The sequence below is a fragment of the Methylomicrobium lacus genome (assembly GCF_041897535.1).
Taxonomy (GTDB): Bacteria; Pseudomonadota; Gammaproteobacteria; order Methylococcales; family Methylomonadaceae; genus Methylomicrobium; species Methylomicrobium lacus_A.
In genome coordinates this window covers 3,200,686-3,258,356 of sequence record NZ_CP169217.1, presented here as the reverse complement: position 1 = coordinate 3,258,356, position 57,671 = coordinate 3,200,686, and the positions used below count along the sequence as shown (strand labels likewise).

The 57,671-nt window shown below is 56.2% G+C and carries 52 protein-coding genes (1 of these 52 running past the window's edge); 25 read left to right on the top strand and 27 right to left on the bottom strand.

The genetic code is table 11. The features are described from left to right. Window positions 1-763 carry the 5' portion of a hypothetical protein gene (locus ACEPPP_RS14515; RefSeq protein ID WP_374087840.1) on the bottom strand. The gene continues 140 nt to the left of window position 1, outside the view, so only the first 763 of its 903 coding nucleotides appear in the window; the start codon lies at window positions 761-763; its stop codon lies beyond the left edge, outside the window. A 175-nt stretch (window positions 764-938) separates the two neighbouring features. Between ACEPPP_RS14515 and dusA the strand changes: the two genes are divergently transcribed. From dusA to ACEPPP_RS14485, 6 genes are all read left to right on the top strand, one after another. Then, window positions 939-1,931 (top strand): tRNA dihydrouridine(20/20a) synthase DusA, encoded by a 993-nt coding sequence (dusA, locus tag ACEPPP_RS14510; RefSeq protein ID WP_374087838.1) that lies wholly within the window; start codon window positions 939-941, stop codon window positions 1,929-1,931. 40 nt (window positions 1,932-1,971) lie between these two features. Next, on the top strand, window positions 1,972-2,520 hold the full coding sequence (gene folE / locus ACEPPP_RS14505; RefSeq protein WP_374087836.1) for a GTP cyclohydrolase I FolE: 549 nt from the start codon (window positions 1,972-1,974) through the stop codon (window positions 2,518-2,520). A gap of 1 nt (window position 2,521) precedes the next feature. After that, window positions 2,522-3,493 carry a ferrochelatase gene (gene hemH, locus ACEPPP_RS14500; protein ID WP_374087834.1) on the top strand — a complete coding sequence of 324 codons (972 nt, stop codon included), beginning with the start codon at window positions 2,522-2,524 and terminating at the stop codon, window positions 3,491-3,493. An 85-nt stretch (window positions 3,494-3,578) separates the two neighbouring features. Then, complete coding sequence (locus ACEPPP_RS14495) at window positions 3,579-5,150, top strand: DNA mismatch repair protein MutS (protein ID WP_374087832.1); 1,572 nt, start codon at window positions 3,579-3,581, stop codon at window positions 5,148-5,150. Continuing rightward, window positions 5,147-6,346, top strand: a complete 1,200-nt coding sequence (gene purT / locus ACEPPP_RS14490; RefSeq protein ID WP_374087830.1) for a formate-dependent phosphoribosylglycinamide formyltransferase — start codon at window positions 5,147-5,149, stop codon at window positions 6,344-6,346. The genes ACEPPP_RS14495 and purT overlap by 4 nt, the downstream gene beginning before the upstream one ends. A gap of 12 nt (window positions 6,347-6,358) precedes the next feature. Further along, window positions 6,359-6,967, top strand: coding sequence for a lytic transglycosylase domain-containing protein (locus tag ACEPPP_RS14485; protein WP_374087828.1), 609 nt, complete (start codon window positions 6,359-6,361; stop codon window positions 6,965-6,967). Window positions 6,968-7,089: 122 nt separating this feature from the next. On the opposite strand, the gene ACEPPP_RS14480 is transcribed toward ACEPPP_RS14485, so the two are convergent. The 4 genes from ACEPPP_RS14480 to ACEPPP_RS14465 all read right to left on the bottom strand — a co-directional run bounded on the left by ACEPPP_RS14480 (window position 7,090) and on the right by ACEPPP_RS14465 (window position 10,025). Then, on the bottom strand, window positions 7,090-7,509 hold the full coding sequence (locus ACEPPP_RS14480) for a DUF6691 family protein (RefSeq protein ID WP_374087826.1): 420 nt from the start codon (window positions 7,507-7,509) through the stop codon (window positions 7,090-7,092). Between the two features lie 4 nt (window positions 7,510-7,513). Further along, window positions 7,514-7,945, bottom strand: coding sequence for a YeeE/YedE family protein (locus ACEPPP_RS14475; RefSeq protein ID WP_374087825.1), 432 nt, complete (start codon window positions 7,943-7,945; stop codon window positions 7,514-7,516). A 15-nt stretch (window positions 7,946-7,960) separates the two neighbouring features. Further along, the gene (locus ACEPPP_RS14470; protein ID WP_374087823.1) at window positions 7,961-9,259 is read right to left on the bottom strand and encodes an OmpP1/FadL family transporter; all 1,299 of its coding nucleotides are present in this window, start codon (window positions 9,257-9,259) and stop codon (window positions 7,961-7,963) included. Window positions 9,260-9,350: 91 nt separating this feature from the next. After that, on the bottom strand, window positions 9,351-10,025 hold the full coding sequence (locus ACEPPP_RS14465) for a class II aldolase/adducin family protein (RefSeq protein WP_374087821.1): 675 nt from the start codon (window positions 10,023-10,025) through the stop codon (window positions 9,351-9,353). A gap of 243 nt (window positions 10,026-10,268) precedes the next feature. Between ACEPPP_RS14465 and ACEPPP_RS14460 the strand changes: the two genes are divergently transcribed. The 4 genes from ACEPPP_RS14460 to ACEPPP_RS14445 all read left to right on the top strand — a co-directional run bounded on the left by ACEPPP_RS14460 (window position 10,269) and on the right by ACEPPP_RS14445 (window position 16,751). Further along, the gene (locus ACEPPP_RS14460) at window positions 10,269-12,806 is read left to right on the top strand and encodes an EAL domain-containing protein (protein ID WP_374087819.1); all 2,538 of its coding nucleotides are present in this window, start codon (window positions 10,269-10,271) and stop codon (window positions 12,804-12,806) included. 223 nt (window positions 12,807-13,029) lie between these two features. Next, the gene (locus tag ACEPPP_RS14455) at window positions 13,030-15,315 is read left to right on the top strand and encodes a nitric-oxide reductase large subunit (protein ID WP_374087817.1); all 2,286 of its coding nucleotides are present in this window, start codon (window positions 13,030-13,032) and stop codon (window positions 15,313-15,315) included. 95 nt (window positions 15,316-15,410) lie between these two features. Beyond that, window positions 15,411-15,800 (top strand): DUF488 domain-containing protein, encoded by a 390-nt coding sequence (locus tag ACEPPP_RS14450; protein WP_374087815.1) that lies wholly within the window; start codon window positions 15,411-15,413, stop codon window positions 15,798-15,800. 6 nt (window positions 15,801-15,806) lie between these two features. Continuing rightward, entirely contained in the window at window positions 15,807-16,751 is a 945-nt protein-coding gene (locus ACEPPP_RS14445) for a hypothetical protein (RefSeq protein WP_374087813.1), read from the top strand. 33 nt (window positions 16,752-16,784) lie between these two features. On the opposite strand, the gene lipA is transcribed toward ACEPPP_RS14445, so the two are convergent. From lipA to ACEPPP_RS14385, 12 genes are all read right to left on the bottom strand, one after another. Continuing rightward, a complete protein-coding gene (lipA, locus tag ACEPPP_RS14440; protein ID WP_374087810.1) occupies window positions 16,785-17,747 on the bottom strand; it encodes a lipoyl synthase in 963 nt (320 codons plus the stop codon). Then, window positions 17,744-18,352, bottom strand: coding sequence for a lipoyl(octanoyl) transferase LipB (gene lipB, locus ACEPPP_RS14435; protein ID WP_374087808.1), 609 nt, complete (start codon window positions 18,350-18,352; stop codon window positions 17,744-17,746). The genes lipA and lipB overlap by 4 nt, the downstream gene beginning before the upstream one ends. Before the next feature lie 44 nt (window positions 18,353-18,396). After that, complete coding sequence (locus ACEPPP_RS14430) at window positions 18,397-18,660, bottom strand: YbeD family protein (RefSeq protein WP_374087806.1); 264 nt, start codon at window positions 18,658-18,660, stop codon at window positions 18,397-18,399. Further along, entirely contained in the window at window positions 18,657-19,496 is an 840-nt protein-coding gene (locus ACEPPP_RS14425) for a D-amino acid aminotransferase (RefSeq protein ID WP_374087804.1), read from the bottom strand. Before ACEPPP_RS14425 ends, ACEPPP_RS14430 begins: the two co-directional genes overlap by 4 nt. After that, entirely contained in the window at window positions 19,486-20,664 is a 1,179-nt protein-coding gene (locus tag ACEPPP_RS14420) for a D-alanyl-D-alanine carboxypeptidase family protein (protein WP_374087802.1), read from the bottom strand. The genes ACEPPP_RS14425 and ACEPPP_RS14420 overlap by 11 nt, the downstream gene beginning before the upstream one ends. 33 nt (window positions 20,665-20,697) lie before the next feature. Further along, the gene (locus tag ACEPPP_RS14415; RefSeq protein ID WP_374087800.1) at window positions 20,698-21,573 is read right to left on the bottom strand and encodes a septal ring lytic transglycosylase RlpA family protein; all 876 of its coding nucleotides are present in this window, start codon (window positions 21,571-21,573) and stop codon (window positions 20,698-20,700) included. Further along, on the bottom strand, window positions 21,566-22,537 hold the full coding sequence (gene mltB / locus ACEPPP_RS14410; protein WP_374087798.1) for a lytic murein transglycosylase B: 972 nt from the start codon (window positions 22,535-22,537) through the stop codon (window positions 21,566-21,568). Before mltB ends, ACEPPP_RS14415 begins: the two co-directional genes overlap by 8 nt. Before the next feature lie 12 nt (window positions 22,538-22,549). Then, window positions 22,550-23,680 (bottom strand): rod shape-determining protein RodA, encoded by a 1,131-nt coding sequence (gene rodA / locus ACEPPP_RS14405; protein WP_374087796.1) that lies wholly within the window; start codon window positions 23,678-23,680, stop codon window positions 22,550-22,552. Further along, window positions 23,670-25,514 (bottom strand): penicillin-binding protein 2, encoded by a 1,845-nt coding sequence (gene mrdA, locus ACEPPP_RS14400; protein ID WP_374087794.1) that lies wholly within the window; start codon window positions 25,512-25,514, stop codon window positions 23,670-23,672. Before mrdA ends, rodA begins: the two co-directional genes overlap by 11 nt. Before the next feature lie 14 nt (window positions 25,515-25,528). Next, entirely contained in the window at window positions 25,529-26,017 is a 489-nt protein-coding gene (gene mreD / locus ACEPPP_RS14395) for a rod shape-determining protein MreD (RefSeq protein ID WP_374087792.1), read from the bottom strand. After that, window positions 26,004-26,849, bottom strand: a complete 846-nt coding sequence (gene mreC, locus ACEPPP_RS14390; RefSeq protein ID WP_374087790.1) for a rod shape-determining protein MreC — start codon at window positions 26,847-26,849, stop codon at window positions 26,004-26,006. The genes mreD and mreC overlap by 14 nt, the downstream gene beginning before the upstream one ends. Window positions 26,850-27,018: 169 nt before the next feature. Beyond that, the gene (locus ACEPPP_RS14385; RefSeq protein WP_374087788.1) at window positions 27,019-28,065 is read right to left on the bottom strand and encodes a rod shape-determining protein; all 1,047 of its coding nucleotides are present in this window, start codon (window positions 28,063-28,065) and stop codon (window positions 27,019-27,021) included. A gap of 231 nt (window positions 28,066-28,296) precedes the next feature. Here ACEPPP_RS14385 and gatC point away from each other — a divergent pair, with 231 nt between their 5' ends. From gatC to ACEPPP_RS14365, 4 genes are all read left to right on the top strand, one after another. Continuing rightward, window positions 28,297-28,584, top strand: coding sequence for an Asp-tRNA(Asn)/Glu-tRNA(Gln) amidotransferase subunit GatC (gatC, locus tag ACEPPP_RS14380; RefSeq protein WP_374087786.1), 288 nt, complete (start codon window positions 28,297-28,299; stop codon window positions 28,582-28,584). A gap of 14 nt (window positions 28,585-28,598) precedes the next feature. Then, window positions 28,599-30,050 (top strand): Asp-tRNA(Asn)/Glu-tRNA(Gln) amidotransferase subunit GatA, encoded by a 1,452-nt coding sequence (gatA, locus tag ACEPPP_RS14375; RefSeq protein WP_374087784.1) that lies wholly within the window; start codon window positions 28,599-28,601, stop codon window positions 30,048-30,050. A 10-nt stretch (window positions 30,051-30,060) separates the two neighbouring features. After that, the gene (gene gatB / locus ACEPPP_RS14370; protein WP_374087782.1) at window positions 30,061-31,494 is read left to right on the top strand and encodes an Asp-tRNA(Asn)/Glu-tRNA(Gln) amidotransferase subunit GatB; all 1,434 of its coding nucleotides are present in this window, start codon (window positions 30,061-30,063) and stop codon (window positions 31,492-31,494) included. 93 nt (window positions 31,495-31,587) lie between these two features. Then, window positions 31,588-32,034: an Rsd/AlgQ family anti-sigma factor gene (locus tag ACEPPP_RS14365; RefSeq protein WP_374087780.1), complete on the top strand. Its 447-nt coding sequence runs from the start codon at window positions 31,588-31,590 to the stop codon at window positions 32,032-32,034. Window positions 32,035-32,089: 55 nt separating this feature from the next. Here the strand turns inward: ACEPPP_RS14365 and ACEPPP_RS14360 are convergent, their stop codons facing one another. Continuing rightward, on the bottom strand, window positions 32,090-34,753 hold the full coding sequence (locus ACEPPP_RS14360) for a UPF0182 family protein (protein ID WP_374087778.1): 2,664 nt from the start codon (window positions 34,751-34,753) through the stop codon (window positions 32,090-32,092). A gap of 596 nt (window positions 34,754-35,349) precedes the next feature. Here ACEPPP_RS14360 and fusA point away from each other — a divergent pair. Further along, the gene (gene fusA, locus ACEPPP_RS14355; protein ID WP_374087777.1) at window positions 35,350-37,434 is read left to right on the top strand and encodes an elongation factor G; all 2,085 of its coding nucleotides are present in this window, start codon (window positions 35,350-35,352) and stop codon (window positions 37,432-37,434) included. 153 nt (window positions 37,435-37,587) lie between these two features. Here fusA and ACEPPP_RS14350 read toward each other — a convergent pair whose 3' ends face one another. Beyond that, window positions 37,588-38,331, bottom strand: a complete 744-nt coding sequence (locus tag ACEPPP_RS14350) for a lytic transglycosylase domain-containing protein (RefSeq protein ID WP_374087776.1) — start codon at window positions 38,329-38,331, stop codon at window positions 37,588-37,590. A gap of 239 nt (window positions 38,332-38,570) precedes the next feature. Here ACEPPP_RS14350 and ACEPPP_RS14345 point away from each other — a divergent pair, with 239 nt between their 5' ends. Further along, window positions 38,571-39,104: a hypothetical protein gene (locus ACEPPP_RS14345; protein WP_374087774.1), complete on the top strand. Its 534-nt coding sequence runs from the start codon at window positions 38,571-38,573 to the stop codon at window positions 39,102-39,104. 28 nt (window positions 39,105-39,132) lie between these two features. On the opposite strand, the gene ACEPPP_RS14340 is transcribed toward ACEPPP_RS14345, so the two are convergent. From ACEPPP_RS14340 to ACEPPP_RS14315, 6 genes are all read right to left on the bottom strand, one after another. Then, the gene (locus ACEPPP_RS14340) at window positions 39,133-40,704 is read right to left on the bottom strand and encodes a metallophosphoesterase (RefSeq protein WP_374087773.1); all 1,572 of its coding nucleotides are present in this window, start codon (window positions 40,702-40,704) and stop codon (window positions 39,133-39,135) included. A 256-nt stretch (window positions 40,705-40,960) separates the two neighbouring features. Beyond that, window positions 40,961-41,368: a hypothetical protein gene (locus tag ACEPPP_RS14335; protein WP_374087771.1), complete on the bottom strand. Its 408-nt coding sequence runs from the start codon at window positions 41,366-41,368 to the stop codon at window positions 40,961-40,963. Between the two features lie 64 nt (window positions 41,369-41,432). Further along, on the bottom strand, window positions 41,433-41,972 hold the full coding sequence (locus ACEPPP_RS14330) for an ATP/GTP-binding protein (protein WP_374087769.1): 540 nt from the start codon (window positions 41,970-41,972) through the stop codon (window positions 41,433-41,435). Window positions 41,973-41,986: 14 nt separating this feature from the next. Further along, window positions 41,987-42,979, bottom strand: a complete 993-nt coding sequence (locus ACEPPP_RS14325) for a hypothetical protein (protein WP_374087768.1) — start codon at window positions 42,977-42,979, stop codon at window positions 41,987-41,989. Window positions 42,980-43,560: 581 nt separating this feature from the next. After that, window positions 43,561-43,746, bottom strand: a complete 186-nt coding sequence (locus ACEPPP_RS14320) for a hypothetical protein (RefSeq protein WP_374087766.1) — start codon at window positions 43,744-43,746, stop codon at window positions 43,561-43,563. Between the two features lie 2 nt (window positions 43,747-43,748). Further along, window positions 43,749-46,112, bottom strand: coding sequence for a DNA translocase FtsK (locus tag ACEPPP_RS14315; RefSeq protein ID WP_374087764.1), 2,364 nt, complete (start codon window positions 46,110-46,112; stop codon window positions 43,749-43,751). Between the two features lie 202 nt (window positions 46,113-46,314). Here ACEPPP_RS14315 and trxB point away from each other — a divergent pair, with 202 nt between their 5' ends. The 4 genes from trxB to infA all read left to right on the top strand — a co-directional run bounded on the left by trxB (window position 46,315) and on the right by infA (window position 49,112). Continuing rightward, entirely contained in the window at window positions 46,315-47,268 is a 954-nt protein-coding gene (trxB, locus tag ACEPPP_RS14310; protein WP_374087763.1) for a thioredoxin-disulfide reductase, read from the top strand. A gap of 57 nt (window positions 47,269-47,325) precedes the next feature. Further along, window positions 47,326-48,021 carry a leucyl/phenylalanyl-tRNA--protein transferase gene (gene aat, locus ACEPPP_RS14305; RefSeq protein WP_374087761.1) on the top strand — a complete coding sequence of 232 codons (696 nt, stop codon included), beginning with the start codon at window positions 47,326-47,328 and terminating at the stop codon, window positions 48,019-48,021. Then, entirely contained in the window at window positions 48,018-48,737 is a 720-nt protein-coding gene (locus ACEPPP_RS14300; RefSeq protein WP_374087759.1) for an arginyltransferase, read from the top strand. The genes aat and ACEPPP_RS14300 overlap by 4 nt, the downstream gene beginning before the upstream one ends. Window positions 48,738-48,893: 156 nt before the next feature. Continuing rightward, window positions 48,894-49,112 (top strand): translation initiation factor IF-1, encoded by a 219-nt coding sequence (gene infA, locus ACEPPP_RS14295; RefSeq protein ID WP_202051417.1) that lies wholly within the window; start codon window positions 48,894-48,896, stop codon window positions 49,110-49,112. A gap of 35 nt (window positions 49,113-49,147) precedes the next feature. Here infA and clpA read toward each other — a convergent pair whose 3' ends face one another. After that, on the bottom strand, window positions 49,148-51,418 hold the full coding sequence (gene clpA / locus ACEPPP_RS14290) for an ATP-dependent Clp protease ATP-binding subunit ClpA (RefSeq protein ID WP_374087758.1): 2,271 nt from the start codon (window positions 51,416-51,418) through the stop codon (window positions 49,148-49,150). Between the two features lie 11 nt (window positions 51,419-51,429). Then, window positions 51,430-51,753 (bottom strand): ATP-dependent Clp protease adapter ClpS, encoded by a 324-nt coding sequence (gene clpS, locus ACEPPP_RS14285; protein WP_024299889.1) that lies wholly within the window; start codon window positions 51,751-51,753, stop codon window positions 51,430-51,432. A 258-nt stretch (window positions 51,754-52,011) separates the two neighbouring features. On the opposite strand from clpS, the gene ACEPPP_RS14280 reads away from it, so the two are divergent. The 5 genes from ACEPPP_RS14280 (at window position 52,012) to mtaB (ending at window position 57,654) form a co-directional block, all read left to right on the top strand. Beyond that, complete coding sequence (locus tag ACEPPP_RS14280) at window positions 52,012-52,473, top strand: NUDIX hydrolase (protein ID WP_374087756.1); 462 nt, start codon at window positions 52,012-52,014, stop codon at window positions 52,471-52,473. Further along, window positions 52,466-53,557 carry a tRNA 2-thiouridine(34) synthase MnmA gene (mnmA, locus tag ACEPPP_RS14275; protein ID WP_374087755.1) on the top strand — a complete coding sequence of 364 codons (1,092 nt, stop codon included), beginning with the start codon at window positions 52,466-52,468 and terminating at the stop codon, window positions 53,555-53,557. The genes ACEPPP_RS14280 and mnmA overlap by 8 nt, the downstream gene beginning before the upstream one ends. A 32-nt stretch (window positions 53,558-53,589) precedes the next feature. Continuing rightward, window positions 53,590-54,954 (top strand): adenylosuccinate lyase, encoded by a 1,365-nt coding sequence (gene purB / locus ACEPPP_RS14270; RefSeq protein WP_374087753.1) that lies wholly within the window; start codon window positions 53,590-53,592, stop codon window positions 54,952-54,954. 180 nt (window positions 54,955-55,134) lie between these two features. Next, window positions 55,135-56,364: a nucleoside recognition domain-containing protein gene (locus ACEPPP_RS14265; protein WP_374090931.1), complete on the top strand. Its 1,230-nt coding sequence runs from the start codon at window positions 55,135-55,137 to the stop codon at window positions 56,362-56,364. Next, window positions 56,365-57,654: a tRNA (N(6)-L-threonylcarbamoyladenosine(37)-C(2))-methylthiotransferase MtaB gene (mtaB, locus tag ACEPPP_RS14260; protein ID WP_374087748.1), complete on the top strand. Its 1,290-nt coding sequence runs from the start codon at window positions 56,365-56,367 to the stop codon at window positions 57,652-57,654. It abuts the gene before it with no gap. The last annotated feature ends 17 nt before the right edge of the window (window positions 57,655-57,671 follow it).

The window sequence follows — 57,671 nt, the reverse complement described above, 5'->3', positions numbered from 1 at the left end:
CCTGCGTATGGGCGGCATGTTGCGATTCGAGCTGATCGTGCCAGACAAAAAAGCCCAACGGCAAATCGGCGCCGTTTATTTCGTTAAAGCGTCTGAAGCCCTTGATCAATTGCCCCCAGAATCCGGCGGCAGCCCAGTTTTCGACCGCATAACTGGCTGCCTGGGATATCTGATAGTCATCGCCGCCGTAAAGCCGGATCAGTTCATTGCAGAAAAACAGCGTGGAAGGCGTTCCGTGTTTGGGTTGGCCGATGTCGGCAAACGACAGGTCGAGTTTTTTCGCGATGTGATACAGCCATTCGAAATGGCCGGCACCGAAATGAAAGATGCCGCCTTCGATGCTGCCTTCCGTCGATCCGAGAGCATCGCCGCCGTTTGTCGGCGCGGTCGGCTTGAAGCGGACACCGATTTCATTGGCCAGAATTTCTTTGGATGCCCGCATGCTTTCGAGCGTCTCGGCATGAATCATCTTGTTCAGCTGGGCGATCAGAAACTGATTCGAAAATACCGAGAATTGAATGATGAAGGCCTTGATTTGAGTCAGGCTTTGGTCGCCCTGTTCGAACCAGGCGGTGTAAGGGTTATGGGTTATAATGCGATGGTTTAACAGCTCCGCGTTGATGCGGCGTTGAAATTTGAGCAAGCGTTTGGCTTTCGTGAGCGAATACCCGTTATGTCCTGCACTCAGTGCAAGCAGCGACGGCAGGGTCAAATTTTCGATATGATGCTTTTGCGCAAAATCGGCCAACGTATTGTCTTGCATGATGCACCTCCGCTAAAGGTTGCTTAACGGAAATTTTGACATACCGGCATTGGATAAGTTTCTGGGACGCGGCGTAGCGCCGGGCTCAGAAACTCCGGTCAGGTTTGTCAATCTATCTCAGTCCACAGTATAGAAAAGCAACAGCGAGAAACAACAAACAGGCTCTAATCATTCGATGGAAAACCACATAAATCCAGGATACCCGCTTCATTACTTTTCGGTCGCCCCGATGCTGGACTGGACGGATCGGCACTGCCGCTTTTTTCACCGGCTGATTTCGAAACAGGCGCTGCTTTATACCGAAATGGTCACGACCGGGGCATTGCTGCATGGCGACCGGCAGCGGTTTTTGCAATTCGATCCCTGCGAGCATCCGCTCGCCTTGCAATTGGGCGGCAGCGATCCGGCCGGTCTGGCCGCGTGCGCGAAGATGGCCGAGGATTTCGGCTATGACGAGGTGAATTTGAATGTCGGCTGCCCGAGCGATAGGGTGCAGAACGGAAGTTTTGGCGCCTGTTTGATGGCGGAACCGGAACTGGTGGCCGAATGCGTCGCGGCGATGCGGCAAGCGGTTTCGATTCCGGTTACGGTCAAGTCGCGGATCGGCATCGACGACCGGGATTCCTACGAGGAACTGACCGGATTCATCGGCACGGTCGCTGAAGCCGGCTGCGAAACCTTCATCGTGCATGCGCGCAAGGCCTGGCTGAAGGGCTTGTCGCCGAAGCAAAACCGGGAGGTGCCGCCGTTGCGTTACGATACGGTCTATCGCTTGAAACAGGATTTCCCAAACCTTCAGATCGTATTGAACGGCGGCATCACCACGCTGGAGCAGGCGGAGGAAGTGCTTGGAAACGGCGTCGACGGCGTGATGGTCGGGAGGGAGGCCTACCATAATCCTTATATCCTGGCCGATGTCGACCGGCGCCTCTACGGCGCATCGGCCGAGGCGGTCACGCGCGCGGAGATCATCGAAAATTTGTTGCCTTATATCGAGCGGCAACGGGCCGAAGGCGTGCGTTTGCACAGCATCACCCGGCATATCCTCGGCCTGTTTCACGGCGAGCCCGGCGCCAGGTCCTGGCGCCGGCATTTGAGCGAACAGGCGGTCAAATACGACGCGGACGCCTCGGTTGTCCTTGAAGCATTAAAATTCACGATTCAATGATGTATACTGCATCACCTTTAGCTTTATTGAGATTTCGATTGTGGAAGAGTATTTTTCGAAAATTATCGCCGCGGTGGGCGAGGATCTGAACCGCGAGGGGCTGATCGATACGCCGAAACGCGCCGCCGAGGCGTTCAAATTTTTGAATAACGGTTATGAAAAAAGCCTTGACGAGGTCTTGAACAACGCCGTGTTCACGGCCGATACCGAAGACATGGTGATCGTGAAGGACATCGAATTGTATTCGTTGTGCGAGCACCATCTGCTGCCGTTCATCGGCAAGTGCCATGTCGGCTATCTGCCGCGCGGCAAGGTGCTGGGCCTGTCGAAAGTCGCGCGGATCGTCGACATGTACGCCCGGCGCCTGCAAATCCAGGAAAAACTGACCAAACAGATCGCCGATGCGATCGAGCATGCGGTCGACGCGAAAGGCGTCGCGGTCGTGATCGAGGCGAAGCATTTGTGCATGATGATGCGCGGCGTCGAAAAACAGAATTCGGTGATGACGACCTCGGTGATGACCGGCATCTTCCGTAAAGAAATGAATACGCGTTCGGAATTCTTGAATCTGATCAACCGCCAGTCATAACATGACGACGAAGAAAACCGGGGTATTGCTGGTCAATCTGGGGTCCCCTACCAAACCGACCACCGCGGCGGTCCGCCGGTTTTTAAAGGAGTTCCTTTGGGACCCGCGCGTCGTCAATCTGCCCCGGCCGTTGTGGTGGCTGATTCTGAATTTCTTCGTGCTGCCGACACGTCCGCGCCGGTCTTTTTTGGCTTACCGTAAAGTCTGGGACGAGAAAGGTTCGCCGCTGATTTACCTGACCCGGCAGCTTCGCGAAAAAGTGGCGGCCAGACTGGCCGCGCAAGGCATCGGCGTGCGCGATGCGATGCGCTATGGCGAGCCGACGATCGCGGAGCAGTTGCGCGCCTTCAAAGAAGAAGGCGTCGACTCGCTGGTGATCCTGCCGCTGTATCCCCAGTATTCCTCGACCACGACCGCCTCGGTGTTCGATGCGGTGGCCGACGAACTGAAACAGTGGCGGCATATTCCCAAGATCCGCTTCATCAGCGATTATTATGGCGATCCGGGCTACATCGCCGCGGTCGCCAAATCGATCGAACACAACTGGCATTTGCGCGGCCGGCAGCAACTGCTGCTGATGTCGTTCCATGGCCTGCCGGAAGTGCTGAGCAAATGGGGCGACCCGTATTTCGAGCATTGCAGGCAAACGGCCGCCAGTATCGCGAAACAACTCGCGCTACAGGAGCACGAATGGCGGATGGTGTTCCAATCGCGCTTTGGCAAGGCCGAATGGCTGAAGCCGTACTGTCTGGATACGCTGCAAGCGCTGCCAGGCCAAGGCATCAAAACGGTCGACATGGTTTGCCCCGGCTTTGCGGTCGATTGCCTGGAAACCCTCGAAGAGATCGCGATCGCGAACAAAGAGGAATTCATCAAGGCCGGCGGCAGCGCCTATCATTACATTCCGGCGCTGAACGATTCGGATGCGCATGCGGATGTGATCATCAACCTGCTTGAACAAAAGCTGGGTTGATGGCTTGTTTTGGGTAACTTAGCTTCTAGCTGTCCGGATTAACGCAAAGCTGTCCCCACCCTATCGCCAACACGAGAGATCACCGATGACGGAAACGCTATTACAAAGCTGGCAGAATGTCTGGCCCGATATCAAATCCACCCAGCCTTTGGACACCGGCACCGGCGTGATCGATCAGAGTGCTTTCAATACGATCGAAGTCGACAAGGTTTTCGAGTCGGTCAATCATTGCTCGACCACGCTCGGACAGGCGTTTTTGTACCGCTCGCTGTCCCGCCCGCTGGACGATCTCGAACAACTTCTCGCGAAGCAGGAAGCGGTCGCGGAACTCCAGCAAAATCAGGGGCTACGAGAAGCACTCGAACGCCTGCTGCAACATGCGGCCGATGGCGAAAAAAATCTGTATAGGCTGTTTTATGCGGAATTTGTCGGCTCGTTCGGCTCCGCGCGCGGCGAACATGAAATCGAAGGCTACGGCTACGCGCAGTACAAACGCGGCGTGCGCTTCATGCTCGACCTGGTCGACGGCATTCGCCAGATCGAAGCGCCCAAAAGCCGCTTCCTGAACGGCGTCTTCGACAAAATCAATGCGTTCGCGGCAAGCCGCGATTATTCGCTGATGGCGGGCCCGGTCTATGTCACCGAAGGCGTGATTCAAGCGAAGGAGGAAAAGCAAGGCTGGTTTCCGATTTCGGTGATTTTCAAGCCGCGCCTGTTCAAGCCCTTGATCTTCATCGCTCTGGCCTTTCTTCTCGGACTGCTGCCGATGGCGATGGGCATTACCTCACCCGCGCAGATCATTTTCTTCGCGCCGCTGTTCCTGGTTTATTTTCCGATCGTCGGCGGCTACGACCGCGACACTTGCATCATTCCCCTGCGCAATCAGTTTCGCAGCTCGCACGCGGTCGGCGAGGCGCTGGATGCGCTCGGGCAATTGGACGAATTGCTGGCCTTCGTCAAATTCTCCGAAGCCTTCGGCGGCGACATGGCGCTGCCGAAGCTGATCGATGCGCCGCATCACCGGATCAATCTGAGCGCTGCGCGGAATCCGGTGCTCGGCAAGACGAATCCGAATTATGTCGCGAACGATTTCGTGCTGGACGACGACAAGCTGGTCTTGGTCACCGGCCCCAACAGCGGCGGCAAGACCGCCTTCTGCAAGACGATCACGCAAATCCAGCTGCTCGCGCAGATCGGCTGCTATGTGCCGGCCAAGGCCGCGACCTTGACCGTCGCTGACCGAATCTTTTATCAGGCGCCCGAAATCAGCCATCTGGTCGACGGCGAAGGCCGTTTCGGTACCGAATTGAAACGCACCAAGGACATTTTCCTCGCGACCTCCGCGAAAAGCCTGGTCGTGCTCGACGAGATGTCCGAAGGCACCACCTTCGAGGAAAAAATGGAATCGTCGACGAACGTGCTGACCGGTTTCTATCGCAAGGGCAACAGCACGGTGCTGATCACCCACAATCATCAACTGGTCGATCATTTCATCGCCCAAGGCATGGGCATAGCCAAGCAGGTCGAATTCGCGCATGAGGCGCCGACCTACCGGCTGATCCCGGGCATTTCGCGCGTCAGCCACGCCGACCGCGTCGCCAAGAAGATCGGCTTTTCGAAAGAAGACATCGACAACTATCTCGCGGGCTCATCATGAAAATCGGCACGGCATTATCGAACAGCGCAACCAAGGCCTTGTTGCTCGGCAGCGGCGAACTCGGCAAGGAACTGGTCATTTCGCTGCAACGCTACGGCATCGAAGTGATCGCGGTCGACCGCTACGCGGACGCGCCGGCGATGCACGTCGCGCACCGCAGCCATGTGATCGACATGACCGACGGCGAGGCGGTCAAAAAGGTGATCGCGCTCGAAGCGCCTGATTACATCATCCCCGAAATCGAGGCGATCGCGACCGATGCCCTGGCCGAGATCGAACGGGAAGGACGCTCGACGGTCGTGCCGAATGCGCGCGCGATTCAATTGACGATGAACCGCGAAGGCATCCGCTCGCTCGCCGCGGAGGAGTTGAAGCTGCCGACCTCCGCTTACGCCTTCGCGGAAAGCTTCGCAGACCTGAAACAAGCCGTCGACGAAAAAATAGGCTATCCTTGCTTCGTTAAGCCGACGATGTCTTCATCCGGCAAGGGCCAGTCGATGGTCAAGACACCCGAGCAGCTGAAATCCGCATGGAATTATGCGAAGGCCTCAGGCCGCGTCGATACCGGCAAGGTGATCGTCGAGTCCAAGATCGATTTCGATTTCGAGATCACCTTGCTGACCGTGCGTGCGCTGAATCAACACGGAGAGATCGAGACCCGTTTTTGCGCGCCGATAGGCCACCGCCAGGAACACGGCGACTACCGCGAAAGCTGGCAGCCGCAGCCGATGACGCCCGCGGCGATCAAGGCCGCGGAGGACATTGCGTTAAAGGTCACCGGCGCGATCGGCGGGCGCGGCCTGTTCGGCGTCGAGTTGTTCGTAAAGGGCGATCAGGTCTGGTTTAGTGAAGTCAGTCCCAGACCGCATGACACCGGCATGGCTACAATGATTACGCAACAACAGAACGAATTCGAACTGCATGCCCGGGCGATCCTCGGCTTGCCGGTCGATACCGGACTCTTGAGAACCGGCGCCAGCGCGGTTATATTGAGCCAAGAAGAAGCCGACGATGTGGCTTATGACGGGCTCGCCGCCGCGTTGAGCGTGCCGGGCAGCGAAATCCGTCTGTTCGGCAAGCCGCGCGCGTTGGTGAACCGGCGCATGGGCGTCGCGCTGGCAAGCGCGGAAACGATTGAAGAAGCAAAAGAAAAAGCGGTGAAAGCCGCCAACTTGGTCATTATCAATCCAGGATAAGGAGGTGGAATCATGCTGAGATTAGCCACAGTTATAGTCACCCTAGGCGTGTCCGGTGGGGCGCTGGCCGACATTTATAAATATGTCGACAGTTCCGGCCGCTCCTACTACACCAATGTTAAGCCCCAATCCAGCAATAACGCGTACAAGCGCATCATGGTGACGAAACCGTACCATTATGCGCGGCCTGCCCCCACGATGGCCGGTTACAGAAACTATGTCGGGGGCAGTCAAAACAAGCAAAAATTCAGCGATCTGATCAACGCGGCGGCTTACCGCCATCAGGTCGATCCGAAACTGGTGCATGCGGTGATCCAGACCGAATCGGCCTATAACGCCGGCGCGATTTCATCGGCGGGTGCGGTCGGCTTGATGCAGTTGATGCCGGATACCGCCCGGCGCTACGGCGTGGACGACCGCCGCGATCCGGATCAGAACGTCGACGGCGGCACGCATTATTTGCGCGACCTGATCCAGATGTTCAGCCCGAACCTGGAACTGGCCGTTGCGGCATACAATGCCGGCGAAAACGCGGTGATCAAACACAATTATTCGATCCCGCCTTATCCCGAAACCCAAAACTACGTCAGACAGGTTTTAGAGCGATATAAGCGTTTGTGACTTATCGACCTGTGTCTTTATGAGACATGCCCCGGCTTGGGTCCGGGGCGGTCAAAAAAGGCGCCGCCGTCCTCAGACGAAGCGCGCCGCATCCAAGGGAAGGCCTTTTCGGCCGTTCGGATTTACGGTTTGGTTCGATGCAAAATGTGAAACAGCCACATCCCGAAAAGCATCGCGCCGACAAACACCCAGTTTCCCTGAAGCCCATAAATCAGCCCGGAAAACGCAGGACCGGGACAAAATCCCGACAAGCCCCAGCCGATACCGAACAACGCCGCGCCAGCGATAAGGCGGCCGTCGATCAGGTTCGGCGCCGGCGCTTGAAAGCTGTCCGTGCAGACCGGCTTTGAACGTTTGAGGATGAACCACTGCAGCGGCATCAAGGCGCCGAGCGCACTGGCCATCACCAGCAGCAGGCTCGGGTCCCATTGCCCCGCCACATCCAGAAAGCCGAGCACCTTGCCCGGATTGATCATTTGCGAGACATACAGCCCCAGCCCAAACAAGGTACCGCAGAGTAGCGCGGATAAAGCCAAAGCCATCCGATCAACTCCCCGCGCCGAGCAGGTGGCGCACGATGTACACGGTGATGCCGGCGCTGAGCATGAAAGTCAGCGTCGCGGCCAGAGAGCGCTTAGACAGCCGCGCCAGCCCGCAAATACCGTGGCCGCTGGTACAACCGCTGCCGAGGCTCGCGCCATAGCCGACCAGCAAGCCCGCGGCCGCCATCAACGGCAACGAATCATTGACCTGGACATCGACCGGCAGCCAACCTGTCTTGCTGATCAACAGAGGTCCCAGCACGAGACCCGCCAAAAAGCACAGCCGCCAGCCAGATTCCACACGCCGGAACGACAACAAGCCGCTGGCAATACTCGAAATGCCGGCGCGCCGCCCGTTCAGCAGTAAAAACAGCGCAGAGGAAAGACCAATCAGCAGGCCTCCGGCCAGCGCCGAAAAAGGGGTAAAGTTTTCCATAACACCGGCCTATCTTTAATCAAACTTCTTGGACCAGCCCAGCTGAAAGGAGTACTGATCCATTTCCAGTTCGATGTTCTGCTTTGGGCTCAGCGGGTTAGGCCCTTTGACCGAATTGCTCGGCGAATACATGAACGCAAAATTGACTTCGTCCTTGTCGCCGATCGCGCGGCTGAAGCCGGTCGTCAAGTGGTATTCCTGCACCCCCGGCGCCAGCACATTGAACAACACTTCGGACTTCGGAATCGGCTGCGCGCCGTAGCTGACGCCCGCGCGCAGGGTCCAGAGCGGGGCCGGACGCCACTCGGCGCCGAGTTTGAAGATGGTCATGTCCTTCCAGCCGAAACCGGGACCGCCATCCTCGCCGAGTCGCTTCGTCAACAGATTCGGCAACATCGGGTTGCCGACCGAATCGATTTGGCTGTAACGGATATGCTCGACGTCAAAGGAGGTCGTGATGTCCTTGTTGATGTCCCAGGCCAGGCCGAAGTTGAAGCTTTCGGGAATATCGAAGCCTCCTTGTTCGGCAAACAGCCCTGCATAGTCGTCTAATTTGGACATCGTGATGCGGCTTTTATACGACGCCCCGAACCGGACGCCAGGAATCAGCTCGACCAGGCCGCCGACCCTGACGCCGCCACCGAAGGAATAGTTATAGCCCTGGTTAGACAGATGCTCTGGATCACTCGAAAACGGCGCGAACGCGTTCAGGCCGCGCGCCTTGAACCGTTGAATCGCAAAAATCGGCGCGATACCGAACGAGAAGCGGCCATTGTTGAAGCTGTGCGCATAACTCGGCACGATGAAGGCCTGTGCCTTATCAATGCCGGTCGTTCCGGCGCAAAACGTGCCGCTGCCGCCCGGGAAGGGGCATAAAGGATTCGGCGTGGCGACATAATCGGTATTCATGCCGCCGTTGCCGTACAGCGTCACGCCGACCGCCTGCTCATTGTCGATCCTGTGGTTCCAGCCGATGGCCGGCACCGGAAACCATTCGCTGTCGCTTCTGACGGTGCCGGAATTGAGCGGGAACGCGCCGGGCGCCAAGGTCGGCTCGCCATCGACGGTATATTGGCGGCGCGGGCTGAACAGCTCGATTTCCGCATCCAGACGGTCGCCGAGATAGGCGCTGCTGGCCGGATTGACCGCGGCCGCGAACGAATCCAGCGGCCGCGCGGTGCTGGCGCCGGCCAAGGCTTTGCTGCGGGCGCCATAGCCGTGCGCAAAATAACCGTTGGTCGCTTCCGAAATGGCCGGCAGCCCTCCCAGAACGACCGCCACCGTGGCGGTTCGGTAAAGGTTTTTCGAAATCATTGTTGAGTTCTCCCTAATCGTTTTACAGAATATTCAAATAAAACGATGGTACCAAGTTCATGACTTCCCACAAAATGAAATTAATAGATTTTTATAGCGAATAATTCGATAAGAGTTCGCGGCGTTGCTCCCCCGCCCCAACAGGATCGGCCAACGCAAATGCCCTTGCCAAACAACGCGTCATCAGCCAACAGGCCTGCTCCGGCGTCTGGCCGTAGGTCAACAGGCCGTCTTGATGACCCAGCATCACGATCACGCCTTGCTCCTGATGGCTTTGCGCCAGGGCGCTGACCGCTTGCGCCATCGCCGGCGTGCCGTAGGCGATATCCGCCGCCACGCACGGCAATCCCAAAGACTCGGCGTGACGCCAGATCTCGGGGCTATGGCCGTGCGCCACGCAGCGAACCGTGGGCGCGGCCTGATAAATGGCCGCATGCGTCAAGGCTTCCGAAGACGGCGGCAGCGGCCCTTCGGCTGCCAGATAATTCTCATCCGGGCGCGCCCGCCGGACCCAGGCATAATGCTCGGCCGTCAACTGCGGCAAATGGCCGGTTTGGGTGCCGGTGATCCAAAAGCCGCCAGCATCCGACCGAAGGCTTAAGTTGCCGTAGCTCAGTCCGCCATAACGCGCATCATCCTGCCCGATCACGCCGAGCCTCCAGAGCAGGCTGCGCCAGGCGTTCAGATCGGCGAAGCCCGGCACGCTTCCGGCAGGCGTAACGTGATAATCGAGGCGGTATTTAATGACGCCTTCCTGTTCGCTCATGGTGTCGGCTGCTTGGGCAGAAAAATGATGGGATTCGACTCCGCTTGGAATTTACGTCTCGACTTGGGAGCCTGTCCGTATTGTATCATCGATGTACAACAAGCTATCGTCGCACTCGCTTAGATGACGCATTTCACAATCCCTCCATGGCATGGATTCGCGAAATAAACGGTAAAAAATAGTTAAGCTTCTTGTGTTTAACTAATGCGGAACTGCCAAGCCCTGGGAGGGTGCCATTTTAAGATGGAAAATATTAAACGCCATTTTGCGGTTGAAGAAGAGCATTGGAAGACCGAGCACAAACCAAATGCCTCGCAGATTCAACTGCTCAATCAAGTCTATACCGTTGTCGCCGAAACGAATCGAATTGCCAGGCACACGACGCATGCGGGCGAATTGTTCGACGCGGCATGCCGCATCGCGGTTGAGCACGGCGGCATGGAAATGGCGTGGATCGGCATGAATCCCCCCGGCACTGACCGCATTGAAGTGATCGCCAGCCACGGCGCCCGTCTTGACTGTCTGGATGAACTTGCTCAATCGGGCAATTGGCAGGCCAGCGCGGCATTCCCGATCGCGAGAAATGGGTCACCTTATGCGGTACTGACCCTTTACCACGCCGAAAAAAATGCCTTTAACGAACTGATCGTCAATCTGTTATATGGGATGGCGGACGACATCGGCTTCGCGCTCGACGCGATCGATGCCGAAGCCGAACGCCAAACCCTGCTGCGCGATCTGCGTAACAGCGAGGAGCGCTACCGCTTGTTGCTGGATTTGGCTCCCGATCAAATCTGGATCGCCGGGCCCGACGGACGGCTCGACTATGCCAATCGGCGCGCGCTCGATTATTTCGGCTGCAGCCTTGAGGAGATGCAGGGCTATGGATGGCAAAACCTCGTCCACCCCGACGATTTCCCCGGCGTATTAGCAACCCTGGCGGAATCGCTGCAAACCGGCAAAAACTTCAAGGGCGAGTACAGAATCCGCCACCATTCGGGCGAATACCGCTGGTGCTCGGCCAGGGCGCATCCGGCTTTTGATGAGGCCGGCCAAATCAAGAAGTGGTACGGCATCACCACCGACATCACCGAGCGCAAGCAAGCCGAGGAGCGGCAGCGGTTAACCGCCCGTATTTTTGATAGTACGTTGGAAGGCATTATCATCACCGACGCCGCTTGTCATATCATCGAGGTCAACGACGCCTTCATAGAAATCACCGGCTACACGCGCGAGGACGTGATCGGCAAAACCCCGCGAGTTTGGAAATCCGGCCATCATGAGCCGGAGTTTTATCAAGCGATGTGGCAGGCGATCAATGCAACGGGCCACTGGAGCGGAGAAATATGGAATCGCCGTAAGGACGGCATGGTATATCCCGAATGGATCACGATTTCGGCGATAACCGATGATAACGGCAAGGTAAGTCATTATTTCGGGATTTCATCGGATATTACCCTGCTGAAACAGCATGAAAAGCAACTGGAATTCATGGCGCATTACGATGCGTTGACCGGCATTCCCAATCGCGTATTGCTCGTTGACCGCATGCAACTCGCCTTGGCGAGGACGCGCCGCGAAAACAACCTGCTGGCGGTTTGCTATCTGGATTTGGACGGTTTCAAGCCGGTCAACGACACCTGGGGCCACGATGTAGGCGACATGGTGCTGATCGAAATCGCCAATAGGCTCAGTCATTCCTTGCGCGGCGGGGATACCGTCGCGCGTCTCGGCGGCGATGAGTTCGTCATTTTATTGCAGGGCATCGAGAATGCCGATGAATGCCGCAACAGCCTGAATAGGCTGATCTCGGTTATCGCACAAAACATTGTTCTCCAGGGCCAGCTTTATGCATTCACAGCCAGCATTGGCGTCACGCTTTATCCGCATGACAATGAAGATCCCGAAACCTTGTTGCGCCATGCCGACCAGGCGATGTATCAGGCCAAAAAATTAGGCAAAAATCGCTATCACATTTTCGACCCGACCGAGGATGTGCTGTTCAAAACGCATCACGAGAAAGTATCCACAATAGCTCAAGGCCTAATCGATCAGCAATTCGAGCTGTTTTATCAACCGAAGGTGGCTTTGGCCGAGTCGCATATCGTGGGAGCCGAAGCGCTGATCCGCTGGCGCCATCCGGAACGCGGCCTGTTGCCGCCCCGTGATTTTCTGCCCTTGATCGAAAACACCGAGCTGGATATCCAGGTGGGCGAATGGGTGATCAATACGGTGCTGATGCAAATGGAGCGCTGGCGCCGGGAAGGCCTGTCGCTTGAAATCAGCTTCAATATCTCGGCGAATCATCTGCAATCGCCGGGTTTTGTCGCCAAATTGCAGCAAAAACTGGCCCTTTATCCGGATTTGCCGCCCCGGCAATTGCAAATCGAAATTTTGGAGACGGCCGCCTTAAGCGACATTGCCGCAGTATTAGGCATTATCGAGGCTTGCGCGGCGATCGGGATCAGTTTCGCGCTGGACGATTTCGGCACCGGCTATTCTTCCCTGGCTTATTTGCGCAGGCTACCCTTCAACACGCTCAAAATCGATAAGAGTTTCGTGCGCGACATGCTGATCAATTCGGATGACCGCGCCATTGTGCAAGGCGTTATCGCCCTGGCCGACACCTTCAATCTGATCACTGTCGCCGAAGGCGTGGAAACCCAGGCGCTCCTGAGCGCCTTACGGGACATGGGCTGCGACATTGCCCAAGGCTATGGCATCGCCCGTCCGATGCCGGCAAGCGATTTCGTGTCGTGGTGCCGGAATTTTAGGATGTAGGAACGTAGGGGGATTCGCCGCCAGGCAATCCATCATAGCTTCGGGGCGTGCAGGCGTTTCGCTATCGCGAAAACGCCTTACAGGTTACCTGAATACAGCGTACCGGAATCAGGGCTACATACAATCAACGCTGTAATTCGCTTCGTTATGGGCTATGATCTGCCGAGGCAACCGACAAATCCGCTAAGCCCGACACATTCAATAGAGTCGCTGGGAGAATGCAATGGAAACCTACAGAACCACATTCACGATCAAGCGGCTATGGCTGATTCTGGCGGGCAGCATGATCGTCATGTTCGCGGTATTGCTGTATTTTGGCCGCGAAATTTACCACTTGGCGCCGCCGATCCCTGATCGTGTCCAAACCGCGGCCGGCGAGGTGCTGTATAGCCGCACCGACATTCAACGCGGCCAGAATGTCTGGCAATCCCTCGGCGGCATGCAGCAGGGTTCGGTCTGGGGCCACGGCGGTTATCTTGCTCCCGACTGGAGTGCCGACTGGCTGCACCGGGAAACCGAAGCTCTGCTGGCGCTGATCGCCGAACGCGAAACTCCCTCCGCATCCGGCAAGCTTCAGCATAAAATCCATGAAGCCATGCTGCGGGAAGAGTTGCGCGAAAATACCTTTGATCCAGGTACCGACGTGATGACTGTCAGCCCGGAACGCGCTGAGGCCATCCGCCGTGTCGCCGCGCATTACCGCGGCCTGTTTCAAGCGCACGATGGCTATCAGAAACTTCGCCGCGACTACGCCTTTCCGCTGCATGCAGCCCTTAACGACAAAGACGCGCATGCGCTGACCGCATTCTTTTTCTGGACCGCCTGGAGCACGGTGACCCAGCGCCCCGGCGGCGACATCAGCTATACCAGCAACTGGCCTTATGATCCCTTGGTCGGCAATACGCCCAGTGCCAGCGTACTGATCTGGAGCATCCTCTCGATTCTACTGCTGCTCGGCGGCATCGGCGGCCTGGTCTGGTATTACGTGCGTCAATACGACGTCTGGCGCGCCGATCTCGAACCGGAAACCGGTTATGCCAAAGAAGATTTTTTAACCGATGCGGCGATCACGCCATCGATGCGGGCGACCGCGAAATATTTCTGGGTGGTGACGGCGCTGTTCGCCGCGCAGGTTTTGTTGGGCATCGTCACCGCGCATTACGCGGTCGAAGGCCAGGGACTTTACGGTCTGCCGCTGGTCGACCATTTGCCTTATGTGATTACCCGCACCTGGCATACGCAACTGGCGGTGCTCTGGATCGCCACCGCCTGGCTCGCCACCGGGCTCTATGTGGCGCCGCTGCTTTCCGGGCACGAACCGAAATTCCAGCGTTTCGGTGTCAATCTTTTATTCTTCAGCCTGTTACTGATCGTCGTCGCTTCATTCGCCGGCCAGTGGCTGGCGATACACGGCTTTATCGATGATCTGAAAGTCAATTTCTGGTTCGGCCACCAGGGTTACGAATATACCGACCTTGGCCGGTTCTGGCAGATCTATCTGTTTATCGGTTTGCTGCTGTGGGTCGTGCTGGTACTCCGGGCCTTGTGGCCTGCGCTACAGGAAAAGACCAACCAGTCGCTGGTGTTTCTGGTGATCGTGTCAACGATCACGATCGGCTTGCTGTACGGGGCAGGCCTGCTGTGGGGCCAACACACCCATATCAGCATCATGGAATACTGGCGCTGGTGGGTCGTGCACCTGTGGGTCGAAGGCATCTTTGAAGTGTTCGCTACCGCGATCATCTCTGCCTTGTTCGTGCGCATGGGCATTTTGCGCGTCTCCGTCGCCACCACCATGATTCTGTTTGCCACCATCATCTTTCTCGGCGGCGGCGTGCTCGGCACCTTCCACCATTTGTACTGGAGCGGCACGCCGATCGCGGTATTGGCGCTCGGCTCGGTCTTTTCCGCGCTCGAAGTCGTGCCCTTGATGGTCGTCGGTTTTGAAGCCTACAATCAGGCCAGAGTCGAAAATCAGAGGCTCTGGGAGAAAGCCTACCACTGGCCGTTCATGTTTTTTACCTCCGTACTGGTCTGGAACCTGATCGGCGCCGGCCTGTTTGGTTTCCTGATCAACCCGCCGATCGCGCTGTATTACATGCAGGGCCTGTACACCACGGCCAACCACGGCCATGCCGCCTTGTTCGGCGTCTATGGCATGCTCGGCATCGGCCTGATGCTGTACTGCTTGCGCGGCCTGACCGATATCCGGCAATGGAACCAGAAGTTGCTGAAGACCGCCTTTTGGGCGTTGAATATCGGCTTGGCGATGATGACATTTCTATCGCTGTTGCCGCAAGGACTCTGGCAAACCTACGCCAGCGTCAAACATGGCTATGCCTATGCCCGCTCCGCCGAGTTCATGCACAGCGCGCCGATGGAAGCCTTGGTCTGGGCGCGTGTTCCCGGCGACCTGGTATTCGGCATCGGCGTTTTTGCATTTGTGGCGTTCGTGTTGCAGGCATTCAGGAAAAGAGCGGCCACGGCAGCAACGGATTTGAATCGATGAGTAGTGTCGAGGTCTAATTTTTTAAGGCCCTGCCCCACGATGAGGGTGGATATTTAGGGCTCTATTAACGACGTTGGGCGTGATGGGAGGGGCTGATGGTTGTTCGTGTTGTCAGGCTCGGCAGCGAGCGAGTGGAAGGCGAAGGCACACGCATCGGCACGGTGCGCAGGCCTCCGCGCGGCGTGCCGAAAGCCGAGTTCGCCTCAAGAAACTGGTACGACGTGTGGTTCCCGAATCTGGCGCCGAGCCTCGAAGCGATGAAACTGGCCCACGAGGCCAGGACTCCCGCAGACTGGGCCGCGTTCTTCAAGAAATACCGCGCGGAAATGGCAACGCCCGAGAACAGCCACGCGATCGAACTGCTCGCCGTTCTTTCCCACCAAAACAATTTCTCGGTCGGCTGCTACTGCGAGGACGAGGCCCATTGCCACCGTTCGGCGCTGCGCGAGCTTCTGGCCGAGAAGGGCGCCAAACTGGAAGAGTGAACACCGATGACAACGACCAAGAAATTGAAATGGCTATTGGTGCTGGTCCTGATCTTCGGCGGTTTTGCGATCTATAAATTTTTCGGCGTACTCGCGGCTGATCTGTCTCTAAAGGAATATGCCTGGCTATTCAAGATCGTTTCGGAATTCGGCCTGTTCCTGTCGGTGATTATCTCGGTCGGCTATGTGCATCATTGGCTGATCGCGGAGGAAGAGCACCGGGAATCGGAAAGCAATTTGCGGGAAACGCTAGAGACCTATGTGAATAAAATATTATTCAACTCGGTCAAGCGCGGCTTTTTGGGCATCACCCAGAAAGAGTTCGATTTCAGCCAGATCATGGCGGGTTTGAAGCCGGGCGATTATGTGTATTGGCTGATCACCTTCGATCCCCGCTTCAAAAACAAGTCGCGGGAATTGGAAAATGCGATCAAGAACGGCGTGCATTTCCGCTTGCTGATTTTGAAAGATGGCAGCCGAATCGGCGAATTGCGCGCAACCGAAACCACCGGATTCAATCCGCATGAATTCAATGAATACAGCAAGCTATTCAAGGTCTCGCTGGAAGACGTGATCGGGCGGATCGACGATGCGACTCCAGGTTCGCTCGGCGTTTTCATTTACGACGGCCTGCCCTGCGTGCCGTTATTCATCATCATTCGCAACGCGTCGAAAAAGGTCGCGGTTTACAACAGCTTCTATCTGACCGAGCCGGTTTCGAAAATGCCTTATTTGAATTGGGAAACGGTGTTAAAACTCGGCAGCCAGAGTTCGTTCGAGTCGGAAGACTGGAATATGGCTGATCTTTTTTTTGATTATTTCAAGACGCGCTGGGAAATCGAAAGGTCCCAGTTAGGCGCAGGCGATAATTCCGGGCAGGCCGAGCCCACTGATTTCATCCATGCCCCGGCCGCCGCCAAAAAGCTGTGTCTGACGCTTTATAACGAATAGACGATGGCGGCAAACATGCCGACTGCCGCGTACTCAGTCACTGAGAAGGCCTTGCGCCTGCAAGTCGGCATGATAGGACGAACGCACCATCGGCGCGCTGGCGACCTGTTCGAAACCCATATCCCTGGCAACCCGGCCGTATTCGTCGAATTCCGCCGGCGTGATATAGCGTTTGACCGGCAGATGCGCCTTGCTGGGTTGCAGGTATTGGCCGAGGGTCAGCATCGTGCAGCCGTGGTCAAGCAGATCCTGCATCACCCGATAGACTTCTTCCGTTTCTTCGCCCAGACCGAGCATCAGCCCGGACTTGGTCGGCGCCTCCGGCCGCGCTTTTTTATAGCCTTCGAGCAAGGCTAACGAGCCCGAATAGTCGGCGCCGGGACGGGCCTGTTTGTAAAGCCGCGGCACCGTTTCGAGATTGTGATTGAACACATCGCAAGGCTGCTCCCTCAGGATCGCGATCGCCTTGTCCATGCGCCCTCGAAAATCGGGCACCAGGATCTCGATCTTGGTGTTCGGCGATTGCTGCCTGATTTCCTTGATGCAGGCGGCGAAATGCGCGGCCCCGCCGTCGCGCAGGTCGTCGCGGTCGACCGAGGTTATCACGACATATTTCAGCGCCAAGGCCTTCAGCGCCTCGGCCAGCTGCCGGGGTTCGTGCGGGTCGAGCGGCAAAGGCTTGCCGTGCGCGACATCGCAAAACGGGCAGCGGCGCGTGCACAGATCGCCCATGATCATGAAGGTCGCGGTGCCGTGCTGGAAGCATTCGGCCAGGTTCGGGCAGGCGGCTTCTTCGCAAACCGTGTGCAGGTTATGCTCGCGCAGCAACTGTTTGACGCGGGTCACTTCATTGCCGGCGGACAGCTTGACCCTGATCCATTCGGGCTTGCGCAACGGCGCTTCGGTCGTTTCGACCTTGACCGGAATGCGCGCGAGTTTTTCGGTGCTGCGTTGATGGGTTTCCGGCGTGGCGCGGGATGGCGCTTGATAGGTCATGAGTGTAGTTTTTCCGTCAGTATGAGCAGCACGCGTTCGGCCAGTTGCTCACGATCGACCGCAACGCCAAGATCGGCCAGTTGGGTCACCTCGAGCCCGGCATAACCGCAGGGATTGATGAATTTGAACGGCGTCAAATCCATCGCGTGATTCAAGCTGAGGCCATGATAGCAGCAGTTGTTCTTGATCCGAATCCCGATCGAGCCGATTTTTTTGCCGCCCACATAAACGCCCGGCGCTTCGGGGCGGGCGATGGCGGCAATGCCGTAGTACGCCAGCGCATCGATCATCGTTTGTTCGAGCAGCGTGACCAGAGGGCGCACGCCCAGTTCCCGGCGTTTGAGGTTCAGCAGCGGATAAACGACCAGCTGCCCCGGTCCGTGATAGGTGACCTGCCCTCCCCGATCGGTCTCTACGACCGGAATCGCGCCGGTATTCAACAGATGCTCACGCTTGCCGTTCAGGCCGAGCGTATACACCGGCGGATGCTCGACGACCCAGATCTGATCGCCCGTCTCCGGCGTCCTGTCCAGGGTGAAGCGCTGCATGGCCTGCCAGGTCGTTTCGTAGTCCTGTAAGCCAAGTTGCCGGATCATCATCGTCATAGGGAAAAGGCCGAAGCCGAACGGCTTGCCGCACTGAGTCTGACTTATAACGTCATCAGGATATGCGGACTGCGGTTCAGGTCCAGGTAAATCGCATCCAGTTGCTGCCGGCTGTGCGCTTCGATCACGACCGTGATCGCGGTATAGTTGCCGCCCTTGCTCGGCCGCGAGGAAACCGCGCCTTCGCCGAGGTTCGGCGTATGCCGGCGCACGATCTCGACGACCAAGAGGTCGAGTTCGGGACTGCTCTTGCCCATCGCTTTGATCGCGAAGGTGCAGGGAAAGGTTAACAGGGATTCTTCGCTCATGAGGATTGTTTATAGGCCTGAAACAGGCGATTCATCGATTGCCAGACCGGCCCCGGCTTGCCGTCGCCTACGGGCAGGTCATCGAGTTCGACGACCGCCACGATTTCACGGATCGAACTTGCGATCCATACTTCATCGGCACGTTTCAGGTCCTCGATCGAAATGGCTTGTTCACGACAAGGTATATGGCCTGTTTCGGCAATTTTCAAGATCACCTGACGGGTAATGCCGGATAAGATGCCATCGCTCAAAGGCGGCGTCAGCAAAACGCCGTCGATGACCGCGAACACATTGCTTGAAGAGCCTTCGGTCACGAAGCCGTTTTTGATCAGGATCGCTTCCGCACCGCCGTACTCGGACGCTTCCTGTCTGAGCAACACATTGGCCAGCAAGGTGATCGCCTTGATATGGCAATGCTCCCAGCGGCTGTCTTCGAGACAAACGGCTTTGATCCCGGTGCCGCGGGCCGGATAAGGCGGGATAGCCGCACTCAATGCGAAAACGGTCGGCGCGACGTGTTCCGGGAACAGATGATCGCGCTTGGGAGCCGCGCCGCGGGTAATTTGCAGATAAATGTACTGATCGGTACCGTCTTCCAAGAGCGGAGCGAAAATGCCGCGCCATTCTTCCAGGCTGTGCGGATTGCCGATGTGGATGCAGGCGAGACTGTTGTCGAGTCTCGCCATGTGCGCTTCGAATTCAAACAGACGGCCGCGGTAGGCCGGGATCACTTCATAGACCCCGTCGCCGAACAGAAAACCGCGGTCCAGTACCGAAATGTGCGCGTCTTCGATAGGAAGGTAGCGCCCGTTTAAATAAACGGGTTTATTTGCCATCCGATTTCGCGAAGCGCATCAACACGCCATCGAGGAGCCGGCGGAACATATTGCCTTCGCCGACCGCATTCAACGCGATCAGGTCTTTCTGGTCAACCACCTTGTCTTTGTAGGTGACCTCGACCGTGCCGAATTTATCGCCGGCCTTGATCGGAGCCACGATCGGCTCATTGATGTGAATGGTGGATTTGACATCCTTGCTGCCGCCGCGCGGGACGCTCGCGTGCAGGCTTTCCGCAAGACCCAGGGCCACGGTTTGGGCATCGCCTTTCCAGACCCGCGCATCGGACAAGGACTTCTTGCCTTCGTAAAGGCGCGGCGACTCGAAGAAGCGGAAGCCGTAGTTCAGCAGATTCTGGTTTTCGACGGCCCTGGCGCTGGCGCTTTTGGTACCCATCACGACCGAAATCAGGCGCATGTCGTTCCTGAGCGCGGAGGCGACCAGGCAATAACCCGCATCATCGGTGAAGCCGGTCTTGACGCCATCGACCGTGCTGTCCCTGGACAGCAACAGGTTGCGGTTATGCTGGACGATGTTGTTGTAGGTGAATTCTTTTTGCGAGAACCAGGGGTAATACTGCGGAAATTCCCTGATCAACGCGTTCGTCAATATCGCCAGATCCCGCGCCGAGGTGTAATGGTCCTCGATCGGCAAGCCGTCGGCGTTTTTGAAATGGGTATTTTTCATGCCCAGACGCGCGGCATGCTGGTTCATCATGTCCGCGAAGGTCGATTCGTCTCCGGCGATGTGCTCGGCCAACGCGACGCTGGCATCGTTACCGGACTGGATGATCACGCCTTTCAAGAGGTCTTCGATCTTGACCTGCGCATTCACTTCGACGAACATCCGGGAACCCGAGGTGCCCCAAGCTTTTTTGCTGATCGTGGCGAGATCGTCCAGGTGCAGGTGGCCGTTCGCCAGTTCCTTGAACACCACATAGACGGTCATGATCTTGGTCAGGCTGGCCGGCGCCAGCTTTTCGTCGGCATTGCTTTCGGCCAGCACTTTGCCGGTCTGGAAATCCTGCACGATATACGCCTTCGCATCGATCGTCGGCGGCGCGGGCGTCTGGATCTCAACGGTCTCCGCATTGGCCTGCAGCACGGTGGCGAGCAGGGCAAGCGCACAAAAATTTACGATCAGTATCGAATTTCTATTAAAAAACATTACGCTACAAGGCTAACTGAATAAACATTAGCGCTATTGTACCATGACGCTTCCGTTTTGGTCGTTTTCAGTCACGTATTGGGCGCCGGTGATACCCAGCTTGGCGAGTTGCAGGTTCAGCTTGTCGGCCCCGGATTTGCTATCGAGCGGACCGATTTGAACGGTGTAAAGCGTGGAGTTGTGGTGGCGCGAAGGGAGAATTTTGGCTTTGGCCAGATGCTTGGCGGCGATCTTACTTCGGACTTTCTGCGCCTCCCTGGAGCTTTTGAAAGTCCCCACCTGCAGGTAGACGCCCTGTTTTCGCTGCTCTTTCGCGGTCTGTCGCATCTTGCGTATCGCCTGTTCGGCCGATATCGACTTGATTTCGACGGGTGCGGTGCCCTTCATTTCCAGTTCTTGGGCGGCGGCGTAGGATAAATCCAGCAGGCGATTGCCGACAAAGGGCCCGCGATCGTTGATGCGCACGATCACCTTGCGGTTGTTTTCGAGATTGGTGACCTCGGCCCAGGAAGGGATCGGCAGGGTTTTATGGGCGGCGGTCAGCGCATACATATCGAAAACTTCGCCGGTGGCGGTTTTTTTGCCGTGAAATTTTGGCCCATACCAGGATGCGATGCCCTGTTTCAGGTAGCGGGCGATGCGCGGCAGCAAGGCTTGATCCTGATCGGACTCCTGCTCGGCCTCATCGGCGGAGGGCTCGGATTTGCTGATGTTCAGTACGGTATGATGGCGGAATTGATGGTTGGCGGTCAGATGCCGCCCAGGCCATGTTTGGAATTCGGATGCTGCGCTTTCTGTGGCGGAGGGCGGGACAGCGAGCAGGTCCGCCGCAGTGGAAGAGGTTTTGACTTGGGTCGTTGAGCAACTGCAAAGCACAGTTATAGAGAGAGCCGGTATGATTTTATTCATAGGGGGATGGTAATTGATAATTTAAGAGGGCCTGGCTGAGCTGATAAACGGCCATGGCGTAGAGCGAACTGTGGTTATAACGTGTGATCACGTAAAAGTTGTCTAAAACAGCCCAGAGTTCATCGCCATGCTCTTGTTCGAGCGCCAGAAGATTTACTTTACTGTCTAAAGGTAGCGGTCTTGAAAATTCAACACGACCCGATTCTAACTCACTTATTCTTAAATATGCCTTAAATTTATCATTTAAAAGTGTTTTATAGCCCGCATTTTTGGCAAAAACCCGCACCGCAACCGGCTGGTTTTTGACCCAGCCATGGGCCCTGAAATAGTTGGCAACACTGGCGATAGCGTCTTTTGGGTCGTGCCATAAATCGCGGTTGCCGTCCCGGTCGAAATCGGCCGCAAAAGAACGGAAGCTGCTCGGCATGAATTGCGGCATTCCCATCGCGCCGGCATAAGAACCTGTCGGCTGTAAGGGATTGACCTTTTCTTCGCGGCACAGGAGCAGGAATTGCTCCAGCTCGCCGGTAAAGTAACGGCTGCGCGGCGGGTAGTTGAAAGCGAGCGTGGAGAGCGCGTCGATGACCCGGTAAGAACCGGTGCGGCGGCCGTACAGCGTTTCGACGCCGAGAATCGCGACGATGATTTCCGGCGCTACGCCGTATTGCTCCGAAACCTGCGTCAGGGTTTCCGCGTGTTGCCGCCAGAACGCCGCGCCCTCCTTGATCCGCGCCTCGGTCAGGAAAATCTTGCGGTATTTATGCCAGGGCATCCCCTCCGCGGGCGCGGCCATCTTTTTCAGCACCTCGTCATTGATTTTGACCTGATCGAATACCTCTTCGAGTTCGTCCTCGGCAAACTTGTGTTTGGCGACCATCGTGTCGATGAATGCGCTTTTTTCGGGATGCCGGGCGCAGGATACGGTCAGGAACAGACTACAGAGCAGAGCGGCGCGCACGAACATAAGGCAATTTCCTCAAACGATCGAAAATTTTTGGTGGGTATGGATCGACATCAGGATGCCGAAGCCGGAGAGCAGGGTCACGATCGAGGTGCCGCCGTAACTGATCAAGGGCAGCGGCACGCCGACGACCGGCAGGATGCCGATCACCATGCCGATATTCACGAAGACATAGACAAAGAAGGTAAAGGCCAGCGCGCTGGCCAGCAAACGGTTATAACTGTCGCGCGCCTGCGAGGCGATATAGAGGCTGCGCGCGATGATCAACATATATAATGCCAGCAAACCGAGACAACCGAACAAGCCAAACTCCTCCGCGAACACCGCGAAGATGAAATCGGTCGAACTTTCCGGCAGAAATTCGAGCTCGGACTGTGTGCTGCCGAGCCAGCCCTTGCCGTAAATGCCGCCGGAACCGATCGCGATCTTCGACTGGATGATATGGTAACCGCGCCCCAGCGGGTCGGCTTCCGGATTCAAAAAGGTCCGCACCCGATCGCGCTGATAGTCGTGCATCAAATGCCAGATGACCGGCGTCGAGGCGCCGATCAAGCCGATGATAGCGCCGATGAACCAATAAGACAGACCGGCGAAAAACAATACCGCCGCTCCCGCCGAGGCAACCAGGATCGCCGTGCCGAGGTCCGGCTGCTTCGCGATCAACAGGGTCGGCAGGATGATCAGAAAACCGGCGATCAGGACTTGTTTCGGCTTCGGCGGCAAATGGTGTTCGGCCAGATACCAGGCGACCATCATCGGCGTGGTGATCTTGATCATTTCGGACGGCTGAAAGCGGAAAAAGCCGAGATCGAGCCAACGCTGCGCCCCCTTGCCGATCTGTCCCATGATCAATACCGCGATCAACAAAAAGATGCCGATGCCGAACAATATCGCCGAATAGCGTTTGAACTGCATCGGATTGACCTGCGCCAGCGCGGTCATCAGCAGAAACGCGAGGCCGACGCGCGCGGCCTGACGCAGCAACACGCCGAAATCCTGGCCGCCGGAGCTGTACAGGATCACAAAACTCAACAGCGCAGTCAGAAACAGGCAGAGGAACAACGGAATATCGATATGCAACTTGCGCAGAAGCTTGCCGATCATTGACGGAGGCTGCAAATGTTCGAAGCGGGTTTCAGTCTTCATGAAGCGTTTTTAGGTATTGTTTGATCACTTTGCCGGCGATCGGAGCGGCGACCGTACCGCCGTGACTGCCATGCTCGACGACCACCGCAACCGCGATTTTCGGGTCGTCGGCCGGCGCAAAGGCGACAAAGAGCGCATTATCGCGCAGTTTAAAGTCGATTTCGCTCTCGTTGTATTTGGCGCCCTGCTTGATGCCGAACACCTGCGCGGTGCCGGTCTTGCCCGCAATCTGGTAAGGAATGCCGTAGCCGATCCGTTTTGCAGTGCCGGCGGCGCTATGCACGACGTTGATCATGCCGGCAAAAATCGCGTCGAGATGACCGGCTTTCAGCGGAATGCTCTCGCCATGCTTTTCCGGCCCCCTCAGGACGCCTTGCGGGGTGATGATCTTGTCGACCAGAAACGGCGTGACCACCTCGCCGTGATTGGCCAGGGTCGCGGTCGCCCGCGCCAATTGCAGCGGCGTGACCTGATGATAGCCCTGACCGATGCCGGAAATCAGCGTTTCCCCCTCATACCAGCGCTGCTTTCTCTTGGCTCGCTTCCAGGCCGGCGACGGCAATAGACCGGCCGACTCGCCATAGAGATCGATGCCGGTCTTTTCACCGAAGCCGAATTGCTGCAGGAAATCATGCAGGTTCTGGATGCCGAGCATTTGCGCCAAGCGGTAGAAATACACATCGCAGGACTCGGTGATGGCCCGGATCATGTCGACCGAACCGTGCCCGCCCTTGCGCCAGTCTCGGTATTTGTGATCGACGCCGGGCAAGGTGTAATAGCCGGGGCAATACAGGCTTTGCGGCGCGTGAATCTTGTCGTATTCGAGTCCAGCCAGCGCGACGAAGGGTTTGATCGTCGAACCGGGCGGATACAGGCCGCGCAGCGCGCGGTTATAAAGCGGCTGATTTTCCGATTCGTTCAAGGCCTTATAGGCTTCGCCGGAAATGCCGACCACGAAAGGATTCGGATCGAAACCGGGACGGCTTGCAAACACCAGCACGCCGCCGGTCTTCACATCGATCGCGACCACCGCACCGTTATAAAAATCGAGCGCGTCATAAGCGGTTTTTTGCAGATCGATATCGAGTGTCAGGTAGAGATTCGCGCCGGGGACCGGTTTGACCTCATTGATCGTATTCAGCGAGCGCCCCTGCACATTGGTTTCGATCTCCGCGTAGCCGGTCTTGCCGTGCAGTTGCGTCTCATAAGTCCGCTCGATGCCCAATTTGCCGATGTGATTGGTGCCCTGGTATTCAGGCATCGGCAAGTCCTTCAGTTCGGCCTCGTTGATGCGCCCGACATAGCCGACCACATGCGAAGCGAGATCATAATAAGGGTAATGCCGCACCTGGTGCGTCTTGATTTCGACGCCCGGAAAAAAAGGCATCGCCACTGCGAATTTGGCGAGCTCTTCTTCGGTCATCGCGGGCAACAGCGCCACACTGTTGAAGCGTTTTTCGCGCTTGCGTTGTTTGTGGAACTGCTCGATTTTCTCGCCCGGCAGATCGAACAGTTTTTGCAGCCTGGCCAGGGTGTCGTCGATGTCCTCGATCTGCTCGGGGATCAGTTCGAGACTGTACGACGGGGTATTTTCGGCAAGCACCTTGCCGTTGCGGTCGTAAATGATACCGCGGGTCGGCGGCACCGGCGTCAGTTTGACGCTATTCTCCTTCGCCAGCGTCGCATAATGCTCATGCCCGACGATTTGCAGATAAACGAGCCGCACGATCAGGCCCACGGTCAACAACACGATGAAGGTCAGCGCGACATAGATGCGGCGCAAAAACAGGCGGCTCTCGGCCTGATCATTTTTTATCGAAAACACGCGGCCCATAGCTCAGACCCCGCTTACTTGACGCGCTTGGCCAGACGCACGAAGCGCAATGTCGTATAGACCAGAGGCCAAGCCAACGTGCCACTCAGTACCGGCAACCAGAAAGTCGCATGCAATTGCGCCGGATGCTGCGCGTTTTTGATGAAGAACAATAGCAACTGCGACAGCAAGAGACAGAAAAAAATGAACAAGGCCTGCTGTATCAACGGGTACAGGCGCAAGCGTTTGTGCAATTTGAGGCAAAGATATATCACCAGCGAGTAAGCCAGCGCGTATTGGCCCAGTAGCCTGCCGAGCAGCACATCGGTCAACAGGCCGAATGACCAGGCATGAAAGATGCCGACGCGCTCGGGCACCGCCAGCGACCAATAGATCAGACTCAGCAGGACCCAGTCCGGATTCAAAAAGCCCCAATCGCCAGGCAACGGCGCGATTCTCAAAGCCAGCGCCAAGCCCAAGGTAATCACGATGCGGCCCCAGGCATACCGGCTATTCAATAGCATCTTCGAGCACCTCTTTCTGTTCGGTGGCCTTTTTCGAGTCCAGGGGAATCGGCGTCGAGTTGCTCCACACGATCATCAGCTCGCGGCTGCGGTCCAGGAAGGCTTTCGGGGTTGCGGTCACGGTCGCGAACGGTTTGTCCGATTCGGAGGTGAATTTATCGACGACCGCGACCGGATAACCTTGCGGAAACACGCCGCCCAGGCCCGAAGTAATCAACAGGTCGCCGGGCTTGATGTCGGCATCGTTCGGCAGAAACGGCAAGACCAAACGATTGATCTGGCCGCTGCCGACCGCGATCGTCAACAGGCCGTTCCGGTTCACCTGCACCGGTATCGCATGGTTCGGGTCGGTGATCAGCATCACCTCCGAGGTCATCGGGAAGGACCGGACCACCTGGCCGACCACGCCGTTCTCATCCATCACCGCTTGCTGCGGATGCACACCGAAACGGGTACCTTTGTTCACGGACACGATATGTTCGTAAGGCGCCATCTTGATCGACAAAAGCTCCGCGATCATCACCTGCTCGCCGAGTTTGAACGAATTTTCGAGCAACGCGCGCAGGCGGATATTTTCCTTTTCGAGCGCATCGAGCTTCAACAACCGGGTCTGCTGCATCAGGTGGTCTTCCCGCAAATGTTCATTTTCTTTTTTTAAATCCGTGTACGACTGGACTGAATCGGCGGTTTGCCTGAACAGAGAGACGGGCATGTCGACCAGGTATTTTACCGGGTCGGTCAGCAGCGACAGCGTGGTGCGCAAAGACTCCAGATGCCGGGTTTTTTGGTCTAAGGACAGTAAGGCGATCGAGGCGAGCACGGCGATCAACAAACGGGTATTGATCGAGGGGCCGGTAGCGAATAACAGTTTGATGGTGAAAATCCTCGGCGGTGGCTCCCGGTCGCGGCAAACTGACCTGCGACCGGCAGTTGTCGTAACGTATTAAACAAACAACGGCGTGGGCTGGCCGACCGCGCCGCGATCCGGGCAAGGAAGCGAATCACTCCAGAGAAAATGCGGAGACGCCCTTCTTGTCCATCATTTCGAGCACCATGCCGCCGCCGCGCGCGACGCAGGTCAACGGGTCGTCCGCGATAAACACCGGCAGACCGGTTTCCTCGGAAATCAGCCGGTCAATATCTTTGAGCAGCGCGCCGCCGCCGGTCAGATAGATGCCCCGGTTCGCGACATCTGCGCCCAGTTCGGGCGGTGTCTGCTCGAGCGCGGCCTTGACCGTGCTGACGATGCCGGACAACGGCTCCTGCAAGGCTTCGAGAATTTCATTGCTGTTCAGCGCGAAACTGCGCGGCACGCCCTCGGCTAGATTGCGGCCCTTCACTTCCATTTCCTTGACCTCGCTGCCGGGATAGGCGGTGCCGATTTCCATCTTGATTTTTTCGGCGGTCGCTTCGCCGATGAGCGTGCCGTAGTTGCGGCGCACATAGTTGATGATCGCGTCGTCGAAACGGTCGCCGCCGATCCGCACCGACGACGAATACACGATGCCGTTGATCGAGATTACCGCGACTTCGGAGGTGCCGCCGCCGATGTCCAGCACCATCGAACCGCAGGCCTCATCGACCGGCAAGCCGGCGCCGATCGCGGCGGACATCGGTTCCTCGATCAGATACACTTCGCGCGCGCCCGCCATTGCGGCAGACTCGCGGATTGCGCGGCGCTCGACCTGGGTCGAACCGCAAGGCACGCAGATCAAAATGCGGGGGCTCGGGCGCAGAATTTTACTTTTATGCACTTTTTCGATAAAAAAGCGCAGCATGCGTTCGGTAACCGCGAAGTCGGCGATCACGCCGTCTTTCAGCGGGCGGATCGCGGTAATATTGCCGGGGGTCCGGCCGAGCATGCGTTTCGCGTCGGCGCCGACGGCCGCGATCGTCTTCGCTCCGCGGACTTTGTCTTCCTTGATCGCGACAACCGAAGGCTCGTTCAGGACAATGCCCTGCCCCGGGATATAGATCAAGGTATTAGCGGTTCCAAGGTCGATGGAGAGATCGTTGGAAAAGATTCCGCGAATTCTTTTGAATAGCATTTGAGGATGGTTCCTGACAGGAAATAAATTGGACTACTTTATCAATCGAGCGGGTATTCGAGCAAGATATAGTATCATATTTTAAGGGCCGGATTCTGAATACCTGTTGGCACTTTCCGCCCGCGGCTAGCGCACTAAATGAGGCTAATTGCCACTGCACGGTAAAACCCCGCGTCACAGCGCGTGCCCCCCCTATCCGGCGGCTGTTTTAAATATTTTTGGAGCAAATCGATGTCGTTAACGGCAGAGGAAGTAAAAAAAATCGCGCATCTGGCGCGCCTTGGAATCGACGAACAGGACGTGCCGCATTATGCGGAGGACTTGTCCGGCATGCTGGAGCTGATGGCCGCGATGGGCGCGGTCGATACCGGCGGCGTGCAGCCGATGGCGCATCCATTGGACTTGCAGCAACGGCTCAGAAGCGATGCCGTGACCGAACGCAACGAGCGCGAAAAATTTCAGGCGATTGCGCCGCAAGTCGAGGCCGGGCTGTATCTGGTGCCGAAAGTGATTGAATAAAGGATAAACCTCGAATGTATAACAAGACCCTCGCGGAGCTGGCCGAAGGACTCCGCAACCGACAGTTTTCAAGCCGCGAATTGACCGAGGCTTACCTCACACGAATCAAACAACACCCGGAGCTGAATGCGTTCATTACGGTGACCGAAGACCTGGCTTTACGGCAGGCGGACGCCGCGGACGCACGCCTCGCTGAAGGCGATGCGGGACCGTTGACCGGCATTCCGATCGCGCACAAGGACATTTTCTGCACCGACGGCGTCAAGACCAGCTGCGGCTCGAAGATGCTCGACAACTTCATCGCGCCGTACGATGCGACGGTGGTCGCGAACCTGCAGCAGGCGGGCGCGGTGATGCTCGGCAAACTGAACATGGACGAGTTTGCGATGGGCTCGTCGAACGAAACCAGCCATTACGGCCCGGTCAAGAACCCTTGGGATTTGAGCACGGTGCCGGGCGGCTCGTCCGGAGGCTCGGCCGCAGCAGTCGCCGCGAGGCTCGCGGCCGGCGTAACCGGCACCGACACCGGAGGCTCGATCCGCCAGCCGGCGTCTTTTTGCGGCATCACCGGCCTTAAGCCGACCTACGGCCGCGTCTCGCGCTACGGCATGATCGCCTATGCCTCCAGCCTTGACCAGGGCGGCCCGATGGCGCGGACGGCCGAGGATGCGGCGATTCTGCTGCAGGCGATGGCCGGCTTCGATGAACGGGATTCGACCAGCGCCGAGCGGCCGGTGCCGGATTACCGGGCCGGTTTGAACCAGCCCCTCCACGGACTGAAGATCGGCCTGCCGAAGGAGTTTTTCGGCGAGGGTCTCTCCTCCGATGTCGCTTCGGTGATCGATGCGGCGATTGACGAGTACCGTAAGCTCGGCGCCGAGATCGTCGAAGTCTCGATGCCGAATCTGAAGCTCGCGATCCCGGCTTATTACGTGATCGCGCCGGCCGAATGCTCGGCAAACCTGTCGCGCTTCGACGGCGTGCGTTTCGGCTACCGCTGCGAAAATCCCGCCGACCTGTCCGATCTTTATACGCGCTCGCGCGGCGAAGCCTTCGGCCGCGAAGTCAAGCGCCGGATATTGATGGGCACCTATGCGCTGTCGGCCGGATATTACGACGCCTATTACATCAAGGCACAAAAAATCCGCCGCCTGATCAGCGAAGACTTCAAAAGGGCGCTGACAGAAGTCGATGTGCTGATGGGGCCGGTCGCGCCGTCGGTTGCGTTCGGCATCGGCGAAAAGATCGGCAATCCGATTGAGATGTATCTGTCCGATATTTACACGATTGCGGTCAACCTGGCGGGACTACCGGCGATGTCGATCCCGGCCGGACTCGCGTCCGGCAAACCGGTCGGCCTGCAAATCATCGGCGATTATTTCGCCGAAGACCGCCTTTTGGCCATCGCGCATCGCTATCAACAGGCCACGAACTGGCATCAACTCACCCCGCCCGGATTTCAATAGGAGACTTGCTATGGAATGGGAAACCGTCATCGGCCTGGAAATTCATACCCAGCTTGCCACGAAATCGAAAATCTTTTCCGGCGCCGCGACCGCCTACGGCGCCGAACCGAATACTCAGGCCTGCGCGGTCGACCTCGGCCTGCCGGGTGTCTTGCCGGTCTTGAATCAGGAAGCGGTTAAGATGGCCGTTAAATTCGGTCTCGCGATCGAGGCCGAGATCGCGCCTTATTCGGTATTCGCGCGCAAAAACTATTTCTACCCCGATCTGCCAAAAGGCTATCAGATCAGCCAGTTCGAACTGCCGATCGTCGGCAACGGGCATCTGGATATCGAGGTGGACGGCGTCACCAAGCGCATCGGCATCACCCGCGCGCACCTCGAAGAAGACGCCGGCAAATCGCTGCACGAAGATTTTCACGGCCTGACCGGCATCGACCTGAACCGCGCCGGGACGCCGCTGCTCGAAATCGTCTCCGAACCGGACATGCGTTCGGCGAAGGAAGCGGTCGCCTACATGCGCAAGCTGCACGAACTGGTGCGCTATCTCGGCATTTGTGACGGCAACATGCAGGAAGGCTCGTTCCGCTGCGACGCGAACGTGTCGGTGCGACCGAAAGGCCAGAAAGAGTTCGGCACCCGCGCCGAACTGAAAAACATCAATTCGTTCAAATTCGTCGAGAAAGCGATCAACTACGAAGTCGAACGGCAGATCGATCTGATCGAGGCCGGCGGCAAGGTGGTGCAGGAAACGCGGCTGTACGATTCGGTCAAGGACGTGACCCGCTCGATGCGCAGCAAGGAAGAAGCGAACGATTACCGCTATTTCCCCGACCCCGACCTGCTGCCGGTGTCTATTTCGGAAGAATTTAAAGCCGAGGTGCAGGCGACGATGCCGGAATTGCCGGACGCGAAGAAGCAGCGCTTCAAGGACCAGTTCGGGCTCGACGACGAAAGTACGACGATTCTGACTTCATCGCGCGAGATGGCCGATTATTTCGAGGCGCTGCTGAAGGCTTCAGGCGTCGAGGCGCGGCTCTGCGCGAATTGGGTGACCGGCGAACTGGCGGCCGCCTTGAATAAATCGGGTCTTGAAATTGCCGAATCACCGGTCAGTTACCAACGCCTGGCGGGACTTTTGCTGCGGATCGCGGACAATACGATCTCCGGCAAGATTGCGAAGCAGGTTTTCGAGGAAATGTGGCAAAATGAAGCCGGCGCGGACGAGATCATCGAAACCCAAGGCCTGAAACAGATCACCGATACCGGCGCGATCGAGGCGATCATCGACAAGATCATCGCGGATAATCCGGGTCAGGTCGAACAATACCGGAGCGGCAAGGACAAGGTGTTCGGCTTTTTTGTCGGCCAGGTGATGAAGGCGATGCAGGGCAAGGCCAGTCCCGAGGAAGTCAACCGGATGCTGAAAGAGAAACTGCAACCCTAAACGTAGTGACTTGGAGACGTCCGCTGCGGATCGCAGCGGACGGCATAAATTCAGAATAATAAAATTTAACCAATTCTCGGGGGGAGAACCATCATGACGACGACAGAGCAGGTGAGACCGGAAAGAAGGCAACGCAGCGCTCAACTGATCGCCGAGTTGCAAAACGAAAGGAAGGACTTGTGGTCGTTATATTGCCGGATAGGCGACCTGAAACCGTTTACCGACATAGAGCGGGTCAAGACCAAACTGGCCCGGTTTGCGGAAGTCCTGGTCGACTATGTGTCGCTCGGGCATTTCGGCCTTTATGAACGGATATTGGCCGGCACCGAACGCCGCGCAAGCATCATGACGCTTGCGACCGAGATTTATCCGGAATTCTCCGAGGTGACCGATCTGTCGGTCGCCTTCAATGACAAATACGAGCAAGCCCAAGACGCCGGCGCCTTGGCGACCCTGGCGGACGACTTATCGGAGCTGGGCGAAGCCCTGGCCAAGCGCTTCGAGCTCGAAGACCGGCTTTGCGCGCTGATGCGACGCTAAGCGGATCCTGATTCCCACAAAAAAGGCGGGCAGCCTGTGCTGCCCGCCCTGCTGATCATTGAGGAGCGGCTTCCTTCGCGGTTCCTGTCCCGCCGGTTTCCGAGGCCGCTTTCAAAAACCGCTGTTTCAGGCGATCGAACGCCGCCCACAAGGTTTTATCCATCACGACTTCATTGCCCATCGACACGATCACCCGGCGTAATTCCGGTATTTTGACCTTGGTCGAGACCAGATAAACCGGCTGCACATAGAGCACGGTTTTGCCCATCGGCAGAATCACCATGCGCCCCAGTTTGACCTCCGAACCGGACTGATCCCACAAGGTGAATTGCGCGGAAATTTCGGGGTCCTGATTGATCAGGGCTTCGACCTGCGCCGGGCCGTTCACCTGCACTTCCTTGCGGAACTTATAGATCGTGATACCGGGTTTGTAGTTAAATCCGCAAGTCTCCTTATCCAGAATACTCGCAACGCCGATCATGCTCAGATTGTCCCGGCTCACCGGCGTCATCGGATTGATCATCACGAATTCTTCCAGATCCTTACAGTTGCCGAAATCCATCGTCTGGTAGTACGGCCTGACCTCCTGATTGCGCACATTCGCGAACTGCCAGGTCTCGGCCTGCTCATAAAACAGCTCGGGAATGGTTTGATGATATTTCGCATACACCTTCATCTGCATGTAAAAAAGGTCGCGCGGGTAGCGCAAATGCTTTTGCAGCTCGACCGGCATTTCCTCCATGTTTTTGAATAAACTCGGATACGCTCGCGCATAGGCATTGATGATGACATCCGAAGGATCGGCAATGTAATAATCGACCGTGCCGTCAAACGCATCGATGACGATCTTGACCGAATTCCGGATATAGTTGAACGGCTGATCACCTTCCAGATAATCATCCGCGGCCGGTTTCGAGGCCGGATACCACTTCGATATGGTATAGGCATCCTGTATCCAGTAGAAGCGGTCCTTGGTCATCACCAGATAAGGATCCTTGTCCAACTGCAGAAAGGGTGTGATCGCGTTGACTCGCTCGGTAATATTCCGGCGAATCATCGCTTTACTGCCCTCGGTGGATACCCCCAAGGAAAAGAATATTCTTTCGTCCTTGAAATATAAAGCCAACAAGGCCTTGCGGAACAGGGACCGTATTGGAATGCCGCTTTGGCCAGTATATTCTTTTTCATCGACGTTTTGATCGCCGACTTCAGACCCTTTACCGACTTCAAGCCCTTTAACCTTTAACTTGTTGGGCACGATGGCATAGTCATACTTGCCTTCGCCGTAATAGATCTCAGGGTTTTTCGTGCTGAGCCCGACCTGCGAAGACATATTCAAATCGCGCAGATAAAAAACCAGCGGCATGTCCGCGTCTTGGGCGGCCGGCGAGACGACCGCGCCGGTACCGTGCGTATAGCGCAAGTGCGTGTTTTCCCAGTTTTGCGCCGATTCGGGAAGCTTGCTGATATTCACTTCGCGGGCAGCCAGATTGACCTGCCGGATATGGTCCAGCAGGAAATATCTATCCTCATCGACCGACAAGAACTGATAATAAGGCCGGATCACCTGCAGTTGCTGATAGCTGTCGATCAGAAACTCCCGATCCCAGACCGGAATGTTTTCAAAACGCTTCTGCGCACTCCAGGTCGTGATGTCCTCGGCTGCATTCACGTTGATGTCCTGATCGATGACGCGGATGTTTTTTAGGTCGTAGGCGTTCAGCGTCGCATCGATGTTGAACTGCATGAACGGCTTTTCAGCCTTAACCGGATTCGGATTGACGATGTACCTCTGGATCTGATTCGGAATGGAGTCGACATTCGGCAGATACCAGGCAAATAAAAACGCGGCCGACGCAACCAAAAACGGGGCCTTGATCCGGTGTTCCTTCGAGAAGATGAACAGACAGGCGGTCACCGCGACGGCCAGGAAGGTGATGATGCCGATCCAGATCAACGGCAATTGATAATAAATTTCGACGAATCCCGGCCCGAAAAACACCGGCGCATGATTGTGCGAATAAAGCAGTGAAAACCGCTCCAGCATGAAGCCCCAGACCACGAACAGCACGATGAAGCCGACCAAGACGGTCAGATGAATCTTCGCGCCGATGTGGTATTCCTTGTTTTGATTCGGAATGAAGACATGTTCCAGCCAATACAGGGTGCCGACCGCAATAAAAATGATCACCGCAGTCGTCAACAGTTCTTTTTGGATCAGCAGGTAAATCGGATACGACAGCATGTAAAAGCTGACATCGTTGCCGTAAACCGTGTCGGCGACGCCCGCGGACTGGCCGAAAAAATACAGCAATGCCGCATCCCATTGCTGATAGAACGGAATCGCGATGAACACGGCCAGGACCAGAGAGATCGGGGTATAAACCTTGACTGAATCGCCCATGAACACATCGGCGAAGCGCTGGAAACGCCGGCGCTTGTCCAGATCGGCCAACACCTCATCCGGGGGATTCAGGCCCAGGTAACGCGAAGCGATCCAGAAATGAAAAAAGAAAATCAGGAAAAAAGCCAGAGTCACGCCGCCGGACAGGAAAAACCGGTACAGCAGCCTGAGCCAGAAGTACGGTTCCTGTTTCAGCGATTGAAACCACCACAGGTCGACGAACAGATCAAGGAAAATGAAATAAAAGGCGACAATGATGACCGCGATTCCCAGGATCGCTCCAATCAACACGGGTATAAACCTCAGATTCCGCATAGTATCCTCATGCTTTAATTAGAATGTATTATTTTGACGCCGAGCCGCGCATCGTCTTGATGGGCTCCAGGCAAAGAATCTCCGATCATGGCCGTATTTTAACACCCAACAACCGGAGCGCTGCCGCTTTTATCGCATGGCTTTCAGGAATGGCGCTGCCGTCCGCGCAACCATCGCATCCTGGAGGGTACTATTGCGTACATCCGGAAATAATGCAAATGCTCCGCTCTGACGCGCCCTGTATTCCTCCTATTGATCAGCCTTAGCGGGCCGAAATCGCCAAGAACTGAAGGCCGGGCGGTACGTATTTGATGTTTTTATATATTTTTTTAAAAGTTTTAGGTTAAAATAGCCGGCTATCGAAACTGGGTGCGTGCTCGGCAACAAACTTAGGTTAAGGCCAGCACTTGAAGTTGTCCCAACCGCAGGCTTCGATGCGTTCCGTCCAAACCCTTGGTTACCATGACTGCGGTCTTCGGCATCAGGCAGCAGGTCACGCCTTGCACCGTTCAAACCTCCTGTCGAATTTGCTTGAGTGAATACGCGAGGGCGGTTAATGCAAAAAGATTTTTATGCCCAACATTTAGAGTAACAACATGACTGATTTAAGCCTTTACAGAAACATCGGCATATTCGCGCACGTGGATGCCGGTAAAACCACCACGACCGAGCGTATCCTGAAGCTCACCGGCAAGATTCACAAGCTGGGCGAGGTGCACGACGGCGCCGCGACCACCGACTTCATGGTGCAAGAACAAGAACGCGGCATCACCATCCAGTCCGCGGCGACCACCTGTTTCTGGAAGGACCATCGCTTCAACATCATCGATACCCCGGGCCACGTTGACTTTACGATCGAAGTGTACCGCTCGCTGAAAGTTCTCGACGGTGGCATCGGCGTGTTCTGCGGTTCCGGCGGCGTTGAACCGCAATCGGAAACCAACTGGCGCTATGCGAACGACTCCAAGGTCTCCCGCCTTATCTACGTCAACAAACTCGACCGTATCGGCGCCGATTTCTATCGCGTGGTCAAGCAGGTCGAAGACGTTCTGGGCGCAGTCCCTCTGGTCATGACCTTGCCGATCGGCGTTGAAGATCAATTCTCGGGCGTGGTCGACCTGTTGACCCGTAAGGCATGGATCTGGGACGATTCCGGAGATCCGATGAGCTACCGCATAGAAGACGTTCCTGCCGACATGGCGGACAAAGTCGAAGAATGGCGCGAAAAACTGATCGAAACCGCGGTCGAGCAGGACGACGATGCGATGGAAAAATATCTGGAAGGCGAAGTACCCGACTTGGATACCATCAAACGCTGCATCCGCAAAGGCACCATCAACATGGCGTTTTTCCCGACTTATTGCGGTTCGTCTTTCAAAAACAAGGGCGTGCAACTCGTCCTGGACGGCGTCGTCGATTACTTGCCGAATCCAACCGAAGTCAAGCCGCAACCTGAAACCGATCTCGAGGGCAATCCGACCGGCGAATATGCGATCGTCGATCCGAAGCGTCCGCTGCGCGCCTTGGTATTCAAGATCATGGACGACCGTTTCGGCGCACTGAACTTCATTCGGATTTATTCAGGCACGCTGAAGAAAGGCGATACCCTGCTGAATACCTACACCGGCAAAAACGAAAGGGTTGGCCGTATGGTGGAAATGCACGCCGACGACCGTTCCGAAATCGAATCGGCCCAAGCAGGCGACATTATCGCACTGATCGGCCTGAAAAACGTGCAAACCGGCCATACCCTGTGCGATCCCGACAAGCCGGCGACGCTTGAACCGATGGTTTTCCCCGAACCGGTTATCTCGGTTGCGATTACCCCGAAAGATAAAGGCTCCAACGAAAAAATGGGCGTCGCGCTCGGCAAAATGGTCGCGGAAGATCCGTCCTTCCACGTGATGACCGACGAAGAAAGCGGCGAAACGATCCTGAAAGGCATGGGCGAGTTGCACCTCGACATCAAGGTCGACATTCTGAAACGGACCCACGGCGTCGACGTCATCGTCGGCAAGCCGCAAGTCGCTTACCGCGAAACGATCACCCGCCGCGTCGAAGACAGCTACACGCACAAGAAGCAATCCGGTGGTTCCGGTCAATACGCGAAGATCGATTATGCGATCGAGCCGGGCGAGCCAGGCAGCGGCTTTGCATTCGAATCCGCGGTCACCGGCGGTAACGTACCGCGCGAATACTGGCCGGCGGTCGAAAAAGGCTTCAAGAGCATGCTGGATCAAGGCGTCTTGGCAGGCTATCCGTGCTTGGACTTCAAAGTCACCCTGCTCGACGGCGGCTTCCACGCGGTCGACTCCTCATCGATTGCATTCGAAATTGCCGCGAAAGCCGCGTTCCGTCAATCGATTCCAAAGGCAGCGCCACAATTGATCGAACCGATCATGAAGGTTGACGCGTTTACACCGGAAGACCATGTCGGCGACGTGATCGGCGACTTGAACCGCCGCCGTGGCATGATCAAATCGCAAGATCCAGGCGTCACCGGCGTACGGATCAAGGCGGATGTACCGCTGAGCGAAATGTTCGGCTACATCGGCGACCTGCGTACGATGACTTCCGGCCGCGGCCAGTTCTCGATGGAATTCTCTCACTACCTGCCATGCCCTAAAAACGTGGCTGACGAAGTGATCAAGGAAGCCATAGAGCGCAATAAAAAGAAATAATCCGGCAACACCGGGTTAGACACTAAAAAGGCCGGGCAGCTTTGCTGTCCGGCCTTTTTTATTTGATCCGTAAAAGAACTGACTGGCTGATTACAAATCAAATTCTTGAAAAATCCTTGATCAATGAAGGTTCCTCAAAGCCCACTGTACCATTCAATTACACGTCACATTCCATTCAAGCACCCGCCCCGAACAACCACTCGATCTTTTTCTAAAGTAGCTGCGGATCTGATCCGGGTTCTCGTGCAAGGCCAATACCTCGCTGACATAATGCTGCGTTTCGGCATAGGGCGGAATGTTATGATGGTGCCTGATCACCGCATTTTCGCCGGCATTATAGGCCGCCACGGCCAGGCGCAAATCGGAATTGAACAGGTGCAGTAAGTGTTTCAGATAACGCGTACCGCCCTCGATGTTTTGTACCGGATCGTAACTGTCCGTCACGCCGAAGCGCGCCGCCGTCGCCGGCATCAACTGCATCAAACCCACCGCCCCGGCCGATGAAACCGCGGACGGATTGTAGGCGGATTCGGCCTGGATCACAGCATGCAGCAATTTGGGATCGACCTGATGCTTGTCGGCGGTCTTCGCGATCAATTGCTCGAATTGCTGTTTGTTTTTACTGCGCGACACCCGCACGGTTCTCGAAGGCACGGGATTAACCGTTTTGAACTTCGCCGCAGGTTTTTCCGTTCGCCTGGCCTGAGGCCGGTACGTTTCACCATTCACATTGACGACCACGTTACCCGAAACATTTTCCGGATGAAACTTCGTATAACCGTTTGCGTTCGAATAAACTTCTTGGCCGTTGATATTGATGGAGATATCCGCCCGAGAAGCCGAACAGAAAACGAGCGCACACAAGGCGATGCAGGTTTTTATTGGTTGATTGAACATATCGATCCCATGCGGTCCGGTTTCAGGCCAAAAGGCAAACGCCCACGAATACACCTTAATTTCAAATTAAAGCATAATTTTCACCGTTAGCCAACCAAGCATGGGCACAAATCAACCCCCTCTCCTACAATCAATCCACAACCTTTCCATAAAATTACGAAAATTCAGACAGTTACAAACCCGATTTGACTTTTGCTTATTTTATGATTTTATGAGCAGGTCTGTTTGCGGAGGTTACTATGAAACCAGACTGTCATTACTTGCATGCGCCTTCCGATAATCCTGTGATAGCGATCGTCCAGGGTATCGACCGGGATGTGGAACACGGGGAAGACTTGTTGATGTTGGGCCTCGGGATCGTGATGCTGTCGTCCACGTTCGCGCCGGTCGCGCCGCCGACCGTGCTCCTGCCATTGGTCGCACTGACATTCGCGATTACGGTGTGTTTCGCGCACCGGAATTATCAGCGCATGGAACGCAAGCTGTTCGCCTCGATGACGCAGTTGAACAGCCAGGAACTTGCCCTGCTCCGGCCGATCGCGGCCGTGTTTTCCGAAGCGCCGGCCGGCTCATTGGCCGAATCTTTCAATCCGGCCAAAAACTTGAAAAGAACGTTGAAAAGCGCGCTCGGCGGGGTGTTGATCAATCCCCTGTGGATGCCGATTTTTTATATGATGGGTATCCAGATCAAGGCGGAAAAAAATCTGATCACGTTGAATCAAGCCATTATCGGTGTCGAGCGTAGAATCCTACCGCCCTCCACGAGGGCCTGAAGCATATAACGAGAGATACGCAGGGCGCTTAGGTTCCCGTCAACAGCCGTTGCCACAAGGGCTCCGGCAGTTCAAAGTCGCGCATGCGCTGTACGACGCCGTCGACCTCATAGGGCAAGGCGATATAGTTCAACACCTTCTTCTCCCGGTCATAAATCGCAAATTGCGCGCCGCGATTGCCGTTGCGCGGCTGGCCGACCGACCCCGGGCAGACCAGCGCATGCTTATACGCGCCCAGGTCGATGACCTCATCGCTCACATGATGATCCGCCCGACGCCTGTCGCGCGCAAAGATTCCCGGCATATGCGAGTGGCCGTGGAAACATAGCGCCCGGTTTTTATGCTGCAAGTGGTCCAGATTGTCTTCGGCGGTCATCGAATAGACATAACCGTAAAAGAACGTCGGATCGATCGGAGCCCCGTGCACGGCGAGCCATTCATCATTCTCGAGCACGGCCGGCAGGTATTTCAGCCAATCCTTGTGTTCTTCGGATAAGCGTTCCGCGGTCCATTTGATGACCGCTTTGGCGGTTTGCGAAAAGCCGGTTTCCGCCTTATTGATCGCGGCGGCATGGTCATGATTGCCCTTGATGATGTTCAAGGAACAGTCCTGCAATCTTTCGATGCATTCGGCAGGATCGGGGCCATAGCCGACAATGTCGCCCAGGATGATGCCGTCCTGAATGTTTTCGGCTTCCAAATAGCCCAGCACACGCTCCAGCGCCGGATAATTGGCATGAATATCGGCCAGCAACGCAAAATAGCGTGAGGTGCCGCGTCCCGAAGCCGCGGGTTTCTTGCGATGCTTTGCCGCCGATTCCTTGGTAAACAATAACAGCGTATCGATCAATTGCCGCACCAGTTGCGTTTTCTCTTCGCTGGGCATGAACAGCGAGCGCAATTGTTCGGCCACGATCACGTTGCAGTGAGTATCCTCAAAAACGGCATCGATCAAATTCGCAAGATCCCGCCCCATCTGTTCGATAAAATCCCGATCCAGCCAGGCATAGGTTCGAATGTAGACGCCGAGCATGATCGAAAAGGAAACGAAATTGTCCCAGGCGTAATATTCGTCATCCAGATAAAATACCTTACCTTCGGCATCCACGCCAAAATTCGACAGCCCTTCGTCCAGTTTCAGTTGCGCCCGTTTGGCCAGATGCAGGTAGCCGGCAAATACCGCATGCAGGATGCGAAGGTATTGGCTTCGAGTCGCCGCCGACTCCGGCCGGGTTTCGAATAAGGCATGAATGGGCTGCAGACGCGGGCAAATATTGCCAATGATGACCGCATGCGCGGCATCGCCGCCTGCGCTCGTATCGATCAAAAACCAGGTTTTATGCGGATGATGCACGCCGAGCTCGCGCTCTTTCTGCAAGGAGGCGTTGATCCAGCGCACCGCCTTGGCCTTATTGAAGCTCAGCTCGCTACGTAATTTGACGACCTCTTTTGCTCCCAGGTAAATACGGGTATTCGGCCGGCCGACAAATTCGGAACCGTAGGCCAACGAAGTCACATCCTGGGAAAGAATTTCGGTAATGATGTCGGCGTTGTAATGGTCACCGCCGTCGTGAGAACCGATCAGTTCTATTGTTTGCATTATTCAGTAGAGCGAAATGGGCGGAAAAATTCGGGGAAGCATCTTACGCTTGCGCGTGGCGTTGCTGGCAGGGAGAGACGGCGCTCAAGCGAGCGGACAAAAGGGCTTGTGATGACTCAACGCGTCGATCATTGAATCGTCAGGTAATGGGGCTCGGCAAAGCTTCCTTTCGCTAACGCCCGCCGCCGACTGGCGTCAAACAGAGGATTAGACCTTGTTTGCGCCAATCAAGCGGAGGAGGAATTATCCTAAGCGCTTATGGGCAAAGCGGCGCAATCAGCGGCAAGTTGCTTCTTACCGCGGACCAGCCCATGCCCAAGTTCGCGCTCTTGCTGGTGATCAATACGACCATAGAATCCGGCTTGTCCGGCACGGTCGCCATGAAATGGTAGGTTTTGTCCGTGGTCATTTGCACTTCCTTGATCATATTTTGCACGGTTTTGCCGCGTTGGCTGGACAGCAGCGATTCAACCGCCCTGACATTTTTTCCGCGCATCATGTCGACCGCCGCGGCCGCGACCGCTTCCAAATAGGAAGAGGTGAAGTAAGGTACGTTATGCGCCACGCCGAGCAATAAACCGCTCGACAAATCGACAACCGCGCAGCCCAGGGCGCCGTCAACATCGTTCACAATTTTACGTACAACATCATCAAGTTTAGCCATGTATTTTCTCCGTTGAGTTAAATTAATCGCACTAACAATCAAAAACTATGCTGGGTCAATCGACTTACGCATATTCCAGGGTCGTCAATAGCGTATTCAGCAATAAATTCACATCCTCGCTCTTACGCACATCGACATGAAGAACGGGCCAGGGATCGCCCCGTTCCGCAAGACATTGGTAATAATCATCGACACTGGGCTTGGTCGACAAATCATAGTGAGTCACCCCGATCACCGCCGCGCCTTGATTCAGGAAGGCGGCGTTCAGGTTTAAAAAATAATCCAGTTCGCCCATCGGGTCCGGATGGGTATTGTCCACCAGCACGATCAATCCGAGCGCCCCCTTGGTCAACAGATGGCACATGAAATCGAAGCGCCTTTGTCCGGGAGTTCCGTAAAGATAGACTTTTTCACCGTCGTCCAGCGTCAGCTCGCCATAGTCCATCGCGACCGTCGTTGAACTTTTGCGTCGAACGACGCTGTCTTCCGTGGGTTTTGCTTCGGTTGAAATCGGCACGACTTCGCTGATCGTGGCGATCGCGGTCGTTTTTCCCGCGCCGACGCAACCGGTAAAAACAAACTTGATTTTATGATTCTTGTCCATTACACATCCGAGGCTTAGGCCGTGTGGGCTTTATTCAGTCGTGATCTGATTTTAGAAAACAGACTGACTTTTTCAGGATTCAGTTGTTTGTTATGGATATCAGCCTCCGAACTCTGCTCGATCAATCCGACGATCTCGCAGGCATTATAAAAATCGTAGATCATCTTGATCGGAATGCCGGTTTTCTCCGCAACCACCAGCAAACTGACCGCGTTGCTTTGCATGAAGGCGGCCAGTTTGATCAAGTCCTGACAATCGGAAAGATTCAAATCCGGCCAACGTTTCAAGCGCACGGGCTTGTCCGCCGCGGCCCCTTCCAGCAAACGGCCTTGCGAAGATTTGTACACCCCGTACCAGAGCAGGCTTCTCAAGGTATAAGGCTTCAAATCTTCGGCTTCGGATAGCTGTTCGAGCTCTGCCTCGGTCACCTGGCTTCGGGTCGTGCAGGAAATCAACGCCTGATCGGCGGCAAAAAAGGGCGCCAACAGATCCAGGCTGGACGGACTGTAAAACACTTGCTGCTCGGGATAAACATAAATACGGCCCGGTGAGTTGGGTATATTCAATTCGTATATCAGCAGCCCGTTTTTGTCCGCCGCGCCCAGCAGTTGTCCGATAAAACCTTGCCGCGGACTGAAAGCCTCTGCCAGCACCGGAGTTGCGGTCACTTCCGCGACTGCGGCCACCGTGGCCGTGATATTGACCGGCGGCGCCTCCACCGTTCCGATCGAGGGCCCCTGATTTCTGCGCTCGGTCAGCGTATCCTCGCACAGCAAATTGAACAGCTCGATCATTGACCGGATACGCGGCACGCTACGGGAATCGCACAACAACCACATATCATTGCTGGCACTGTCCGCACTGCTTTCTTCCTTGGAGGTAAAAATGCAGCGGTCACGCGGCAACGCTTTCAAGTTATCCTCTTGCTCCATCCGTGCATTCAGGCTTTCCGGCAACAGGTAATAATCTACCGGAGGCGCTGTAACAAGCCGCCAATTTTTAAGCAAGCCTCGCTCAGCCAGGGACAGAACGGACTCGATGTTCCGCTCCTCGAACTCACTAAATCCGACTAATTTGAGGTTAATTGAATCTTGCGACATGTTTTTATTATTTAATGTAAAAAATGAGAATTCCGGCTTAATGCTTGATTTTTACTGCTTTAACTAAGCCGTTTATCTAACCTTGGGATAAGTATAGTTCGATTTATTAATGCTGCTTGAGAATCCCAACAAAAAGTTTTGGTGATTTATCTCGAAATTATGTATCATTGAGAAATTTTTTCTTTCTTAAAAAGAAACCCCTGGCCTCCTTTCGTTTCCCCTTGCCGAGCCATGCTGCGCCATCCCACTTGCCCGTTAAATGACGCGGCGCGGCATCAGATCGTATAGGCTGAACAAAAATGTAGTTGAAGACTAAGGAATTTCAACGCAGCATCCAGAACAATCTGCAATTTTTTTATCGAGCGCCTGCGCCGCCAGCGATTACGGCGCATCGAATGCCGAATGATGCAGAAAGGAGAAATGCAGCGTTTTTTGCGGAAGAAGACCGGCCCAGTCAGACGACAGACGGAGCCAAGCACTTGAAAGGATTACTTATAGAAGGAATAGAGCAAGGCGGCGGCGACCAACTGCAAAAACACCAGGCCCCAAAAATAGAGCCCGAAGAGCACGGCCTTGACCTGGGTCGCATGCTCTTTAGGATGCCGCCTGACCAGCAGCCAGCCGCCGCCGGACGCCAGAATCAGAATGAAGATACCGATCAGCGTTAATTGCACGACTAATCCCTGATCGGCGCCGGCGCCAGCACGACGCGGGAGCCGTTCGATTCGGCCGGGCTGACCACACCCGCCGCCTCCATCGTTTCGATCATCGTCGCGGCGCGGTTATAGCCGATCTTGAAGCGCCTTTGCACGCTCGAAATCGAGGCCTTGCGCGTCTCGGTCACGAACTGCACCGCCTGATCGTACAAGGCATCGCCTTCGGCATCGCCGAAACCGCCGGCGCCGCCGACCATGCCGAAAGCATCGCCCCCTTCGGAGGCTTCGCGGGTGATCTCCTCGAGATAATTGGCCGGCCCCGTCAGTTTCAAGAACTCGACGACGCGATGCACTTCATGGTCGTCGACGAATGCACCGTGCGCGCGTATCGGAATGCTGGTGCCCGACGGCAAGAACAGCATGTCGCCGTTACCGAGCAATGCTTCCGCGCCGCCCTGGTCGAGAATGGTCCGGGAATCGATACGGGATGAAACCTGGAACGAGATACGCGTCGGCACGTTGGCCTTGATCAATCCGGTCAACACATCGACCGACGGACGCTGCGTCGCCAGGATCAGATGAATGCCGGCCGCCCGAGCCTTTTGCGCGAGCCGCGCGATCAGTTCCTCGACCTTTTTGCCGACGATCATCATCATGTCGGCCAACTCGTCGATCACGATCACGATGCTCGGCAGCATCTCCAATACCGGCGGCTCCTCGTCCTCCGCCAACGGATTCAGCGCCTGGAACATCGGGTCCTTGATCTTCTCGCCGCGCGCTTCCGCATCCGCGACCAGCTGATTGAAGCCGGCCAAGTTTCTGACGCCCATTTTCGACATCAGCTTGTAGCGCCGCTCCATCTCGGCGACCGCCCAACGCAACGCGTTGCTGGCCTCCTTCATGTCGGTCACGACCGGCGTCAACAGATGCGGAATGCCTTCATAAACCGACAATTCGAGCATCTTCGGATCGATCATGATCATCCTGACCTGCTCGGGCGTCGATTTGTACAGCATGCTCAAGATCATCGTATTGATCGCGACCGACTTACCCGAACCGGTGGTGCCGGCGACCAAGGCGTGCGGCATCTTGCCGAGGTCCGCGACCAGTGGCGCGCCGGAAATATCCTTGCCCATCGCCAACGTCAGGTTCGATTTCGACTTCACGAAAGTGCCGGAAGCGAGCAATTCGCGCAGGTTGACCATTTCGCGTTCGCGGTTCGGAATCTCGAGGCCGATCACCGATTTGCCGGGGATCACTTCGACGATACGCACGCTGGTCACCGATAGAGCCCGCGCCAAATCTTTCGACAACGAGCTAATCCGGCTGACCTTCACGCCGGGCGCCGGCTGCAATTCGAAGCGGGTAATCACCGGCCCCGGCAGAAAGCCGACGACTTCGACATTGACATTGAAGTCCTGCAGAATGTTTTCGACCAGCCTGGACATTTCCTCCAGGTCGGTCTGCGTATAGCCTTTGACCCGCGTATCGCGGTTATCCAACAAGTCGAGCGACGGCAAGGCCCCCTGGTTCTGATAGCTTGCGGACGCTGCTTTTGTTTTTTTTGCGACCTGCTTGGCTACCGCTTTTTGCGCATCGGCCAGCACCTTTTCGAGGACCGGCGACATCTTTGCCGCGGCTTTTTTGACGGTTTCGATTTCGGCTTTGACTGGCGGCGTCGGCGCGGGCTTGGGAGGAACGAATGCAGGACTGAAAGACGCTTCCGGATCATCCAGCTCATCCGCATACACCTCCTCGTCTTCCCGCACCGCGAACCGTCTTGCACCGAAACCGGCCAAACGGCCAATCAATGCCTTGGACAACAGCACGGTATATTTGCCGATCAAGTCCAGCACCGCAAGCCAGGAGACCTTGGTCGCCAGCGTAATCCCGGCCAGCAGGCCAACCATCAAGAACAAGGTCGCGCCGGAATTACCGAGCTTGACGACCAGCGTGTTGCCGATTTCCTGCCCGACGATGCCGCCGGTGCTGTTCGGCAGATCGATGCCGGGGCGCAGCAGATACAGATTCAGCAAGGCGGTCGCCGCTATCAGCGTCACGAATAGTCCCACGGCATGCAAAACCAGCGGAATGATCTTGGGGGCTTCCTGCTGTTGATGCAGCTTGTAGCCGGCCCAAAAAATAATCAACGGGAAGGGGTAAGCCAACAAACCGAAAAAGCTGAAACTCAGATCGGCGAGCCAGGCCCCGAACACGCCGCAGGCATTGGCGATCACCTTCGTCGTCCCGCTATGCGTCCAGCCGGCGTCTTCGAGACTGAAGGTCGCCAGTGCAATCAGGAAAAACAAGCCGCAGGCAAAAAAAACCAAAACGGCGATTTCACGTAAACCACGAACAGTTTTTTCTTCCATTACAGCAAACATGGCATTTCTCGGAGAAAATAAAAACTTAATAAAACATGATTATAGAACAAGCACCAGAGAGATAACATTAATAATTTTGCGGTCATGGCTTGGTTTTTCGGCGCCCTATCCCCATTCTAGGCAAATAGGATTTCAGTTTACGAACCCAGCGTTCGCCTGCATAATTGATCGCAAAATTTTGTTTATCCCTGACGAGGTCTGAATGAGCGCCACCAAACACTGCCGACTATTAATTCTTGGCTCCGGCCCTGCCGGCTATACCGCCGCCGTCTATGCCGCGCGTGCGAATCTGAATCCGGTCATGATCACCGGCCTGCAGCAAGGCGGCCAGCTAACCACCACGACCGAGGTGGATAATTGGCCCGGCGATGTCGAGGGACTGCAAGGCCCCGATCTGATGGAAAGAATGCGCCAGCATGCCGAGCGCTTCGACACCGAAATCATCTTCGACCATATTCATACCGCCGACCTGTCGGTGCGGCCGTTCGTGCTGACCGGCGATGCCGGCAGCTATACGTGTGATGCGCTGATCATCGCGACCGGCGCGTCGGCCCGCTATTTGGGACTCGACTCCGAGGAGGCTTTCAAAGGCCGGGGCGTCTCCGCGTGCGCGACCTGCGACGGTTTTTTCTACAGGAACAAACCGGTCGCGGTGATCGGCGGCGGCAACACCGCAGTGGAAGAGGCACTTTATCTGGCAAATATCGCCTCGCATGTGACAGTCGTGCACCGCCGGGACAAATTTCGCTCAGAAAAAATTCTCTCCAATAAGTTACTCGAAAAAGCCGCAAACGGCAACGTGACCATCGAATGGAACCACAACCTCGATGAGGTGCTCGGCGACGACATGGGTGTCACCGGAATCCGAATCAAAGACACACAAAACGGCTCCACCAAGGAAATCGACGTGCACGGCGTCTTCATCGCGATCGGCCATACGCCGAATACCAGCATTTTCGAAGGCCAGATCGACATGGAGCATGGCTATATCAAGGTCAAAAGCGGCATTGCCGGCAATGCGACCGCGACCAGCGTTCCCGGCGTTTTTGCGGCCGGCGATGTGATGGATGCGGTCTATAAACAGGCAATCACCTCCGCCGGAGCGGGCTGTATGGCCGCACTCGATGCGGAAAAATATCTCGATGAATTGCAATAAAGGCATACCGTCTAATAGCGCGGCGGCTTAGCCGCGCTATTAGCCTGTCCCTGACCGATGAGAATAACCATACTCGATCCCCGCCGGCCGGAGCAACCGTTCCCGCCGCTCCATACCGCGCTGACCGAGCCGAACGGTCTGCTGGCGGCGGGAGGCTGCCTGTCGGTAACGCGTTTGTTAAACGCCTACCGGCACGGCGTGTTCCCGTGGTACAACGAAAACGAGCCGATCTTGTGGTGGTCACCCGATCCGCGCCTGGTGCTGTTTCCAGAGCGCCTGCAAGTCTCGCGCAGCCTGAAAAAAACTCTGCGCAAGGACAGGTTTAGCGTGACATTCGACACCGCCTTCGACAAAGTGATCGCCGCCTGCGCCAATGCCCGGCAAGACCGCGAAGGCACTTGGATCACCCCGGACATCAGGCGCGCCTACAACGAACTGCATCTTTCGGGCTTCGCGCATTCGGCCGAAACCTGGTACGGAGGCGAACTGGTCGGCGGCTTATACGGCGTCGCGATCGGCCGGGTCTTTTTTGGCGAATCGATGTTCCATACGCTCACCGATGCGTCGAAAGCCGCATTCGCGGTGCTGGTTCAGCACCTCAAAGACTGGAATTTTGCCTTGATCGACTGTCAGGTTTACACCCCGCATCTGGCGAGTCTCGGCGCCGAATTGATCGACCGCGACGCATTCAGGCAGCTGCTCGACCGTTACTGTACCGAAGCCGCCGCGGCCAGCGCCTGGCAATCACGATGAAATCGATCCCCTTATTCATCACCGGCGATCATCCGTGCAGTTATCTTGCCGGCGAAATCGCGCGCTCCACATTCGTGCACCCTGCCTTTCGAATGACGCAGTCAATCTATGCGGAATTGTTGAAACACGGTTTCCGGCGCAGCGGCAATGATGTTTATGCGCCGCATTGCGCGCAGTGTTCCGCCTGCATCTCGGCCAGAATCCCGGTCGCCCGCTTCACCCCGGACCGGCGGCAAAAACGCTGCCTGAAAAAAAATGCCGAAACCCGCGTTGCGATCAAACCGGCCGTGTTCGAGCAAGCCCATTACGACATGTATCTGCGTTATCAAAACAGCCGTCATACGGATGGATCAATGGCACATGCCAGCCCTGAAGACTATATCGATTTTCTCGGTAACAGCTGGTGCGACACCATCTTCGCCGAGTTTTCGATTGCCGGCGAGCCGGCGGCGATTGCGGTCGTCGACCGTTTCGCCGAGGCCTGGTCGGCGGTTTATACCTTTTTCGATCCGAAATTTGCCGACTTTAGCCCCGGCGTCTATGCGGTATTATGGCAAGTCGAAGAAGCGCGCCGGCAGCAGCGCGAATTCGTGTACCTCGGCTACTGGATACAAAATTGTCGGAAAATGGCCTACAAGCGCAATTATCAACCGCTACAGCTCCATATCGGCCAGGAGTGGCGGGAATTTTCCAGTTTCTCAACCTGCACGCCCTAACGCAGCCTAACAGCCTTCTCCCTTGCAATCCGCCGAATCAGCCGTTTTTGCTGATGCAAGAACGAATCGCGATTGCCCTCTAGCCACGATGCTCTTTTGTTGTTAGACGCTTCCTTGTGCTATCATTACGGGTTTTTAACACCCCGGATTAAAACCATGGCAAAAGAAGATCAAATTGAAATGGAAGGCAAGGTCATCGACACCCTTCCGAATACGATGTTTAGAGTGCAGCTCGAAAACGGCCATATCGTGACCGCGCATATTTCCGGCAAGATGCGCAAGCACTATATTCGCATTCTGACCGGCGATACGGTCAAGGTCGAAATGACGCCTTATGATTTGACCAAAGGCCGCATCACCTTCCGGATGCGCTAATCCCTGGCTCATCCAGGGATCGCGCCTCCGCCGTCTCAAATGCTTTCGGGCACGATCAAGTCCTTACTTTCAATCGCAAAAGCCAGTTCGTTGTTTTCCACGTAAATTCTGACATGGCCGCCATGGGTCAGCTTGCCGAACAGCAAGTCGTTCGCCAGCGGTTTCTTGATTTTTTCCTGTATCAGCCGCGCCATCGGCCGGGCTCCCATTTTCGGATCGCAGCCGTTTTCGGCCAGCCATAACCGGGCATCGGCGTCGAGCGTCAACGTCACGTGGCGATCGGCCAGCAAAGCCTCCAGCTCGAAGATAAATTTATCGACCACATGCCCTACGACCGAGATATTCAACGGCTTGAACTGAATGATCGCGTCCAGGCGGTTTCTGAATTCCGGTGAAAATCCTCTTTCGATCGCCTTCAGGCTGTCTCCGGCATGATCCTGCTGAGTAAAGCCGATAGACGCGCGGCCGCCCTCTTCGGAGCCCGCATTGGTCGTCATCACCAGAATGATGTTGCGGAAATCGGCTTTACGGCCGTTATTGTCGGTCAAGGTGCCGTGATCCATCACTTGCAACAACAGGTTGAATACGTCCGGATGCGCTTTTTCGAGCTCATCCAAAAGCAGCACCGCATGCGGATGCTTGGTGACTTGCTCGGTTAAAAGCCCCCCCTGGTCGAAACCGACATAGCCGGGAGGCGCACCGATTAGGCGCGATACGGTATGCCGCTCCATGTATTCGGACATATCGAAACGAATCAGCTCGACGCCCATGATTTTGGCCAATTGCCGGGTCACTTCGGTCTTGCCGACGCCGGTCGGCCCCGCGAACAGGAACGAACCGATCGTTTTTTGCGTTTCGCGCAGCCCCGCCCGGGACAATTTGATCGCCGAGGCCAGTGCCGCAATCGCTTCGTCCTGACCAAAAACGAGCATCTTCAGATTCTTTTCGAGGTTGGCCAGCTTGTCGACATCATTCGATGAAACCGTTTTGGCCGGCACCCTGGCAATTTTCGAGACGATTTCTTCGATTTCATTCACGTCGATCACCTGCTTACGCTCCGCCTCGGACAGCATGCGCTGCCGCGCGCCGGCTTCGTCGATCACGTCGATCGCCTTGTCCGGCAGATGCCGATCGGTAATATAGCGGTCGGACAACTCGGCCGCCAGACGCAGGGACTCGGCCGAATAAATCACATCATGGTGTTCCTCGAAACGGGCTTTCAGGCCTTTCAAAATGAGCACCGTATCTTCGACCGAGGGCTCCAGCACATCGACCTTCTGAAAACGGCGCGCCAGCGCATGATCTTTTTCAAACACGCCGCGGTATTCCTGGAAGGTGGTCGAACCGATGCAGCGCATTTGCCCGGAAGCGAGCAATGGCTTGATCAGATTCGACGCATCCATCACGCCGCCCGAAGCGGAACCGGCGCCGATGATCGTATGAATCTCGTCGATGAACAGGATCGAATCGGGCTCTCGCTTCAGTTGATTGACCAAAGCCTTCAGGCGTTTTTCAAAATCGCCGCGGTATTTGGTGCCGGCGACCAGTGCGCCGAGATCCAGCGCATAGATCACGCTGTTCCTGAGAACGTGCGGCACGCTGTCCTCGACGATGCGCTTGGCAAGCCCTTCCGCGATCGCAGTCTTGCCGACCCCGGCCTCGCCGACCAAGAGTGGATTATTTTTGCGGCGCCGGCACAGAATCTGAATCGTCCGCTCGACTTCCGACTCCCGTCCGATCAACGGATCGATGCGTCCGCGGCGCGCCTCCTCGTTCAGGTTCGTCGTATATTTATCTAACGGGCTGCCTGAAGACTCCGCATCCGGATTCGACGTGTCGGGGTTGCGGTCTTCGCTGGCCTGATTTTCCTGATCGACTTTCGAAATTCCGTGCGCGAGATAATTGACGACATCTAGCCTTGAAATGTCCTGTTTGTTCAGCAGATAGACCGCATGCGAATCCTGTTCGCTGAACAGCGCGACAAACAGATTGGCGCCGGACACTTCTTTTTTATCGGAAGCCTGCACGTGAAAGACGGCGCGCTGCAATACCCGCTGAAAACCTAACGTCGGTTGTGTTTCGCGTTGTACGCCTTGTGGAATCAGCGAAATAGTTTCGTCGATGAATTGCGTCAACTGCCCTCTCAGCAGCTTGATATTGCAGCCGCAGGCTTTCATGATCGCTTCGGCGGAAGGATTATCCAGCAATGCCAGGAGCAAATGTTCGACCGTTATAAATTCATGCCTTTTTTCATGCGCATTCTTAAAGGCATTATTCAGGGTAACTTCAAGTTCTTTACTTAACATAAGCTCACCAATTATGCTTCTTCCATAGTGCACATCAACGGATGCTGATGCGCTCGTGAATATTCATTGACCAGATACACCTTGGTTTCCGCCACATCCTTCGAAAAGGTCCCGCACACGCCGACTCCCTGCATGTGAACCTGCAGCATCACCTGCGTGGCTTTCTCATGCGGCATGCCGAAAAACTCCATCAGGATTTCGACCACGAAATCCATCGGCGTGAAATCGTCATTCAACAGGATAACCTTGTAGAGGGGCGGCTTTTTAAGTTTGGGTTTGGCTTCCTGCAAAGCCAGGCCGTTATGGTTATCATGGAATGGTTCAAAATCAGACATAGACATCGTGGCAAAAAATCTTTACAAGCTTAACAATAATACCAAATGATAGTTTATTTCAAGCCTATTAAGCATCGCGAAAGCCGTCTGCCCCCTCATGCTCGAAGTATAGCGCTTTTTAATACACCTTCGCAGACTAATATCAGCAAACGCTTCTGCTCGTTGCGTTTGACAGAATGCACGCGCAGAGTTCAATTCGTTGTCCCCGTGAACGACAAATCGAGTAAAATAACCGTTTTGTATTATTGAGGAAAATGAATGGTTTGGAAGCCGCATGTGACCGTGGCCGCGATCATCGAGCGTGATCAACGATTCTTGGTGGTGGAGGAAGAGACCACCGACGGCATCAAACTGAATCAGCCGGCGGGCCATTTGGAAGAAGGCGAAGATTTGCTGACCGCGGCGCGGCGCGAGGTTTTCGAGGAAACCGCCTGGCGCTTCGAACCGGAACATCTGGTCGGAATTCAACTCTGGCGACGAAATCCCGAATCGCCGAGCTTCCTGCGCGTCTGTTTTTCCGGAAGCTGTCACAGCCATGAGCCGGAAGTCCCGCTGGACACCGGCATCATCGCGGCGCACTGGCTGACGCGCGATGAACTGATGTCCGATCCGAAACGGCTCAGAAGCCCCTTGGTCGCCTTATGCGTGGACGAATACCTGGCCGGTGCCCGTTATCCCTTGTCGTTAATCCAATCCCTGCTCGATCTGAACCATGGCTAAAAATATCATTGTCGGCATGTCGGGCGGCGTCGACTCCTCGGTCACCGCGCTGCTGCTCCTGGAACAGGGCCACCAGGTCACCGGTTTGTTCATGAAAAACTGGGAAGAGGACGACGGCACCGAGTATTGCACCGCGATGCAGGACCTCGCCGACGCGCAGCAGGTTTGCGACCGGCTCGGCATCGAACTGAAAACGGTCAATTTCGCGGCCGAATATTGGGACGAAGTGTTTGAAGTGTTTTTGTCCGAGTTCGAAAAAGGCCGCACGCCGAACCCCGACATTCTCTGCAACAAGCATGTCAAATTCAAGGCATTCTTGAATTACGCGATCGAGGATTTGGGCGCCGAATACATCGCGACCGGCCACTATGCCCGCGTCGAAGAGCGCGGCGGCGAATACTTTTTGCTGAAAGGCCTCGATCCTGCCAAGGAACAGAGCTACTTCCTCTATACGCTGGGCCAAAAGCAATTGTCGCGCACGCTGTTTCCGATCGGCCATCTGCACAAGACCGAAATCCGCGCGCTGGCGGAAAAGGCAGGCTTCGACAATTGCCGCAAAAAAGACAGTACCGGCATCTGCTTCATCGGCGAGCGCAAGTTCAAGGAATTCTTGCAGCGCTACCTGCCGACCCAGCCCGGCGACATCCGCACGCCGGAAGGCCGCACGATCGGCCGCCATCACGGCCTGATGTACTACACGCTCGGCCAGCGTCAGGGCCTCGGCATCGGCGGCGTCCAGAACACGCCCGACGAGCCCTGGTATGTGCTCGAAAAAGACCTCGACAACAATGTGCTGCTGGTCGGCCAGGGCCACGATCACCCCTTGATGCTGCACAATACACTCGAAGCCGGACAACTGGACTGGTGCAGCAACCGGCCGTTGACCGCAACGCTCCGCTGCGCGGCCAAGACCCGCTACCGGCAAGCCGATCAGACCTGCACGCTGTCCCCGCTGCCGGACGGGCGCTGCAAAGCCGTTTTCGACGAACCGCAACGCGCGATTACGCCGGGGCAGTCGGTCGTGTTTTATGACGGCGAGATTTGTCTCGGCGGCGGCATCATCGAAAGCAAGACCAACGCCTAATTTTTTCTTATCATCTTTAGACTGTAATCTTCATGACTCAATTTTCTCTTACTGCCATCTCTCCGATCGACGGCCGCTACGCCGACAAAGTCAGCGCCCTGCGTCCGATTTTCAGCGAATACGGCCTGATCCGCTACCGCGTGCTGGTCGAAGTGCGCTGGCTGCAGGCGCTGGCCGCGCATCCTCAGATTAGCGAAGTGCCGCCCTTCAGCGCGGCGGCCACGCAGGTATTGAATGCAATTGCGGCGGATTTTTCGGAAGCGGACGCGCAAAGAGTCAAGGATATCGAGAGAACCACCAATCACGACGTGAAGGCGGTCGAATATTTCCTGAAAGAAAAAATCGCAGGCAACGCCGAGCTTGAAAAAGTCTCCGAGTTTTTCCATTTCGCCTGCACCTCCGAAGACATCAACAACCTGTCTTATGCGCTGATGCTGAAGGAAGGCCGCGCGGCGATGCTGGAGCAAATCGATGCCTGCGGCGCGGCGATCAAGAAGCTCGCGGTCGAAAATGCGGCCCAGCCGATGCTGTCGCGCACGCACGGCCAGTCCGCGAGCCCGACGACCGCCGGCAAGGAGTTCGCGAACGTCGCGGCCCGGATCGAGCGTCAGCGCGCGCAACTGGCGCAGGTGCAACTGCTCGGCAAGATCAACGGCGCGGTCGGCAATTACAACGCGCACAGCGTCGCCTATCCCGAAGTGGATTGGGAGGCTTTCGCACAAAATTTCGTCGAATCGCTGGGCCTGACCTTCAATCCTTATACGATCCAAATCGAGCCGCACGACTACATCGCCGAATTTTTCCATGCGCTGTCGCGCTTCAATACGATACTGCTCGATTTCGACCGCGATGTCTGGGGCTACATCTCGCTCGGCTACTTCAAGCAAAAAACCGTCGCGGGCGAAGTCGGCTCCTCGACGATGCCGCACAAGGTCAATCCGATCGATTTCGAAAACTCCGAAGGCAATCTCGGCATCGCCAACGCCCTGTTCGGCTTCCTGGCCGAAAAACTGCCGGTGTCGCGCTGGCAGCGTGATTTGACCGATTCGACCGTACTGCGCAACATCGGCGTCGGCATCGCGCATACGGTGATTGCGATTCAATCGACCTTGAAAGGCATAGGCAAATTGCAGATCAATAGCGATGCCATCGAAGCCGATTTGAACGCGAACTGGGAAGTGCTCGCGGAGCCGATTCAAACGGTCATGCGCCGCTACGGCATCGAAAAACCCTACGAAAAGCTGAAGGAACTGACCCGCGGCCAGCGCATCACGCCGGACGACATGCGGGCATTCATCGAAAAACTCGATATTCCGGCGAACGCGAAGGCCGATCTGCTGGCGCTGACGCCGCGCGGTTATACCGGCTATGCCGAAGCTTTGGCAAAAAAAATCTAGTCCGCTCTTGAAAAATGCGGGATGTCTCCTAGAATTCGATTCAGTGACTTGTCATGGGTAATGCCAATTCATTGGGTCTCTCTCACCCCGTTATGAGAGCTTGGTACTCCTCTCCCAGGCTGCGCCTTTTGGCGCAGCCTTTTTTTTGCCCGCGCGATTCGGAAGGATCAACGGCCGATGCTGCTTAACCTGATCTGGATCGGTTTTTTTCTGATCGCCTTTATTACGGCGACAATCAAACTGATTTTTTTCGGCAATACCGAAATCTTCGCGGACATCATGGCCGCGCTGTTCAGTCAGTCGAAAGCTGCGTTCGAGATTGCGTTGGGCCTGACCGGCGTGCTGTCCTTGTGGCTCGGCATCATGCGCGTCGGCGAGAAAAGCGGCTTCATTCAACTGTTGACGCAAGGTTTAACCCCGCTGTTCGGCCGCCTGATGCCGGACATTCCGAGAAATCACCCGGCGCTCGGCGCGATCGTGATGAATATCTCGGCGAATGCACTCGGCCTCGACAATGCCGCGACGCCGCTCGGCATCAAGGCGATGCAGGAATTACAGACGCTGAACCCGAAGCCCGAAACCGCCAGCAATGCGCAAATTTTGTTTCTGGTGATCAACACCTCCTCGGTGACCTTGTTTCCGGTCACGATCTTCACTTATCGCACGCAACTCGGCGCACTCAACCCGACCGACGTGTTCATCCCGATCCTGATCGCGACTTATTGCTCGACATTGGCAGGCCTCTTGGCAGTCGCCTGGATGCAGCGGATCAATCTGCTCGACAAAGTCGTGCTGGCCTATCTGGCCGGCATGACGCTGTTAATCGGCGCCCTGCTCGCTTATTTCACCGGCCTGCCGAAAGAAGACATGCTGGCGCAATCGGCGCTGATCAGCAATGTGGTCCTGTTTACATTGGTGGTCGTGTTCATCGCGGGCGCGCTGTATAAAAGAATCAACGCCTACGAAGCGTTCGTCGAAGGCGCGAAGGAAGGCTTTCAGACCGCGATCACGATCATTCCGTATCTGGTCGCGATGCTGGCCGCGATCGGCGTGTTCCGGGCCAGCGGCGCGCTGGAGCTCTTGAACGACTTGATGCGCTATCTGGCCGCTTTATTCGCACTCGACAGCCGCTTCATCGACGCGCTGCCGACCGCCTTGATCAAGCCGTTCAGCGGCAGCGGCGCGCGCGCGATGATGATCGACACGATGAAGACGCTCGGCGCCGACTCGTTTGCCGGACGCCTGTCCTGCATCATCCAGGGCAGCACCGAAACGACCTTTTATGTGCTGGCGGTGTATTTCGGCGCGGTCGGCATCAAAAATATCCGTCATGCCGCCGGTTGTGGGATAATGGCCGATTTTGCGGGCGTTATCGCCTCCATTTTGATTTGTTACTGGTTTTTCGGATAGATGTTAGTTCACTTGCAAACCCTCGGCTGCCGGCTCAACGAAGCGGAACTTGAAACCTGGGCTCAGGATTTTGAGCGCGCAGGGCACGGCATCACGACCCAAGCGGAAGCTGCGCACTTGATCGTGTTGAACTCCTGCGCGGTGACCCAGGATGCGGCCCGGAAATCGCGCCAGCTGATCCGCAGGATTCACCGCGACAACCCGCAGGCAAAGCTGGTCGTCAGCGGCTGCTATGCGACCTTGAATCAACAGCAGGCCGAAGCCGAGATGGGGGTTGACCTGGTGATCGGCAACCAGGACAAGGACAAGCTGGTCGACTTGGCCCTGCGCGAGTTGAACCTCTCCAGCATGCCGGCGCAGGCGACCGAACCCGGCGAGTTTTCGCTGTTTACCCGCGGCCGCCAGCGCGCGTTCGTGAAAGTCCAGGACGGCTGCCGCTACCGCTGCACGTTCTGCATCGTGACCGTCGCCCGCGGCGAGGAAAAAAGCCGGCCGATCGCCGCTATCATCGAGGAAATCAACACCCTGCATCAACAAGGCATCGCCGAAATTGTACTGACCGGCGTGCATCTCGGCGGCTACGGCAGCGACCTGGGCTGCCATCTGGCCGATTTGATCCAGGCGATCCTGGCGCAAACCGACATTCCGCGCATCCGGCTCGGCTCGCTCGAACCCTGGGAATTAACCGACAGCTTTTTCGAGCTGTTCGACAACCCGCGCCTGATGCCGCACCTGCACCTTCCCTTGCAGAGCGGTTCTGACAGCGTGCTGCGGCGCATGGCAAGGCGCTGCAAAACGCAGGAATTCACCGCGATTATCGAACGCCTGCGCCGGCAGATTCCGCATTTCAATGTCACGACCGACATCATCGTCGGCTTTCCGGGCGAAACCGAGCAGGAATGGCAGGAAAGCTTCGATTACATCGCGGCCACCGGCTTCGGCCACATCCATATCTTCACCTATTCCCGCCGCGAAGGCACCAAGGCCGCTTCTTTGCCCGGCCAGGTGAACAATACGATCAAAAAACAGCGCAGCGCCGCCCTGCATCGTCTGGCCGAAGAGATGAAGCTGAAATTTTACCGGGACAATCTGGGCCGGGAATTTCCGGTATTGTGGGAAGGCTACAGCGAGCCTTGCGGCGAAGACCGGCAACGGGTGTTCGGCTATACGCCGAATTATCTTAAGGTCGGCTGCATCGTGAGCCGGGACCGGTCGGTCGAGAATCAGCTGATGACTGCCCGCCTGACCGAAGCAGGCCAAAACTGGGTTGCCGGCGAATTGGCCGAATAGGACAAAAAGCTCCGGAT

Bases quoted from the DNA above. Each gene is read 5' to 3' on its own strand.
- ACEPPP_RS14425 (WP_374087804.1), bottom strand. From the start codon at position 19,496: ATGGCAAATAAACCCGTTTATTTAAACGGGCGCTACCTTCCTATCGAA.
- ACEPPP_RS14345 (WP_374087774.1), top strand. From the start codon at position 38,571: ATGAAACCAGACTGTCATTACTTGCATGCGCCTTCCGATAATCCTGTG.
- ACEPPP_RS14365 (WP_374087780.1), top strand. From the start codon at position 31,588: ATGACGACGACAGAGCAGGTGAGACCGGAAAGAAGGCAACGCAGCGCT.
- ACEPPP_RS14300 (WP_374087759.1), top strand. From the start codon at position 48,018: ATGAAATCGATCCCCTTATTCATCACCGGCGATCATCCGTGCAGTTAT.
- ACEPPP_RS14465 (WP_374087821.1), bottom strand. From the start codon at position 10,025: ATGAGCGAACAGGAAGGCGTCATTAAATACCGCCTCGATTATCACGTT.
- clpS (WP_024299889.1), bottom strand. From the start codon at position 51,753: ATGTCTGATTTTGAACCATTCCATGATAACCATAACGGCCTGGCTTTG.
- ACEPPP_RS14335 (WP_374087771.1), bottom strand. From the start codon at position 41,368: ATGGCTAAACTTGATGATGTTGTACGTAAAATTGTGAACGATGTTGAC.
- ACEPPP_RS14455 (WP_374087817.1), top strand. From the start codon at position 13,030: ATGGAAACCTACAGAACCACATTCACGATCAAGCGGCTATGGCTGATT.
- ACEPPP_RS14340 (WP_374087773.1), bottom strand. From the start codon at position 40,704: ATGCAAACAATAGAACTGATCGGTTCTCACGACGGCGGTGACCATTAC.
- purT (WP_374087830.1), top strand. From the start codon at position 5,147: ATGAAAATCGGCACGGCATTATCGAACAGCGCAACCAAGGCCTTGTTG.
- rodA (WP_374087796.1), bottom strand. From the start codon at position 23,680: ATGAAGACTGAAACCCGCTTCGAACATTTGCAGCCTCCGTCAATGATC.
- ACEPPP_RS14385 (WP_374087788.1), bottom strand. From the start codon at position 28,065: ATGCTATTCAAAAGAATTCGCGGAATCTTTTCCAACGATCTCTCCATC.
- aat (WP_374087761.1), top strand. From the start codon at position 47,326: ATGAGAATAACCATACTCGATCCCCGCCGGCCGGAGCAACCGTTCCCG.
- gatC (WP_374087786.1), top strand. From the start codon at position 28,297: ATGTCGTTAACGGCAGAGGAAGTAAAAAAAATCGCGCATCTGGCGCGC.
- ACEPPP_RS14470 (WP_374087823.1), bottom strand. From the start codon at position 9,259: ATGATTTCGAAAAACCTTTACCGAACCGCCACGGTGGCGGTCGTTCTG.
- ACEPPP_RS14330 (WP_374087769.1), bottom strand. From the start codon at position 41,972: ATGGACAAGAATCATAAAATCAAGTTTGTTTTTACCGGTTGCGTCGGC.
- lipA (WP_374087810.1), bottom strand. From the start codon at position 17,747: ATGACCTATCAAGCGCCATCCCGCGCCACGCCGGAAACCCATCAACGC.
- ACEPPP_RS14450 (WP_374087815.1), top strand. From the start codon at position 15,411: ATGGTTGTTCGTGTTGTCAGGCTCGGCAGCGAGCGAGTGGAAGGCGAA.
- ACEPPP_RS14485 (WP_374087828.1), top strand. From the start codon at position 6,359: ATGCTGAGATTAGCCACAGTTATAGTCACCCTAGGCGTGTCCGGTGGG.
- clpA (WP_374087758.1), bottom strand. From the start codon at position 51,418: ATGTTAAGTAAAGAACTTGAAGTTACCCTGAATAATGCCTTTAAGAAT.
- ACEPPP_RS14460 (WP_374087819.1), top strand. From the start codon at position 10,269: ATGGAAAATATTAAACGCCATTTTGCGGTTGAAGAAGAGCATTGGAAG.
- ACEPPP_RS14495 (WP_374087832.1), top strand. From the start codon at position 3,579: ATGACGGAAACGCTATTACAAAGCTGGCAGAATGTCTGGCCCGATATC.
- ACEPPP_RS14480 (WP_374087826.1), bottom strand. From the start codon at position 7,509: ATGGCTTTGGCTTTATCCGCGCTACTCTGCGGTACCTTGTTTGGGCTG.
- ACEPPP_RS14445 (WP_374087813.1), top strand. From the start codon at position 15,807: ATGACAACGACCAAGAAATTGAAATGGCTATTGGTGCTGGTCCTGATC.
- ACEPPP_RS14280 (WP_374087756.1), top strand. From the start codon at position 52,012: ATGGTTTGGAAGCCGCATGTGACCGTGGCCGCGATCATCGAGCGTGAT.
- gatA (WP_374087784.1), top strand. From the start codon at position 28,599: ATGTATAACAAGACCCTCGCGGAGCTGGCCGAAGGACTCCGCAACCGA.
- ACEPPP_RS14420 (WP_374087802.1), bottom strand. From the start codon at position 20,664: ATGTTTTTTAATAGAAATTCGATACTGATCGTAAATTTTTGTGCGCTT.
- ACEPPP_RS14415 (WP_374087800.1), bottom strand. From the start codon at position 21,573: ATGAATAAAATCATACCGGCTCTCTCTATAACTGTGCTTTGCAGTTGC.
- lipB (WP_374087808.1), bottom strand. From the start codon at position 18,352: ATGACGATGATGATCCGGCAACTTGGCTTACAGGACTACGAAACGACC.
- gatB (WP_374087782.1), top strand. From the start codon at position 30,061: ATGGAATGGGAAACCGTCATCGGCCTGGAAATTCATACCCAGCTTGCC.
- mrdA (WP_374087794.1), bottom strand. From the start codon at position 25,514: ATGGGCCGCGTGTTTTCGATAAAAAATGATCAGGCCGAGAGCCGCCTG.
- dusA (WP_374087838.1), top strand. From the start codon at position 939: ATGGAAAACCACATAAATCCAGGATACCCGCTTCATTACTTTTCGGTC.
- mtaB (WP_374087748.1), top strand. From the start codon at position 56,365: ATGTTAGTTCACTTGCAAACCCTCGGCTGCCGGCTCAACGAAGCGGAA.
- ACEPPP_RS14360 (WP_374087778.1), bottom strand. From the start codon at position 34,753: ATGCGGAATCTGAGGTTTATACCCGTGTTGATTGGAGCGATCCTGGGA.
- hemH (WP_374087834.1), top strand. From the start codon at position 2,522: ATGACGACGAAGAAAACCGGGGTATTGCTGGTCAATCTGGGGTCCCCT.
- ACEPPP_RS14315 (WP_374087764.1), bottom strand. From the start codon at position 46,112: ATGTTTGCTGTAATGGAAGAAAAAACTGTTCGTGGTTTACGTGAAATC.
- trxB (WP_374087763.1), top strand. From the start codon at position 46,315: ATGAGCGCCACCAAACACTGCCGACTATTAATTCTTGGCTCCGGCCCT.
- ACEPPP_RS14350 (WP_374087776.1), bottom strand. From the start codon at position 38,331: ATGTTCAATCAACCAATAAAAACCTGCATCGCCTTGTGTGCGCTCGTT.
- fusA (WP_374087777.1), top strand. From the start codon at position 35,350: ATGACTGATTTAAGCCTTTACAGAAACATCGGCATATTCGCGCACGTG.
- ACEPPP_RS14430 (WP_374087806.1), bottom strand. From the start codon at position 18,660: ATGAGCGAAGAATCCCTGTTAACCTTTCCCTGCACCTTCGCGATCAAA.
- infA (WP_202051417.1), top strand. From the start codon at position 48,894: ATGGCAAAAGAAGATCAAATTGAAATGGAAGGCAAGGTCATCGACACC.
- purB (WP_374087753.1), top strand. From the start codon at position 53,590: ATGACTCAATTTTCTCTTACTGCCATCTCTCCGATCGACGGCCGCTAC.
- mreD (WP_374087792.1), bottom strand. From the start codon at position 26,017: ATGCTATTGAATAGCCGGTATGCCTGGGGCCGCATCGTGATTACCTTG.
- mnmA (WP_374087755.1), top strand. From the start codon at position 52,466: ATGGCTAAAAATATCATTGTCGGCATGTCGGGCGGCGTCGACTCCTCG.
- ACEPPP_RS14475 (WP_374087825.1), bottom strand. From the start codon at position 7,945: ATGGAAAACTTTACCCCTTTTTCGGCGCTGGCCGGAGGCCTGCTGATT.
- mltB (WP_374087798.1), bottom strand. From the start codon at position 22,537: ATGTTCGTGCGCGCCGCTCTGCTCTGTAGTCTGTTCCTGACCGTATCC.